Origin of the sequence: Pantoea sp. sgz302252 (assembly GCF_042610525.1) — a bacterium.
GTDB lineage: Bacteria > Pseudomonadota > Gammaproteobacteria > Enterobacterales > Enterobacteriaceae > Erwinia.
On the sequence record NZ_JBHDVM010000001.1, the window covers coordinates 572,960 to 630,630 of the forward strand.

Consider the following 57,671-nt stretch of genomic DNA (forward strand, 5'->3'; position numbering starts at 1 on the left):
GATTAATGTAGGCAAGGGCGCCGCTTACGATCTCCATCTTACGCGGCAGCTTCAGCACGCCGCGCTCAACCGGTTTGGCTCCTCGCAGGAGGCGATTGACGCGTTTCTGCATGGAGAAGGCGATATGGCGGCCGGTATTCGCCAGCCGCTGGAGCGGGCAGCACGCGAAAATCAGGGCTATCGCGTGCTGCCCGATAATTTCGGCACCATCCGCCAGGCTATTTGCGTGCCGCACCTACATGGCGATCTCTTTGACAGCATCAGGGCGCTGCTGACGCAATGGCAGGAAGATGGCAGCATTCAACAGATCATCGACCGCCAGTTGGCGACGCTGTAAGGCTTCCTCGCGGCGTTCTCGATCCGAGAACGCCAGCTTATTCAACGCGCAATTTTCATTCTCTTTCCGCCGTGGCACGTTATTGATACAAGAACATAACAACAGAAGGTTCGTATGACATCGCCCGTCTCTCTGGAACGCTCTACGCTTGTCGTTAATCATCGCAGCTATCATTTTCTTGACCTGACCCGGCTGCTGCCACTCAGCGAACTGCAAAAGCTGCCGTTCAGCCTGCGCATTCTGCTTGAGAACGTCGCGCTGCGCTCGCCGCAGGCGCTGCCGCAGTTTCTGGCTATGCTGAGCGGCACGGCCGAAGCGGGTGAAATTGAGTTTTATCCCGATCGGCTGATGTTCCACGACACTACCTGTCTGCCAGCGCTGACAGATTTCGCGGCAATGCGCGATTTGACCGCTGAACTGGGCGGCGATCCACGTGCGATCAATCCCAGGATCCCGGCAGTATTGGTTATCGATCACTCGGTCATCGTGGAAAGCTACGCTTCGCCTGACGCCCTTGAGCAAAATCTACAGTTCGATTTCCACCGTAATGCCGAACGCTACCGTTTTATTCGCTGGGCTGAACAAAGCCTGGACAATTTTCGCGTCATCCCGCCCGGCACCGGTATTATCCATCTGATGAATCTGGAAGCGATTGCGGAAGTGGTCACGGTGGATGAACGTGAAAGCGTGCCGTTGCTGCATGCCGACTGCATGATAGCCACCGACAGCCATACGCCGATGATTAACGCGCTGGGCGTTCTTGGCTGGGGCGTTGGCGGGCTGGAAGGCCAGGCTGCGCTGGTGGGCGAGCCGGTCACGCTGCGTTTCCCGGAGACTATCGGCATTTCCGTCTCGGGCGTGCTCTCTCCGGATGTTAGCGACAGCGATTTAGCGCTGCATATCACGCGCCTGCTGCGGGAGAAAGGCGTAGTCGGCAAGTTTGTGGAATTTACCGGGCCATCGCTGCACGCCATGCCGCTGGAGTCCCGCGCTACCATCGCCAATATGGCGCCGGAATATGGCGCGACCGTGGTCTTTTTTCCCTTCGATCGGCAGAGCGCCGATTATGTGCGTATGACCGGGCGCAGCGAAGAGAAGCAGGCGCTGATCAATGCCTATATGCAACAACAGCATCTGTGGCGCACGCCGGAATCGCCGCAGCCCGTTTTCACCCAATTGATCGAACTGGATTTGGGTAGCATCGAACCCTCGATGGCCGGGCCGGTCAATCCGCATCAGCAGATCCCACTGAGCCATGCCGCGCAGAGTTTTGCCGCTGGTTTGCCCGTTGAGACGCAAACGCGGCACTGGTCTCATCCGGCTTATCCGGAAGCGATTAAGCAGGGCGCGATTGCGATTGCGGCTATCACCAGCTGCACCACTACAGCCAATCCCTGGCTGGTGATCCAGGCAGCCCTGTTTGCGCGTAATGCGGCGCAGCGTGGCCTGAAGCCTAAACCCTGGGTAAAAACCTCGTTTTCGCCGGGTTCGCGCGCGGTTACCGACTATCTTCAGGAGTGCGGCCTGCTGGGCGAGCTGGAAAAGGTCGGTTTCGACGTCACGGGATATGGCTGTATGACCTGCATCGGCAGCTCCGGCGCGCTACAGCCCGCAATGGAAGAGTTGGTGAACGAAGGGTTGCAGGCAGTGTGCGTACTTTCCGGCAACCGTAACTTTCCCCGTCGCGTTAATCCGAGTCTGGGGCATGGCTACCTGACCTCACCAGCGTTGGTGATCGCATGGGCGCTGGCGGGCGATATTGACTTTGACATGCTGTGCGACCCGCTGGGCCACGACCAACAACAGCAGCCGATTTTTATGCGGGATCTGATGCCCGGCCGTGAAGAGGTGGCGCTATGGGTGCAGCGCGCTATGAAACGCGAGTTTTACGTCAGGCGTCGGGAAATTATCTGGCAGGGCACGCCGCACTGGCAGCAAATCGCCGCGACCAGCAGCGTGCGCTATCCGTGGGAAGCCAGTTCGACCTATCTGCGTCGGCCCGGCTATCTTGAACGGCTGCCGCGCGACCCCTCTGAGCCGTTGACGCTGGCAAACGCCCGTCCATTTCTGTGGTTTGGCGATGATGTGACCACCGACCATATTTCTCCTGCCGGCGCTATTCCGGCAGCAAGCCTGGCGGGAGAGTGGCTGCTTGAGCGCCAGGAAAGCCCGCAGGATCTTAATCTTTATTCGACGCGGCGCAGCAACCATGAGGTGATGGTGCGGGGCGCTTTTACCAATAAGGCGCTGGTGAATCGTCTGCTGCCAGAGGGGCAGCGCGGCGGCGGCCTGGCATGGGATGCCGATCGTCAGCATATTCTGCCCGCTTATCAGGCTGCGCAAAGCTGGCTGGCACGCGGCGTGCCGCTGGTGGTGTTCGCTGGCGAACGTTACGGCGCTGGTTCCAGCCGTGACTGGGCGGCCAAAGCGCAGGCGTTGATGGGCGTAAAGGCAGTCGTGGCCAAAAGCTTTGAGCGCATTCATCGCACTAACCTGATCGGCATGGGTATTCTGCCGCTGCATTTCGCGACTGGTGAAGCGGCGCGTTTACCTGAGATGACCGGCGAAGAGACGCTGGATTTTACCGGTCTGGAATCCTTGCAGCCCGGCACAACGCCGCTCACGCTGCGTATCAGCCGTAACGGCGAACTGCTGGGCGAGCTACAGCTGACAGCGGTGCTGGATTCGCAGCAGGAGCTGCGCTATCTGCGTCACGGCGGCATTCTGCCTTTTGTTATTCAGCGCACGCTACAGGAATAAGAATGCGTTACGACCTGGTTTCACTCTCGATCTTTGTTGCCGTGGCGGAAGAGCGGAATCTTACTCATGCTGCCCGGCGCAAACACATCGCGGTTTCGGCGGTCAGCAAACGAATCGGCGAACTGGAACAGCAAATCGGCACGCAGCTAATGCTGCGTTTGCCGCGCGGCATCGAGCTGACGCCAGCGGGCCATTCGCTGCTTTACCATGCCAGGCAAATCTTCCGCAACCTGGCGGAGATGGAAGAAGAGCTGAGCGACTATGCTGCCGGCATCCGTGGGCATATCCGCATCCATACTATTTCCGCCGCGCTGATGCATTGTCTGCCGCGCGCGGTAAGCCAGTTTCTGGCCAATTACCCACAAACCGATATTGATATAGAAGAAAAGACCGGCATCGGCGTGGTACAGGGGCTGCTGGAAGGCGAAGCGGACGTCGGCATCTTTTCCAGCTGGACGCCCGCTTCGGGCATAGAAGTCTGGCCCTGGCAGGAGGACAGGCTGGCTGTACTGGTATGGGCGGGCCATCCGCTGGCGGAGCACGGGACGCTGCGGCTGGCGGATCTGCTGGCTGAAAAGCTAATCGGCCCCCATCGCGACAGCGCGGTAAGCCATATTCTGGCGCGGGAAGCGCGAAAGCTGGGTCAGCCGCTCGTTATCAGCCTGCGCGTCAGCAGCTTTATTGCCATGGCGCAACTGGTTAGCCAGCAGTCCGGTATTGCTGTCCTGCCGGTGAACGAAATTGCGCCCGCCTCGCTGCATGATGGCGTACGCCTTATTCCGCTGGCGGAACCCTGGGCTAAACGCGAGTTGCTGATCGGCGTCAAGGCTATTGCGCAGGCCTCGCCTTCGGTAAAAACCCTGCTGGCGTGCCTGACGCCTGCGCACCAGCAGGAGTCGGATTAAGCAAAACAGATACAGGTTGGGCTGGCGGAAGCGATAACGCCATCGGTTTTGTGCAGCAGGCCGCTGTCGGGATCGACTTTGAATACCTGAATCGTATCGGAATCTTCATTGGCGCTATAGAAATAGCGGCCGTCCGGCGAAAGCGTGGTAAAGCGCGGCGTTTTGCCGCCGCACGGCACCCAGTCAACCACACGCAATTTACCGTCCTGCGCGATGGCGCAAATGCCAATGCTGTCATGCCCACGGTTGGCGGCGTAGAGAAAACGGCCGCCAGGATGAACTTCGATTTCACTGGCGTCGCTGCGCTCGCTGTAACCCTGGGGTAGCGTGCTCAGGGTTTGCACCAGCTTCAGGCTGCCGCGCCCTGAGTCGAGCGCCAGTATCGTCAGCGTGCTGCTCAGTTCGCTGATGCCGTAGAGCCAGTTGCCGCCGGGATGAAAATCAACGTGGCGCGGCCAGCTGCCGGGCGCGAGCCGTATTTCATCCACCAGCTGCGACTGATTCTGTTCCCAGCGATAAAGCCGGATCATGTCGATGCCGTTGCCAGCGGCGCGGCCCTGGATCGGCACCGCAAAGAGATTGCTGCCCGGCGCGAAAACGATTTCATGAGGACGCGACAGCGAAGGCGTAGCATTAGCAGGTTGATCATGGCCAGGAATGTGTGCCAGATGGTGGGGCGGTGACAACCCTTCAGCGGTAACGGCCAGCGCGGCAATATTGCCGCCTTCATGATTGGCTATCAGCAATGTGCTGGCATCCGGCGTCAAGGCTGCGCTAACGGCATTGTTACGCCTGTGAGGATCAAGATCGCCATGGGGATGGCGCGGCCCGGTGGTTTGCTCCGCCAGCAGGCTCAAAAGCCCGGTAGCGGGATCGCGGTTAAAAACGGCGACCTTATCGCCGTCGCCATGTAGTGCGTAAAGCCGATGGCGCAGCGGATCCAGCGTCAGCCACGACGGGTTCTCCTGGATGGAAGCGATGCACTGAAGAAGCCGCCATTCGCCCGACGGCAGCAGTTGATAAACTTCGATTCCTTTTCCGCGCGCTCCGCGCCAGGCGGAAGTACGGCAACCCACATAGGCAAATGTCATGTTAACCCCTCAGATAGATTTGCATTTAAAATAATATAAATGCAAATAAATCGCGGTGATGCCGATCACGCAGCTAAGAATATATGGTTATTTATCTAATATTTATAGCGGTATTTTGCGGCCTTAAGGTTGTTAAAAATATTGATGAGGAAAAAACAGGAGATTGCCTTATTGCTTTTGATTAATTTTAAAAGCAGATCGTGTTCACATTTTAGACGTTACGCGATTGCAGAAAAGTCCGGCGCGCCGCTTACTGTTAACAAGAAGTAATCAAACGTTAAAAAAAAGTATCGGAGAGCAGGGTATGACCCAACGTATTGCGTACGTCACCTCAGGAATGGGCAGTCTGGGTACGGCGATTTGTCGGCGGCTGGCGAAAGACGGCTTCAAGGTTATAGCCGGTTGCGGCCCGGGATCGGCCAGAAAGCAAAGCTGGCTGGCCGATAATAAAAAGCTCGGTTTTGATTTCATCGCCTCAGAAGGCAACGTGGCCGACTGGGATTCTACTGTTAAAGCCTTTGAAAAAATCCGCCGGGAAACGGGCGAGGTGGATGTGTTGATTAATAATGCAGGCACCGCGCGCAATGCCTTGTTTCGCGATATGCAGCCACAGGAGTGGCAGGCGGTAATCGACACCAATATGAACTCGCTGTTTAACGTTACCCGCCAGGTCATTGACGGCATGATGTCGCGCGGCTGGGGAAGGATTATCAATATCTCTTCTCTGAATGCGCAGATCGGCACCGTCGGCCAGGTGAACTACTCTACGGCTAAATATGCGGTACGTGGTTTTACCCGCGCGCTGGCTCGTGAGGTTTCCGCTCGTGGCGTGACGGTGAATACAGTTTCGCCGGGTTATATCGCCACCAGCAAATTGAAAAGCGTCACCCCTGTTCAGGTGATGGACAGGATCGTACAGGAAATTCCGGTGCGAAGACTCGGCTCGCCTGCGGAAATCGCCTCTATCTGCGCCTGGCTTGCCTCCGATGAGTCTGGCTACGCCACGGGCGCTAATTTTTCCGTCAACGGCGGCATGCATATGAGCTAGTCCCGCTTCTTTCCCCCAACTGGATAACGACAATAACTTTTCAGCGCCTCTGGCAACAAAGGCGCAGGAGGCTCTTATGCTCTCTTTACTGGGTTACGGCATGATCGTGGTCTTTATGATCCTGATTATGACTAAAAAACTTTCTGCGCTGGTGGCGCTGACGCTTATTCCTATTCTCTTCGCGCTTATTGCCGGTTTTGGCGGCGAGATGGGCGGGATGATGATTGATGGACTAAAAAAGGTCGCCCCGACGGCCATTATGGTGATCTTCGCCATTCTTTATTTCAGCACTATGTTTGACACAGGTTTGTTCGACCCCATTATCCGCTTTTTTCTGCGTATCATTAATGGCGATCCGGTTAAGGCAGTGATGTGCAGCGCCGTGCTGGCGGCGATGGTTTCGCTGGACGGTGACGGCTCCACGACCTATATGATTTGCGTTACGGCTATGCTACCGCTGTTTAAGCGTATTCGGCTGGATCCGCTGGCGTTAACCTGCGTGGTGTTTCTTTCCGGCAGTATCACCAATTTGCTGCCGTGGGGCGGGCCGCTGGCGCGCGTGGCGGCATCGCTGAAAGTGGAGTCTGCGGAACTCTTTGTGCCGCTGATCCCCTCAATGCTCTGCGGTTTTGTCGGCGTGCTGGCGCTCTCCTGGTATATCGGCATTCGTGAGCGTCGCCGCCTCGGCAAACTAAGCATTCAGAGCGGTAACGTCGTGCTGGAAGAGGACGCGGAAAGTTATTTGCCCGCTATCAATGACGTCAGCGAAGAGTTGCGCCGCCCCAAATTGTTCTGGCTGAACGCAGGGTTGACGCTGCTGCTGATGGTGTCGCTGGTCATGGAGCTGCTGCCGCTGTCGGTGCTGTTTATGGTGGCCTTCGCCCTGGCACTGCTGATTAACTATCCCCATCTTGATGCGCAGCGCCAGCGTATTGCCGCGCATGCGCCAGCGGCGCTGAATCAGACCTCGATCTTTCTGGCGGCAGGCATCTTTGCCGGTATCCTTTCCGGCACCGGCATGGTCACTGCGATGTCCAATTCTCTGCTGGACGTGCTGCCGCAGTCCTGGGGGCCGTATCTGGCGCCGATTACCGCGTTAATCAGCCTGCCGGGCACTTTTTTTATGTCCAATGACGCCTTTTACTATGGCGTGCTGCCGGTGCTGGCAGAGGCGGGCAGGGCTTATGGTATTGAGCCGATTGAAATTGGCCGCGCTTCGCTGGTGGGGCAGCCGATCCACTTGCTCAGCCCGCTGGTGGCCTCAACCTATCTGTTGGTAGGGCTGGCGGGCGTGGAGTTTAGCGACCATCAGAAATACACCTATAAGTGGGCATTCCTGCTCTGCATGATTTTTCTGGGATCCAGCCTGCTGCTGGGGCTCTATCCGCTCTATTCCGCTGGCGCATAACAATAAGCCCCGGCGCATTAACGCGCCGGGTGTCCTCCTGCGAGCTCAGTGGCAAAGGCGCGCCAGCTTTTTTTTGGAAAGCTGAGTTGCCTGGACGACTACCTCGAAGGGAATACCCATTTTTAGCAGGCTGCGCGCGACTTCCATTTTTCCTTTCAGGCGGCCTTTCGCCACGCCTTTTTTCATGCCTCTTTGCTCAAGCTGTTCTGCAATAGTCATCAGTTCATCCTTATGCTGCGGCACTCGCAGTGCCAGTTCGCGTAGAAAAGCGTCCATGTCCGGGGTTTCTCCTGCCCGTACCAGGTAGTTTATCAACGTGGAAAACTGTTGTCCTGTTAACTGCTCCTTTTTTAACAGCGTTGCCAGCTTTTGCGGAAAACCGGGCAGCCCGCACTGGTGAATATGTTTTTGCAACAGCGTGAGCGGGGCCATTTTGCGGTGGCGCATGATTTCATGGTCAGAAATAAGCGTAACGTCAACCAGCGGGAAGGCCTGGCCATAAAGTAGGGCGGCCAGCTGCGGATTGTCGAAATCATCCAGCCAGCACGTGGAAAAGGGCCACGGCTTACGGCCAGTGTAGAAAAGTATCGGGATCACCAGCGGAAGCTTTTTGTGACCGGCATCCAGATGGCGCTGCATGGCGGCCACCGCATAGCGAAGAAGACGAAAAGCCATATGCCTGTCCGGCGTTGACTGATGCTCAATTAACACGTAAACGCATCCGTCGCCCGTCTGGGTTTTTAAACTGTAGAGCACGTCGCAAAAACTGGGCCGCAGGGTTTCGGTAATAAAGCTTCCCGACGCCAGCTTCAGCGAACTGAGATCGCAAACGGCCAGCAGCGCCGCAGGCAAATGTAGCCTCATAAAGTCGCGTGCCGTCGCCGTGTTCGCTAAAAATTGCCGGAATGCCGCATCGTGCGGTGTGGCAAGATTCTTTCTGCCGTACTGAGCGCCTGCCTTCATTTTACCTCCTTGTCCCGCTTTTCCGGCAACAGATAGCCCCGACTTATTTAATAAGGAAGCCAGAATAAGCGATAGCGTAATTTTATTTCATGACGACTACTTTATGTTTTTTATTAATCACGTCAACGTTGAGCGGGATATAATCCTTTATTATTTTCTCGCCGTGGAATTTAGCTCGTAAAATAATAGCAAGTTATGCAAAAGGGAATATTAATTTGCGAGCTGCCTCGTAAAATATAAACATGTGGTAGCCGACCGTGAAAACACGGCAGGCCGCGTTGAAGCAAAAGAGGCATCCTGATAAACGCCGCTGGCTCTGGCAGCGCAGCCTGGACTGACGCTGCCTTTATCAACTATTAAACAGAGGGCGAAACTGGATGGTTCTCTCAGGCTTCCGTGCTGATACGACGCATCTTTTTATTTTCCAGCGCTACGGCCAGATGCTGTTTCAGCAGGTAAGAGGCTTCAATTCGCTGGCCAGTTTCAATCATCGCCAGAATACGCATATGGTCTTTTACCTCGGCATAATAACGGCTGCGATCGTCCATAATACGATAATCCATTAGTTTACGCATACGGTTAACGTTACGCAGCGAAATTTCGAAGAAGGGGTTGTTTGAAAAACCGATCACCGTTTCATGAAAGCGATACCCGGCCAGCTGTAGCTGTTTTGGCGAAAGGCGCTCTATGCCGTTATCCAGCAGCATTTCCAGTTCACGGCGGATCTCGTTGATTTTCTCTTGCGGCGCATTGAAAGTCGGCTCCAGCATCGCCATCGGTTCGATAACCATACGAAAGCTGAAAATATGCTCCAGCGCCGCTTTGGTTTTCGCTACCGGCAAAAAGCGCCAGCCATAGCCCTGCCTGCGTTCCACCCAGCCTTCGCTGATACCGCGCGCCAGCACGGTCGAGAGCTGGCTTTTGGTCAGGCTATAGCGCTTCATCAGGAAAAGTTCGGTGACTTCCGCCTCGATATTATCCTGTAGCCAGTCCTCTGCCAGCTGATAATACTCCGGCAAATCATCGCCGCCGATGTCGACCTGCTCATCATTATGCTGTGGCGCATAGTCTTCCCGCACAAAAAAACCACGGTTCAGCTTTTGCTGTAGCACGCCTTTCTGCTCCAGATAAACCAGCGCCTCGCGCACTGGCGAGCGGGAAACGTCAAAGGTTTCGGCAAGTTTTGGCACGCTCAGATGCGCGCCAGGGCTGATATCGCCAGAATCAATCAAACTAACAATTTTCAGGGCAAGTCGTTCAGTCAGGGCACTGATTTTCATAATTTCGCTCGGACAGCCGGAAAAAATGCAAATGTAGAGGCAATTATTGCATTTGGGCCGCAGTAAAAGCAATATTAGCAGCGATAAAATGCCGGTAAGGCGGGCTGGAGTCTGCGCCGTTAAAGCGGCGCAGATAAGTAAGCAGGGCGGCTAAAAGCGAAAACTATACTCGCAAATTTTATTTGAAAGTATAAAGAAGGCCTAAAGTTAATTCAGTATTGTTATTGCTGGTAACCACTGGGCTTTTACGGATGCTTTCTGCAAACTGGGTATATTTAAAATCAGCGTATCCCGACCAGTGATTATCAAAATAGTGTAGCCAGCTAATATCTGCCTCATAACTGTTTAATCCCGATGAGGCATGGAAGGCATTAAACCGGGAGCGCTGGCTCTGCTTTGCTGAAACGCCGTAAAAAAGATTGTTATAACGCGAATCACCGAAATTTGCGGTGGTTGCAATGCCGAGCGTATCGGTAGTTGTGTCGATAACGGAAAATTTCAGCGCGGCAGCATATTGCATGCCCTGACTGTCGGTAAGCGGCGCAGTAAAATTGCCCTCTATAGCGACCCAGTCCGCCACCTGCCAGCCCAAAGTGGTTGAGGAGTTGACTGCAGATTTAATGCTGCCCATGCCTTTGAGCCTGTCCGATCCTTGTCGCCAGTCAGAGTCGTGATCTTTTCTGCCTGTGGAGCGGCGGCGCGTGCCGATTTGCCGGTCGGGATGTCCATCATCACAGTAGCGAATCAGCGAGAGATCGTAAAAGAGGCGATCGGCGGATTTATGCATGTTTTGGCAGAAGCTATCGTTATCGTACTGGCCGTCTCTTTTGTGTCGCTGGGAATGCGCGCTGGTTTAGTCGTGGCGGTTGCTATTCCGCTGGTGCTGGCGCTGACGTTTACCGGGATGGCTCTGGCCGGTATCGGATTACAGCGTATCTCTCTGGGGGCGTTGATTATCGCGCTTGGACTGCTGGTGGATGACGCCATGATCACTATCGAATCCATGGTCACCCGGCTGGAGCAGGGAGAGAGCCTGAAAAGAGCGGCGGCGTCGGCTTTTACCAGCACGGCTTTCCCTATGCTGACGGGAACCCTGGTAATGATAGCCGGTTTTATCCCTGTGGGATTCGCCAAATCCATGGCGGGGGAATATTGCTATTCGCTGTTTATGGTCGTGTTGATCTCGTTACTCAGTTCCTGGCTGGTGGCGGTGCTTTTCTCCCCGCTAAGCGGTATCTGGATACTGCCGAAAAAAATTCCGCATCATCAGGAAAATGGCGGATTTGTCAGCCGGGCCTATAGCAGACTGCTCAACTTTGCTCTGGCTAACCGTGGAAAGGTAACGCTGGCTTCTGTACTGCTGCTGGTCTTCGCTTTATGGTCATCCCAGTGGCTTAAAAGTGAATTTTTCCCGGCGTCGGACAGGCCGGAACTGCTGCTGTCGTTGACGCTGCCTGAAAGCGCGACTCAGGCGCAAACGGAAAAAGTAGTGCACAGCCTGGAGCAGATAATCGACAAAGAGAAAACCGTCGCCCGCTATTCATCCTATATCGGCACCGGCGCCATCCGCTTTTATCTGCCGATGGATATTCAATCCGAAGCGGAAAATACGGCGCAACTGGTTATTGTCGCGCACGATCTTCAGGCCAGAAATCAATTACAGCAGCGGCTTACTGCTTTGCTTAATAATCAATTTAGCGATTACGTTACGCGGCTTTCGCCGCTGGAGCTGGGGCCGCCCGTCGGCTGGCCGGTGAAATACAGGCTCGAGGGGCCTGATTTCACTCAGGTACGCATTCTGGCGGAAGAGCTACGTCATATCGTCGCTTCCGCCAGCCAAATCAGCAATGTAAACCTGACCGGCGGAATGCCGCGCAGACAGATTGAGGCCACACCAAATATTGCGGCAGCCAGAGCGGTTGGGCTGGGTAAAGAAGAGATCTATCAGGCAATGCATCTTTTTTACAGCGGTGAGGTGGTTGCAGCTATGCGTCAGCCGCAGCGGCTGGTGGATATCGTGCTACAGGGGGATCCCCAGGAAAGGGAAGATTTAGCAAGCATCAAAAGTTTCCCGGTTAGCTACGCTGCCGACAAAACCATTCCTCTAAGCCAGATCGCGCAAATTAGCTGGAAACTCACCGATCCGATGATACAACGCCGAAACGGTCTGCCCTCCATTCAGGTTCAGGCTGATGTCACAACAGGTAGCAATGTGGATGAAGTTATCGCCAGCCTGGATAAACCGGTAAGCGAATTTAGCCGCAAACTGCCCGACGGTTACCACATCCGGGTAGAGGGTGAAACTGAAGACGCCGACAAGGGAAACAGCTCTCTCTATGCCGTATTGCCTGTAACTCTGGTCTGCATGCTCGGCATCATGATGATTCAGCTGCAAAGCTATGCCAGGGTGCTGCTGGCGGTAGCTATGGTGCCGTTCGGCTTTATCGGCGTGGCAGGCGCGTTATTGCCAACGGGTATGCCGATGGGATTTGTCGCTATCCTTGGCGTAATTGCCTTAAGCGGCATGATTATGCGCAACGCGGTTATTCTGATTAGCAAAGTGGATGAGAATCTGAAGCAGGGCGGCGAGGCTGAAGCCGCTATTAAAAGAGCTGCGATGCACAGAGCCAGGCCCGTCGTGCTGACGGCCTGCGCCGCAATTTGTGGGATGATCCCCATTTCGCGGCAGATATTCTGGGGGCCGATGGCCTGTGCCATTATCGGCGGATTGACAGCGGCGACCTTTTTTACGCTGACCTTGCTCCCGGTGTTGCTGAGCTGGCTTATTAAACTGGAAAGCAAAACCGGGAAGGCGGCCGCTCGCGGCTAAGAAAGCAGGGCGGATAAGCGATCCGCCCTGATTTTAAAAGAAAGGTTTGCCGGTAGTAAAAGCGTTTGCCCAGCGTAATTTATAGTTCCATTCTTCGGTAAGCGCACCGATTGAAAAAGTCATGGGCTTTGCTGTTTCTTCTGCGTACAGCTTAGCCTGCTGGACATTTTTCCACATCACCAGGCTGCCGGGGCTCAAATGGGCATAGCGCGTATCGACACCGCCGTTCGGCACGTCAAAATAGAGTCGCCCGGCGCTTTCTGCCATCAGCACCAGATCGAAGGCACAGGGTGAGTTATCAATAAGCAGCACGTTACCGAAAACCATATGTCTGAGGTGATGGATCAGCGCGGTCATGGTTTGCCGATCGTAGCAGCGGACTTTCCCCGCAAAACGGGCATTAAACAGGGTGATATAGATATCGGCAAGCTCGGAAGCGGAAAAATGCGACTGATCCAGGCACTGCCCGCCGGCTTTAATAAAACGATTGAATTCATTCCTGCGGTTTTTTTCAAACTTTGCAGAAAAGGTCGGTTTGATCAGACAAACCTTATTCTTCCTGGCCAGCGTATAGTTGATGCCATAAAGATTATCTTTAAGCATTGGTGAAAGCCTGTTGCTTTTTTCCGGAAAAAATACCTTATGCTCTGGATGTATTGGAAACACTATTTCATCGTATGAAACAGGATATTTATTCCAGAGGTGAATGCCGGGGTCACAACCGTTTATTAGAGGCCAGGCGGCGATGACTTCGCCACGAGCAGTAAAGTGAAAATAGTTTACCTTGAGGTTTTCCCGGAAGGCGATAAAATCGATAACGTCCGGGTGCATATTGATGCTTCCGCCATAACGCATATAGCAGTGCCGGTAGATTTCTGCGTTTGACTCTTTCCAGCCAAAAAGTTTTCTTTTAAGGTAGTTCATAGGATGTTGCTAAAAATAAAAAAAGGATGGGTATGTTAAATTTTTATTGTCAATAATCAGACAAGATTTTATCAACCGCCCTGCGAAAAATTCAATAAATTTAACGGGAGTAAAAGAGGTTTATTGACAGGAAGTTGATATTAACCTGCATAATTCACTGTTTTGATAACCAGCTGAATCGCGAAAAGATCACGGAGCACCATGACGCAGCTAACGGAACTTGATTACAAAACCAGATTACCTGACACGCCTGTTAAACTTTGCTTATCTCTTTTTACTGGCGCGCTTACGCCTCATTCCCTTTGGCAGTCGGCACCTTTCCGCCGTAAATTTTTGCTGCGCGCGCTGATTATGCCCGTCTCTACTTTCAAAGTACTGAATATGATCACGCAGCATCCCGCTTATCCCGAGCTTTTACAGGCACAGCCCAGGCTCCCTTGCAGGCTGCATCGCCCTTATTTATCAAACCAGTTAACGCGCCGTGAATGTACTGATGCAATTATTTTTCATTACAAAAAAATAACAGCCTTACTGGATGAAACGGCTTTTATAAAACACCTGAGCGGAGAAGGAATACGGCTTTGCTCCTTTTCCGGAAAGGACGGGGGCGATTATTACATTAACTTTATTTCAACCCGCAAGCTCGACCGCGAAGGCGAGGCGAGCCTAATCCTGAAAAGAGCGGATGGTCAAATGCTGGCGGAAATCACTTTTACACTTTGCGAGAAAGAACAGCAGGCGGTGATAATAACAGGCGGATTACAGGGGCCAAATAATCCTGACTCGCAGCAAATTGTGCAGGCCGCCACAAAAAATCTTTATGGCATCTTTCCCAAAAAATTAGTGTTTGAGGCTCTGCTTGTAATAGCCCGGCTTTTTAACGTTAGCCGGATCCTCGCCGTCTCTAATAAAGCGCATGTTTATTCGTCGCTGCGCTATAAAAACCGCCAAAAACATATGCATGCCGATTATGATTCATTCTGGGAAATGGTCGGGGGCGTGCCCACTGACAGAGCAATGTTTTCGCTGCCGCTGGCAACTACCAGAAAAGGATTTGAGGAAATTGCCAGTAAGAAAAGAGCCGAATATCGCAGACGTTACGAGCTACTGGACAAGCTGACGGCGCAGATTGAAACCGGCTTCCGGTTAAAAGTGGCAATGTCGTTCTGAGTATGAAATTATGCGGGTTGCCAAGACAGAAGGTCATCCTGAGGACAATTTATGAACGAAGTGCCGCTTAAATATTATGACATCGTGGACGAGTACGCGACAGAATCCGCCGAGCCGGTGAACGAGCAGGAGCGCGAACCTCTGGCGCGCTACTTCCAGCTGCTGCTTACTCGCCTCAGCAATAATGAAGAGATCAGCGAAGAGGCGCAGCAGGAGATGGCCAGCGAAGCCGGCATCAAAGCTCAGCGTATTGATGATATAGCGACGTTTCTCAACCAGTGGGGCAACGAGTAGTTTTTTATCAGGCCTGGCCGCAAAATCGCGTCGGGCCTTTGTCGTCAGGGCTAAGTTTATAAGCGCCAGAGAACAGGGCTGTTAGCTATGCCTGTTCGCCGTTCGCATGGTGGTTAATCACTACTCCTTTCAAACAGGTGCTGCTGTTTCTTACTGAACACGGCCCCATGCCTAAGCGGATACCTCAGTACAACGACTGGTTATGTAATTTTCTCGCAACACAAATCTACAACCAGTTGATCATATTGAGAAAATAGCAGTAGCATCCCGCTTTTTCCTGTAGCTTTAGCCCGCTTAAAGCCGATACGCGACGAATAGTGTTAGCGGTAACTCAATTTTTAACACTTTTTTATGTTAGCGCTAACTTTGCGAGATTGATCACGGATGTATTCACTATGGCTGTTTATAGTTCACTCTGTTGAGTACTGAGGGTGACAATAGGATTAGCGAATTAAAATAAAGGTTGTGGTTACGCCTGATACCGGGAGAGTAACGCAGCACCGAACGTAAAATTTCAGTCATGCAGCAAAAATAAGGTCATTGTTATAAACAATCGGCCTCGATGTCACTCAGGTCATAATTAGCTGAATCTCAGATTGGAGAAGATTTATGGGCGCCAAATTTTCACCGTCATTAATGTGTATGGATTTGACATTGTTCAAAGAACAAATTACTGCAATGAATAAAAAAGCGGATTTTTACCATGTCGATATCATGGATGGCAACTACGTTCGCAATATCACACTTTCGCCTTTTTTTATTGAGCACCTGAAAAAAATCACCACCGTTCCCATTGATGTCCACCTGATGGTTAACCATCCGGAAGATATCATTCCAATGTGTCTCGATGCCGGCGCTGATATCATCAGTTTCCATCCGGAAACGGCAAATAACAAAATCTTCCGGCTTCTTAACCAAATCAAAGATGCGGGTAAAAAATGTGGGGTAGTGCTAAACCCGGCAACGCCAGCGGAAAGTATCACAGAGTATGCCCATTTACTGGATAAAGTGACCGTGATGTCAGTTGATCCCGGCTATGCAGGGCAGAAATTTATTCCGGAGTCGCTTAATAAAATCAAAAAACTTATCAAGATGCGTGAAAGTAACCATTACCATTACCTCACTGAAATTGATGGGTCATGTAATGAAAAAACATTTAGCCAGGTTGCCGCTTCTGGCGTGGATGTATTTATCGTGGGCACATCCGGCCTGTTTTCTTTAGATGCCGATGTCGGCCAGGCATGGGATAAGATGATCGATATTTTCCAGCGGGAAACTGTTGCTGCATAACATCCTTAAATGCAGGGCAGAACAAAATAACGTCATCTTAGACCTTCAATGAACTACAAAGCATTGTGGTCGAAATAGCAATTTACTCTCAATTGCAAAACCCTGTGTTGCTCGATCTAACTCTATACCAGTAAAGGTAGATTATGGATATTTCCAATGTACTTAGTGTTAAAAACATCAAATTAAGCATGGCGGCGAAAACTAAAGAAGAGGCCATTGAAGAATTGACCGAGTTGCTGGTGCGTGATGGTTCCGTTATTGATAAAGACGAGTTTATTCGGGATGTCTGGTTACGTGAAGAGCAGGGATCAACCGGATTCGAAAATCATATTGCCATCCCCCATGGTAAATCCTCAGGCGTTGCCCGCACAACTCTGGCCATTGGACGTACCCAACATGAGATCCCATGGGAAACTATGGATGGTAGCGATGTTCGCTGCATTATTTTATTTGCCGTTTGTTTAGTGGATCAGAATACGACCCATATCCGTTTGCTGTCACAGGTTTCAGGATCATTAGCAGACGAAGAGATAATAGCTAAATTACTGGTGGAATCCGATCCACAAAAAATCATCGAGCTTTTCAATCCAGAGGATGAGGATGTAAAAGCCTGATTGCAATAGTTTTTGCTGATAAATTAAACACAATGAGACAGATCGCGGAGAATCAATATGAATATTGTCGGCGTTACAGCTTGCACGGTAGGCATCGCCCATACCTATATTGCACAAAAGAAAATTGAGATAGCAGCCAAAAAGGCCGGGCATAACGTTAAAATTGAAACTCAGGGTACGATTGGCATCGAGAACCCCTTAACCGAGCAAGAGATTGCCCAGGCAGATATCGTGCTGTTGGCTGCCGATGTCAAAGTTTCCGGGGAAGAGCGCTTTGCAGGAAAGAAAGTCGTTAAAGTCACCACGGAAACGGCAGTGAAATCGCCCAACAAGCTGATTGAAAAGCTGGCTGAATTAGTCAATTCATGAATTTTATCTGCTTTATTTACTATAAATAAAAGGATGTGGTTTATGAGTGTAAAAGAGATATGGAAAGCAGCAAATCCCAAGGGCCATTTGCTGACCGCTATCTCGTTCCTGATCCCAATTGTCTGTGGCGCTGGGTTTATTATCGCTATCGGTATGGCTTTTGGCGGAACGGTACAGGATGCTCTGGTGCCGGGGCAGTTTGATTTGTGGCAGGTCTTCGCCACCCTGGGCGCTAAGGCACTCGGACTTTTGCCCGTTGTTATTGCTATCGGGATTGCCGGTTCGATCGCTGGCAAGCCCGGCATTGCGCCGGGTTTTGTCGTAGGCCTGGCGGCTAATGCTATCGGCGCAGGTTTTATCGGTGGCATGATCGGCGGCTACATTGCCGGGTATATAGCTCTTGCTATCATTAAAAAGGTGAGGGTGCCTGACTGGGCGCGCGGTTTAATGCCTACTCTGGTCGTGCCCTTTTTTGCATCCATTTTCAGCTGCCTGATTATGGTCTATATCATAGGTACACCTATTGGTATTTTTACCGATGCTTTGACCTCTTTCCTGAGAGGCATGGGGAGTTCCTCTAATTTACTTTTAGGGGCGGTTATTGGCGCTTTGTGTATTGTTGATTTTGGTGGGCCGATCAATAAAACCTGCTTTGCCTTTGTTCTGACGCTTCAGGCACAGGGCATAAACGAGCCGATTACTGCGCTGCAGCTGGTTAATACTGCAACGCCGGTCGGTTTGGGGCTTGCTTACTTTATTGCTAAGCTCATGCGTAAGAATATTTATAATAATGAAGAAATTGAAACGTTAAAATCAGCAGTGCCTATGGGGATAGTGAATATAGTTGAAGGCTCTATACCTATAGTGATGAATGATATCGTTCGTGGTATCTCGGCTGCTGCCATCGGCGGCGCCTGTGGTGGCGCGGTGACCATGGTGTATGGCGCTGATGCGACAGTGCCTTTTGGCGGCATTTTGATGATCCCGACAATGTCGAATCCAATGGCCGGGATAGCAGCCTTGCTGGTCAATATATTCGTAACGGCCACGGTTTACGCCATCATCAAAAAAGATGTTCCTCGCGATGTTATTATCAACAATGATGATGAAGAAGAGGATATTGACCTGGCTGATATTAAAATAAGCTAAATATAGTTGGCGCGAATGGAGGCGAAGCCATTCCGGCGCCAACGCTGGCAAGTCAGGCGCGGGGGTATTATTATGACGCGCGCGGCAGTATAGAAGCGGTTAATGACGATGAGGGCCAGGTACAGTATCTGCTGAACGATAACGGCCAGAGCACCGAAGTCAGATGGCCGCTGTTCAGCGAACAGCCTTTACAAGGAAAGACCATGCGTATCCGTTGTGCAGCAAGATTACTTGTTATTAACTCAGCCCGTCAGGTGTTGCTGTTTCGTTTTTCCCATTACAATGATGCGCTGTCTGGTCAGACATACTGGGCTACGCCTGGCGGAGGCGTGAAGAAAGGCGAAAATTTCGAGCAGGCTGCTATCAGAGAGCTTCGTGAGGAGACTGGTATTGTTCGGGACAATGTAGGGCAATGCGTTGCGCAAAGAGAGTTCCGGATGATGCTTCCTTGTGGAGAAGAGGTACTGGCTAAGGAACAGTTTTACATTGTAGCCATTGACGCTATCGATATTGATACCGCTGAATGGACTGACAATGAGAAAAACGTTATTACTGATTACGCCTGGTGGGATCTTAGGGCGCTGGCAAATACCAGCGAAGTGGTTTATCCGCTTAATCTCACTGAGATAATTTGGGGAGCAAAAGTGGATCCAGTGTTGACTGAATAGCACCGCAAAGCTTGAGGTGCCGACAGATTTCTTTATCAGTTTTTCAGGCCAGCAGGCCGTCCGCAACGAGCAACGCCGTGAGCGATACGGCAAGCTAGTTTTGTTGTCTGGATAAGTGAGGCGTCGCGGATCAGGGGCGCTGGAGTTACTGATTATCCATCACGATCTAAAATACGGCATGCCAGAGCCGATACCTGAATCATCCAATCAGCAAGTTGAGTGACAAGGCCCAAAGCGCCTTTTTTACTATCCTTATCGTAGTGCGCATAATGTATATTATGTTAAATATGGTGAGACGAGCCCGACATAATCGCTACCCGGTTTATACATTCTGCACTCTCCCGAGCCAACAAGTCCACCTATGGTAACCACGTCAGAAATGTTGGCCGATTTAAGGATTCATATAGATATTATATTTGAAATTGTATAAAAAGTAATGCATCTGTAAAAAACATAGGGTGAAATATTGGAATGGCCCTATGTTTTATACTAATTCACTTGAATATCTAATGTAAAAGATAAACTTCCAGCGAAGTTTGAATTGAGTCTTCCGATAGATAAAAACCCACCTTTACTTACTCTAATCATCATATTTCATAGATTGATGAGTATGATTCATAGTGCCTATCCCACAGACAGTCATTATCAAGCTTACTAAATCCATTAAGATGTGATGATTCCTGCCTCTTTTTAGGGTTAACATGTCCACTATTAATTTCCAAAAGCAAACTCCCACGGCTACAAAACACGGTCTAACATTTTTGCTCATTCTCAGCGCTCTGATGGCTGTTACCTCTTTATCAACCGACATCTATCTTCCGGCTATGCCCGTCATGGCCAGAGATTTGCAGGGAGATGCTGAATTAACAATCACAGGGTTCCTTATCGGCTTTTGCATCGCACAACTGATTTGGGGACCGATTAGCGATCGTTACGGGCGTCGTCCGCCGCTGTTTATTGGCTTGGGTCTGTTCATCATCGGCTCGGTGGGCTGCGCGTTATCGACAGATATCGTGCAAATTGTCTTCTGGCGTGTTTTTCAGGCGTTAGGTGCCTGTACGGGTCCGATGCTGGCACGAGCAATGATCCGTGACCTGTTTAGCCGCACTCGTGCAGCACAAATGCTTTCAACCCTGATGATCATTATGGCCATCGCGCCAATTGCCGGTCCACTGATCGGCGGGCAAATGATTAAAGTCACCTCGTGGCATGCTATTTTCTGGCTGCTGGCGATTATCGTAATATTAATGCTGATGTCTTTATTCTGGTTACCGGAGACATTACCTGTTGAAAAACGTTCGCAAGCCTCCATAGCCAGAGCCTTTCAAAACTACTATGCCTTGCTAACCAACGCCAAATACATGCAGTTTACTCTGTGCCTGACGTTCTATTACGTCGCGGCCTACGCCTTTATCACAGGCTCTCCGTTTGTGTACATCACGTACTTCGGTGTCGATCCGCAGCACTACGGTTGGCTGTTTGCAGTAAACGTCGTGGGATTAATGGCTGTGAGTATGGTCAACAGACGCCTGGTTCACCGCTATCCGCTGGAAGCGTTGCTCAGGAATGCCGTATTCATCGCCACTATTGCCGCATTAGTGCTGGCGATCACGACCGGTCTGGGTTTAGGTGGAATTACCGTGATTGTCAGTGCTGTGTTCGTATTCTTCTCTATGAATGGCATCATCGCTGCAACATCTACAGCTTGCGCACTTGACGCAGTGCCTAACGTTGCAGGCTCTGCATCGGCGCTAATGGGAGCGTTACAATATGGCAGTGGCATCATCTCCTCACTTCTTCTCGCTCTGTTCAGCGATGGGACGCCATGGACAATGGGCTGGATAATTACGTTGTTTACTGCGGCCAGCGCCTTGATGGCACTGACCGTTCAGCTAAAAAAATAAAACTTCATTATTGATGCCAGACGACACTTTCGTCTATAGATACCCGCCCTTCCCTGTAACTCAGGGAGGGGTGCGTTTTATCTGGCATCCCAAAAGAAATACCGTATAGCAGCCTGAAATTCTCAGGAACATTTAAGATCCGACGCACCGTTTGGGCAAAATAACTCAGTACTGCCTGTGAAACGCCTGCGTAACCGCGAGCTGCCAGAGAAAGCAGGAATGTCTGTGCATACATCCCGGCATCCGAGGCAACACGAACGTTGTCCCCAACAACAGGAATGAACAACAGAGCAACATGAGGCGCTCCGAAAAACTTTACGTTACGTTCCACCACTTCTGAGCGGCTTAAGTTATCCTCCCGCGCAACACCCAGTGCCTGATAGTACGAGCGCCCCTGCTCCGAAGCCCGTTGCCTGAATAGTTCGGGATAGGCTTCTTTATCAAACGTGAAATCAGGACTGTAGTTCCCAGCCCTCAAATCTTCCGTCAGGGCGTGGCTTAATTCACGAAGCTTCTCTCCTGCAACGATATGCAGGGACCAGGGTTGAGTATTGCAGTTGGATGGCGCGCATTGCGCTTCGAGCAAAATGTCTTTGAGGATATCGCTGGGGATAGGAGATGGAAGAAAGGCTCTTGCCGAGTACCTGTTTTTTACTACCTCATTAAATGTTGGCTCTTGCGTACTCATTTGCTTCTCCGCCTGAAAGTAATTTGAAGTGAATGATTCATTCTCTCCCGATCCATCCTGTCACATCAGGCTCATCGTTTTCATTCCCGGTTCCAGATTAGGTCTATGAATTCCATTCATAGCGCCTATTTAAACAGCGTAATTATCTTTAACCGCAACTTCGTTAATCTGGGTCTATCGCGTGAACACGCAAGCGGAAAATGGCTACAGCTGATGGACATACCCCAGCCAGCGCGGCTGGGGTGTCATTGGAGGCTAACTAAATATTCTTATCGAAGAAGACGTCTAACTTTTGCATTGCCTGGTCAACGTATTTTGGCACCCAATACGTCTCGATATGGGTAGCGCCATCGATCAGGAAGAGTTCTTTGTCCTTCGTACCTGTGGCTTTCGCGAACGCGTCTTCAGTCATATAAAGCGTATCCGCTTTTGTACCGGCAATCATCAGCAGCGGTTTATTGATGAGATTGATATGGTCCGTTACGTCAAAGCTCATCAAATCCAGAAGACTGCTGGTGGTGTATTTAAACGTGGAGTTCGGGTGGGCATGGGTTTTCCAGTAGTACTCGTAGCCCTGTCGATATAAGGCAAAAGGCAATTTAGCTATCTGTTCATCAGTCAGGTTTGCATCACCGGAGTAAAGCACTTCGCCTCCGGCTGCTTCCTGAGCGCGTGCGTCAGAAGCCTGCTGAAGACGCTGCTGGACCGTATCCAGCTGTGAATCCTGCATACCGTTGCGGCGCACAAGGCCTGAATTAAACATGCTGATGGTTGCTATCGATTTGAAACGCTTGTCAGTTTCGGCCGCAACAAGTGAATACCCTCCGCCTCCGCAAATGCCAAGCAGACCGAGGCGGGAAGTATCAACCCCCGGATACTGGCTGATGTAGTCAGCCATGCCGTGAACGTCTTCAATACGGTTAGCCGGTTTATCCACGCTACGAGGCATCCCACCGCTAGCGCCCTGATAAGCTGCATCAGCGGTGATCGTGATGTAGCCCTGCTCGGCAAGGCGCTGCGCATACAACCCGGCGACCTGTTCTTTTACGCCGCCATTAGGATGCGCGACCACCACGGCAGGGTATTGCAGGCGTATAGACATTCGCGGCAATCTGGATGCCATGCAGATCGTATTTCACCGGATGAATGTTGACCCTGCCTTTAACATTCTCGGTGATGGCACCGTCATAGACGAGTGTGAATGGATTCTTTTTGTAATCAGCCGCATTGACTGAAGTCACTCCAGCCAATGCCGTTAGCAGCATTGCACTTATAAGCGTGAATTTCATGGTCTCTCCCGATGAGTATCGTCCTGGTTATACAGGCTCGCGGAATCAAATTTGCAGGCTCAGTTAAGAGGAAGTGCCGTTATGCGCCTGTTGTTGGTCGAAGATGAAGAAAAAACATCAGCCTATCTCAGCCGTGCGTTAGGTGAATCCGGATTTATGGTAGATGTCTCTGCAGATGGCGCGGAAGGACTTCATTACGCGCTGGAGTTCGACTACGACGCGATAATACTGGATGTAATGCTGCCGGGGATGGATGGTTACCGGGTACTTGAGGGTGTGCGAGCAGACAAACAGACGCCGGTGCTGATGCTCTCGGCTCGGGGTTCGGTCGATGAACGCGTTAAAGGGCTTCGCCTTGGCGCGGATGATTATCTGCCCAAGCCCTTTTCGCTTATTGAACTGGTTGCACGCATTCAGGCACTGGTGCGCCGCCGCTCCACGGATGGCGCAGATATTACCCAACTGCAAATTCACGATCTGAATCTCGATTTACTGGCTCGTCGGGTATTACGCGCCGGAACACGACTGGAACTGACCGCGAAAGAATTTTCCCTGTTGAGCCTTCTGGCGCGGCATCAGGGGGAGATTCTGTCAAAGATGATGATTGCTGAGCAGATATGGGACATGAATTTTGACAGCGATGCCAACGTGGTTGAGGTCGCTATTAAACGTCTGCGGGCCAAAGTTGATGCTCCGTTCGACGTCAAACTGCTGCATACCGTTCGTGGAATGGGGTATGTCCTCGAAGTCCGGACTGAATAAATGAAGGGGATAAGCATGCTTAAGCGTTCCATCTCCGTTCACCTGGCCCTGATGTTTGCCTTATCCGCGCTACTGATTGTTTCCGTTATCGGCATCCTGCTCAGAAGCTCCTTGCATGACTCTTTGCAAAAGCAGATGCACAACGAGCTGCTGTTCCGCGAATCATTAATGAGTCCGTGGATAACCGCACGAACCTCGGCTGACGGCTGGTCTGCGCTGGCCAGTAAATTTACCTTGCTAACCAATTCCGAAGGTGAACGCGTTCGCTACTGGATCGTGAGCGATAACCCACGCTTTAGCATGGGGGGAACACCACCGGTAGGTGTTCAGTGGTCTTCTTTGCGGGAAGGCTTTAATAAAGTGCCCGGCGCATCAGAAGGTGCATGCTCGCTGTTTCTGTTAGTGAAAACGATCCCCGCCAACGGTGAAAGGCCTGAGCTGCGCTATGTGGTTGCCATCGACTCCACGCCTTACATGGGAACACTAGATGCATTCACACGTACACTGCTGATCATCGCTGCACTGGGTGTAGTGATTGTCGCCTTGCTGGGATACATCGTCTCAAGGGTCGGGCTTCGCCCGGTTGGAACGCTCAGTAAACAGGCCCGGCATCTCGCACCGGGAGACCATGGCCAGCGCCTGATTACCAGTGCATTACCTGAAGAATTGCAGCAGTTAGCCTCCTCTTTTAACGGTGTGCTGGAGCGTCAGGAGATAGCCTGGCGACAGCTTGAAAGTTTTAACGCGGATGTTGCCCATGAACTCCGAACCCCCCTGACTAACCTGATTGGCCAGACGCAGCTGGGGCTTTCACGCCGACGCTCGCAGGATGAACTGGAAGAGTTACTCGGTTCAAATCTTGAAGAGCTTGAACGCATGACGTCAATAGTTAACGACATGCTGTTCCTGTCTCATGCACATGCGGGTGAACATGCTTCCCAGCTTACGCAGGTATCGCTACGCGAAGAAACCCTGAAAACAGCGGAATATGTTGAACCCTCTTTTGCTGAAAAACAGCTTTCGCTGGATGTTGCGGGCGACGTCATCGCGCACATCGACAGGCGGTTATTCCACCGTTCACTGGCCAATTTACTGGAAAATAGCGCAAGACATTCACCATCCAGTAGCACGGTTACTGTGCGGTTAAGCGAAACCGGTCATCAAGCCTGTGTTGAAGTGTCAAACCCGGGCGATCCAATAGCACCAGAGCACTTACACCGGCTTTTCGAGCGGTTCTATCGCGTTGACACCTCCCGGGCCAGGAGTGATACCCATCATGGACTGGGCCTGTCGATCGTGCGTGCCGTCGCCATTATGCACCGAGGAGATGTCTTTGCCCGTAGTGAAGGTGGCATCAATACTTTTGCCCTCACCTTTGCGCTACAAGCGGATAAAGCGGCAGACAATGCTCAATCCGGTACTGAGTCGGGACCCGGGTTAGCTGACAGAATTGTCAGGGGGGCGTCAGCCTGACGTCATTCCCCCCTCGATAAAATCATCGCAGGCAATCCCTTTTTCACTGATAAGGACGCTTTGCATGATCGGACATTTACGTTACCTGGGGCTGTTACTGCCCCTCTTCACATTTTCGTCCTGGGCGGCGGAGCAAAATCCCTCTGTTCATATTGCTCCCGCCGGAAGTCAGAACGCGGTATATGGGCCAGAGGAGAACTTTACCGGTCGCGTCCGGGTTGATCCTTTGTTCAAACCAGATAACGACATTCGTGTTTCCGGAGCTTATGTCACTTTTGAACCTGGTGCCCGTTCCGCCTGGCATACGCATCCGGCAGGTCAGCGGCTTATTGTGACCTCAGGTGTTGGGCTCACCCAGCAAGAAGGTCAGCCGGTGCAGGTTATCCGCGCGGGTGACGTTGTCTCTTGCCCGGCGGGCGTCAAACACTGGCACGGCGCGGCACCCGGTAGCGCGATGACGCATCTGGCGATAACCGGGATTGTGGATGGCAAAAGCGTAAACTGGATGGAGAAAGTGACAGATGAACAATACCACGCCCATTAAAGCATTAGCGGCAGCTTTACTGCTGACCTCTGGTTTTGGTCTCACGGTAAATGCTGCGCCCGTCAGTAAAGCAGCCTCAGCAACGAACCACGAACAAACCGTTTCAGATACGCTGTCAGCGCGCCAGCAGGCCATCCCGTTGATTGCGACATCGATGGCCAGCAGTCAGATGGATAAGCTGAATGCAGCCCTGAATCAGGGTCTTGACGCAGGGCTCACGATTAACGAAACCAAAGAGATTCTCGTCCAACTCTACGCCTACACGGGGTTCCCTCGCAGCCTGAATGCACTTAATGAACTGATGAAGGTCGTCGACGCGCGTAAGCAACGTGGCATTAAAGACCCAGAGGGTAAAGAGCCGGTTGCCCCGATCCCTGTTGGAGATGAGCTTCGCCGTGTCGGTACCGCAAACCAGACGAAAATCTCCGGCGCCCCCGTCCAGGGCCCCCTGTTTGATTTTGCCCCGGTCATTAACCAGTTCCTGCAAACGCATCTGTTCGGGGACATTTTCGCCCGCGATAACCTCGACTGGCAAAGCCGCGAGCTGGCAACGGTTGGCGCGTTAGCGGCCACACCCGGCGTTGAGGCCCAGCTGTTATCGCATACGCGAGCAAGCATGCGGGTCGGCCTGACGGCAGCGCAGCTCCGCCAGCTGGTACAGATTCTGCGTGGACATGGCGAAAATGATGCAGCTGTGCGGACAAAGAAGGCGTTGCAACAGGCGCTCGCAAATAATTAGGAGTTGGTTATGAAGCTTGATCCCACTCGCAGAATGTTGATTACGGCGCTTGCCGGGCTCACGCTGGCGAACGTCTCTCTGGCATCAGCAACTACCGGAAACGCAAACGTGCAGGGTAAAAGCCGGGTTCTGGTAGCGTACTTTTCCCGCAGCGGAAATACACGGGTGATTGCGGGCGTCATTCACCGTAGCCTGAACACAGATCTGTTTGAAATTGAACCGGCCACGCCTTACCCGGAAGACTATTTTCAGACTGTTGAGCAGGCGAAAAATGAGCGTGAGCGGGGAGTAAAACCAGCATTAAAAAAGAGCGTCACAGATATTTCACGCTATGAGACTGTGTATTTAGGCTTTCCCGTCTGGGGGACCAGCGTGCCTCCCGTAGTGCAAACGTTTCTCAGCAGCCATAACCTTGCGGGCAAATTACTTATCCCCTTCATTACTCACGGCGGCTACGGTAAAGGAGACAGCGAAAACATTCTTGCCAGTCTCACCCCAGCAGCCCGCAGAGAAAAAGCGCTGGTCATTGAATGCGACCAGGAGCGAAGAACCACGGAAACGGTGACAAGCTGGTTAGAGACCATACACAGTTGATCGTCTGCATTCATTAGTCTGCCAGATAAGGGCAATCAGGGATGCTAAATAATTAACGCTGACAACTCAGATATGATCGAACAGCAAACATAACAGAGGATGTAATCTTGAAGACGATTTTAAAAACGCTGGCCATCTGCGTGATGGCAGGTGGCCTGATGGCTCAGTCAGTATACGCCGAGCCACTGATCATTCAGGAACAGGGAAGCTTTTCTGCTGGCGGTACTGTCATCTCTGCACCAGGGAAATTTGACGCGAAAAAGCCGCTGGAATCTGCAGGCCAAACCTGGCATGGCGATCATGCGTCTGTGTTCTACCAAATCCCGGAAAATCCGCATAAATACCCTATTGTCATGCTGCACGGCGCAGGTCAGTTCTCCCGTACCTGGGAAAGCACCCCGGATGGTCGCGAAGGGTTCCAGAACATATTCCTGCGTCGCGGGTTCTCAACTTATCTTGTCGATCAGCCGCGTCGGGGCAGCGCCGGGCGCACTACTGTAGAAGGTACTGTTTCGCCAAAACCGGACGAGCAGATGTGGTTTAACCAGTTCCGGGTTGGCGTGTGGCCAGAGTATTTTAAAGGCGTTCAGTTCTCTCATAACAAAGAGGCGCTGAATCAGTATTTCCGTCAGATGACCCCGAATACCGGGCCGTTTGATATCAATGTTATCTCTGATGCGATGTCTGCCGTCGTGGATAAATCAGGCCCGGCAATCCTCTTCACCCACTCTCAGGGTGGCGGGCCGGGCTGGTACACGGCGATGAAAAACGACAAGGTCAAAGCCATTGTCGCCTTCGAGCCTGGCAGCAGCTTTGTCTTCCCGGAAAAAGAACTCCCTGCCCCTATGCCAAGCGCATTTGACACGCTGAAGGGTGAGCCTGTGCCAATGGAGCAGTTTATGGCCCTGACTAAAATCCCGATTCTGATTATTTACGGCGATAACATACCGGATAAGCCTGTAGCCATGCCTGCGCAGGACAGCTGGCGCGTACGTCTGGCAATGGCTCGTGAATGGCGTGATGTGGTGAACAAGCATGGCGGGCATGTGACGGTTACACATCTGCCTGAGGCAGGTATAAAAGGTAATACCCACTTCCCTTTCTCTGACCTGAATAATGTCCAGATCGCCGATTTGGTCAGTCAGTTCCTGAAAGAAAATAAACTGCAGTAGGACAAGATAACAGTGAGCCTTCATTACTGAAGGCTCAATACAAAAATCATCTCTATAAAAAATAAGTGACCTGACCCTGGCGGAAAAATGTTGAATGTGTTGCGCACAAGGCTGACCGTCAGTCCGCTCAAATTAATGAATTCATCTAATAAACCCTAGCTAATTACCCTGCCTAATAGAATAAATTACTTTGCGTTATGCTTTTCCTGAACAACAGCTAAAGGATAACGTCATGCAAACTGTAAAACTGAACAACGGTGTTGAAATGCCCCTGCTGGGCTTTGGTGTCTTCCAGATGACAGATGCCGCTGAATGTGAGCGCGCCGTTATTGATGCCATTGATACTGGATACCGCCTGATCGATACCGCAGCGTCTTACCAGAATGAAACCCAGGTCGGGAACGCACTGAAACAGATCGATATTGCACGTAACGAACTTTTTGTCACAACCAAACTGTGGCTGCAGGATACCAGTTACGAAGGTGCTAAAGCACAGTTCGAGCGTTCCCTGAATCGACTGCAACTTGACTATGTTGACCTGTACCTGATTCACCAGCCTTACGGTGATGTCCACGGGGCATGGCGAGCCATGGAAGAACTGCAGCTGGCAGGCAAAGTTCGCGCCATTGGCGTCAGCAACTTCCACCCTGACCGGCTGGCCGATCTTATCGCCTTCAACAAAGTGGCCCCTGCGGTAAACCAGATTGAAGTTAACCCCTTCAACCAGCAGCTGCATGCCGTTCCATGGATGCAAAGCCGTGGCATTCAGCCGGAAGCCTGGGCCCCCTTTGCTGAGGGTAAAAATGGTCTGTTCCAGCATCCCGTGTTGACGGCGATTGGGCAGAAGTACGGTAAAAGTGTGGGTCAGATTGTGCTGCGGTGGATCTACCAGCGAGGCATCGTTTCGCTGGCAAAATCGGTGCGAAAAGAACGCATGGAAGAGAACATCAACATTCTCGATTTTGAACTCAGCTCTGAAGATATGCTACAGATTGCCGCCCTCGACACCGCAACCAGTGCCTTCTTCTCTCACCGCGATCCGGCGATGGTGGAATGGCTGACTGGCCGCAAACTGGATGTTTAAGTCGCGATAAATGAGGTATTCATTCAATGCAAAAACGTTATCTGGGTAAATCCGGACTCGAAGTCTCCGCACTTGGACTCGGCTGCATGGGCCTCAGCCACGGCTACGGCCCGGCGACCGATACCCGTCAGGCTATTGAGCTCATTCGCGCAGCGGTTGAACAAGGCGTCACATTCTTCGATACCGCTGAAGTGTACGGCCCCTTCCTTAATGAAGAAGTTGTCGGGGATGCCTTAAAACCGTTTCGTGATCGTGTGGTCATCGCTACCAAGTTTGGTTTTACCTTTGGCGATGACAACAAGCAGCAGATTTTAAACAGCCGTCCGGAGCATCCGTGAAGCTGTGGAGGGATCATTACGCCGTCTTAAAACTGATGTCATTGATCTGCTGTATCAGCACCGTGTCGACCCGGATGTCCCCATTGAAGATGTCGCGGGAACCGTGAAAGACCTGATTGCTGAAGGCAAAGTCAAGCATTTCGGTCTGTCCGAGGCTGGCGCAAAAACCATTCGTCGTGCGCACGCTGTACAACCTGTCACTGCGCTGCAAAGCGAATACTCCATGTGGTGGCGCGAGCCAGAGCAGGAGATCCTGCCATTACTGGAAGAACTGGGCATTGGTTTCGTTCCCTTCAGCCCATTAGGTAAAGGCTTCCTGACAGGATCGATTAAACCAGGAACAACGTTTGGCAAGGATGATTACCGCAGCACCGTACCGCGTTTCGCTGAACAGGCGATTGAAGCCAATGAAAAGCTGGTTTCCTTGCTGGGTGAATTGGCGGCAGAGAATGGCGTGACGTCTGCGCAAATTGCGCTGGCATGGCTGCTGGCACAAAAGCCGTGGATTGTTCCTATCCCTGGCACCACCAAGCTACACCGGCTGGAGGAAAACCTGGGGGCTGCCGACATTATTCTTTCGCAGGATGACTCACGTCAGATAACCCAGGCGCTTGAAACCATTAAAATCGTCGGCGAACGTTACTCTCCTGAGCACCAGGCTCGCGTAGGCCGTTAATACCCGGGCGGGTCCGCTGAGATTGGGGGACCCGTTATTCCTGGTAGCGAAGCACATCGATCATCAGCGCAAAGGCGGGTGGATGCTGCTTACGGCTCGGGTAGTAGAGGTAATATCCGGGGAAAGACGGACACCACTCCTGCAGAACCTGAATAAGTTCTCCTGACTTTATATAATCCTGCACCCTGTCTTCAGGTATACAGGCGATGCCAAAACCGGATAAAGCAGCATCAATCCTTTCCGCCTGCAAATTAAACGTTACCTGCCCTTCCACTCTGACCCGTAACGGTTTCCCTTCCTTCTCAAACTCCCAGTGGTAAAGCCCACCGGCTGTCGGCAGGCGCATATTGATACACCGATGATTTTGTAGCTCGTGCGGCGTTTCAGGTGCAGGATTTGCAGCGAAATAAGACGGCGCTCCTACCACAGCCATTCTCATGTCCGGCCCAATTCTTACCGCAATCATGTCCTTATCCACACTTTCGCCCAGACGGATCCCGGCATCAAAACGCCCCTCAACAATATCGACAAAGCCGTTATCAACGACCAGTTCAACATTGATTTCCGGGTATTCCCTGAGGAAGGGTTTTAGCTTCGGCCATACCAGACTTCGCACGGCATGCTCCCCGGCAGATAAACGGATATTACCGGAGGCAGTGCCGTTCAGCTGAACCAGCGATTCCAGTTCCTGCTCAAGATCGGCAATACGTGGCTCAAGGCAGGCAATAATTCTCTCACCGGCCTCTGTAGGGGCTACACTTCGGGTCGTACGGGTCAGAAGGCGAATATTCAGCCTTTCCTCCAGGGCCTTCATCGCGTGGCTGAGTGCAGACTGAGAAACCCCCAGTTTACCCGCTGCTTTGGTAAAACTTCTCTCCCTCGCGACCACAAGAAAGATTTGCAGTTCATTGAAGTTTTCTTTGAGCATCGGCGATTTCCTTATGGTGGCATTCCCTTCATCACACACTCATGAAGGGTGTTCATAGACACAATCATTTTAACCCTATTACTGACAATAATGATAATTGATATTCTGACCGTATCGAAAATAAGTCTGATTTATCAGAAGGTTTATCATGAAAATACTCGTTGCAGGGGCGACAGGAAGTATTGGCCTTCATGTCGTCAATACCGCTATCAAAATGGGCCATCAGCCTGTAGCGCTGATCCGAAATAAGCGCAAAGTGAAATCGCTTCCTCGGGGAACAGATATTTTTTACGGCGATGTTTCATTGCCTGAAACACTCACCGAATTACCGAAAGATATTGATGCCATCATTTTCACTCTCGGTTCCGATGGTCAGGGTCGTATTGGTGCCAGGGCGATAGATTATGGCGGAGTGCGCAATATTTTACGAATATTCAGGAATGTATCTGTTCGTATCAGCCTGATGACCACGATTGGCGTGACTGAACGACTCAGCACCTGGAATCAACGCACTGAGGTTCATGACTGGAAAAGACGTGCCGAGCGTCTGGTCAGGACCACTGGTCACCCCTATACCATCGTCAGGCCCGGCTGGTTTGATTACAACAATGATGATGAACACAGGATTGTTATGCTTCAGGGGGATCGTCGCCATGCAGGAACACCGGAAGATGGTGTGGTATCCCGGGATCAAATCGCCCAGGTTCTGGTCAGTGCCCTAACCCACGACGAGGCAAAAAATAAAACGTTCGAACTGGTGTCTGAACGAGGTGAAGCACAGCATGATCTTACCCCACTGTTTGCAGATCTGCTGGCTGATGATCCACAAAAAATTGATGGGGTTCTGGACATAGACAATATGCCTCTGCGTGAAGAACCTGACTGCATTATTAACGAGCTGAATTTGTATTCAAAAAAATTAACCAATCTACAACCCTGACAATTTTGTCAATTGGTCATGGGATTTATTTCAGTGAATAATGTCTCTGCTGCCCAAGAAATTAATCATGCAGATGGGAAAGAAAAGATCGGTGTCGTCTCAACCAGCAATGCCTATACGCTTGATGAGTTATCGGATGTTCTTTCTCGCAAGGCTGACGAGCAAGGGGCAACGTCATTCAAAATCCTGTCGACAACGGGGGATAATAGACTACACGGGGTTGCTGAAATCTATAAATAAATCATAAGCCTCCCGAACAGGATGTGTCACAGCCCTCTTAAAGTGAGCGTCGATATATGTTCAGAACAGAAGGGATCATCGATGAGATAACTCAATGGATTGATTCAAACGGATAAGAAACATGTACCTTTGCAGTCGATTCATGGCACAAAGCGGAAGAGCCAACAAAGCTGAAGGTCCGATGTGAGCGATATCCGCCGTCAAGGAAGATGTAGTTGCCCGGCGATTATCTCCAGAGTTACGCTAAATCTTGTGATGCGTCAAATTATGTATATTCCTCAAACCCAGAATAGTTAAATAAGCCATCACAGTCAGAACTAACGCCGTTATTCTTACTCTGTCCTTCCGGTTCCTGTGTCAGCTTGCCTGTTGGCCTGGCCTCCAAAAGTCGATGCCCTTCTGCCGCTGCCAGGCGGCGCTTCAGTCATAGTTCAGCGTAAAGAGCGCCGAGGCGTTTGCTTTTCCCGGCTTAACATTAGCTGTGGATACGTAATTGGCCCAAAAGTTTAGCGTGGCATTACCTCTGGCGTCTGCCACTGCCGGTGGTGTCGCTTCACCCACAGGTATGCGGCTATGACCATTATCCAGAATTTCGATCGCTACCCCTTGGGCGGCACTGTCATCCTGCGCGTCAATGGCCAGCAAGCTGCTGTCGCTGCTGTCTTTCGCACCGGTAAATGTTAACTTTACGCTATCGGCCGTACAGCCGAGCAAATGGATGCTAAAAGGTACTGCCGTTGTGGTTTGCCCCGTTTTCTGTAACTGTTTGGTTTGCCATTCGCCGAGCCTTACTGGCTTATTGATATCATCAGGATCAACCGTACATCCAACCGCGACCACTGTCGCCGTGAGACGAATGTTTATCTCTCCCAGAGCATTTGTTGCGGCAGTTTGCGGCGTGTAACACAGCAATGCACTTGTCATCAATGCACCCGTATGCGCTATAAAAAGGCGTAGCTTATTCATTAACATATTGTGCCCCTAGTCAAAATCCACACGCAAATAGCCCTCGGCCGTAAATTTTCCTTCAGCGGGCTTATTACCGGTAATGCTGACCGGCCATGCCGAAATGGGCACGCTGGCTGAAGCATTGCCATCAAGCTGAAAAGGAATTTTACTCTCTGCATTGTTTGGCATTAACGGTTGCTGGTTTTTGTCGGCCAGCACGAAACCAAGATCGGGGTTATCCGACACAATAGCGTTACTGGCGACATTGTTCGCTTCCAGCCTTAACGAAAGCATGGCCTGAGCATCAATGTTTTTGCACTGAATACCAATATTGCGCGTTTGTGGATTAACGCCAGCCGGTTTATTGCCTGCGCCTGCGGCTGCAAATGCCGAGGCAGCGATGTTGCCAAAATCGATGGTAATGATTTTGTCCGGCGTAAATTCGCAGCTTTGCGGTATAACGATTTGCCCGCCCAGGGTAACGGTGGCTATCGGCGCCCCGCTTACCTGAATGCCTGGCTGGGTATTCAGGTACGTCTGCAGTGCCAGCACGCTAAAATGCGAGAAGCCGATAAAGGGCTTGCGGATCCGTAAGGAAATTTTCCCTTTGTTTCCCGTTCCCCAGCCGCTGCTGATTTGACTGCGGTTCATGCTGAGTTTATTGGAAGCGTCGTAGAACGGAACCTGAGGGAAAGTCTGGCTGTTGCCTCCCACATATACCTGAAAAGAAGCATCCAGATAATCGTTTAGTTTATACCACTGCGTATCGCCAATTTTTTCCGACAGCGGAAGTGGGCTAACTGCGGTGGCATAGGCCTCCGCTGTAAAAGGATAAGGAGGCTCATCGCAGTGCCCGGAATAGGATCCTTCTCCCTGAAAGTCCGTTGCATCGACAATAATGGCGCCCGCCTTATCTTTATCTTTATCCGCAATGTCCCGCTGAATATTATCGATAACAAAATTGTGCGTTCCGTCCTGCGCGGTACAGTGATATGTATAGGCGAAAGCCGGTAGGTTTCCCGCCAGCAGGAGGAAAAAGAGAAGCGTTAGTTTTGACATGGTTCTTTCCTGTCAGTTAAGCAGCCGGGCTATCAGTTTTGCCCGCTGCTTTGAGAAGAGTTTCATCTGCTGTTTTTGCAGTTAAGCGTCAGCCGTACGACCGGCAGCTTTTCGCTATCTGCGGGAAGCGTGTAGGGAATAAAACATTTGCCCAGTTTGCCGCTCCCCCAAACCACTTCCAGCTCTCCTTTACGGCGCACGCCTGTGATATAGACCTCGCCGGTTTCGCCGACAATGCCGGTCGCGCCCGTTGATTTTTCCGTCACCGCCGCACCGAAGGGAACCGGATTGCCATCGTGCGTCAGGTTGAAAATTGCGCGTAGCCCGACGTGAGCCCGGTATTCTGCTCTGACAATAGCGCCTTCCGTTGGCACCACGTCGCGCACGGTGTCGTCGAGATCGGTGTGCATATCCAGACTTTTTACGTCCAGTGCAACTCTGTTGCTGCGGTAAACAGTGGCGTAAGGCATTACCGCATAGCCGCGCCAGTCGGTGCTGACGCCGGTTTCATTTTCAACATGAACGCCTTTTGCTCCCGGTGCTTTAATCAGAACATTGGTATCTCCGAGCGGCTGGCTAAAGGTAACGCCGTTAGCGTGAGCGACAATACCGCCGGAAACATCCCAGTTCACGGCGTGGTCACCCTTGCTATAGCTGTATCCGCCGCTTGCTCTGGCAACCGAGCCTTGCCAGCTGACATTCATACTGCCGCTACTTCCGTTTTGATTATTATGGCTTTGCATAAGGCTGTAATTAAGATTGCCTCCCTGTAGCAGCGTCCCGCTAACGCCCGTTTCTATCTGGGTCATACCATCCTGATCCCGGTTGACCTGCGCGGTGGCATGCATGCTGTTGAGCATTTCGTGCTCGGGCATGTCGTGTCCTAACCAGCGGCCAAAGGGGATGGAGATGTTCAGCGAGATCAGACGATCGCTGCCCGGCATACCTGTGCTACGGCTTAGAGACCAGGCCAGATTGTAATTGATGCCGTGCCAGCCGCTGGAAAGGCCCGCCTGATACCATTCATCATTACCGGTGCTGTTCCAGTAATCCTGACGCGTCGCGCTCAGGCTCAGGGAACCCCAGTCGCTGATTTGCTGCGCGATGTTCAGCTGGAAGCGCCCTTTTTTACTGTTCAGTAGATTGTGGTAACTCACAGGCTCGAAGTGCGGCCCACGCCCGTCCCCGTTATCCTTCCATTGATACTGATAGCCATTCATCGCCTCCCAGGCCGTTTCGCCCAGCGTATAAAAGCCGCGTGTCGAATAGCGATAGCCGAGCAGCCGGAAAGTGGTGCCGTATTGGTTGAGTGATTTGGCGTAGAGAAACCTGACCGACTGGCCGTTGTGGCTACTTCCATCGGCCAGCTCGCTGCGGGCGGAAGTAATATCAGCCGATACGGCGCCCCAGTCGCCAAGGTTGCGCCCTATTCCACCCAGAACTGAAAGGTAATTTTTGGCGATCTGACTACCGCCATAGAGCGTGGTGCCATTAACGAAACCTCTGGCTACCGTACCCTGGACAAACCAGGGAGCGCCCTTACCTGACAGGCCGCTACGATAACGACCAGCAACCAGATCATATTTAGAGCGACCTTCACGCTGCAGCAGCGGAACGGTAGAGTATGGCACGATAAACTTCTGTAGTGCGCCTGCGTCGTTTTTTACCGTAACTTCCAGATCGCCACTGGATGAGGTTGCATTAAGATCGGTAATTTCAAATGCGCCGGACTGGACAATATTTTGATAAATGACGTAACCATTTTGCCGTACCGTAATTTGCGATCGGCCAGATGCGATGCCGCGGATAGTGGGCGCATAGCCCTGCTGACTATTGGGATACATCGCGTCCGAAGAGTAAAGCCGGAGGCCGCGAAACCCGAGGCTATCGTAAATATCGCCTGAACTGCTGCTGTCGCCCATGACCAGTTCGCTTTTAAACGGAATAACGGTGCGCTCGGCATAGGTCGAGATATTTTGCCACTGGCTTTGATGGTAGCCGTTGGCATAATCGGCGTAGTTCCAGGCTCCGTTATTTCTGAATCGCCATGCGCCAATATTAAGACCGCTGGTGAGATTCAAATAATAGCTGCTGCTTTCCCGTCCTTTGCTGCCGGTAAGCGCGTAATTCAGCAGTGCTGCATTGATGCCCTCATCCCACTCTTCTGGCGGAATGTAGCCTTCAACGCTATTTCTTATCGCCGCCTGAGGAAAGGTCAGCGTAAGGCGCTGTGAAGAAAAATCATAATAAGAGGTGGCGCCCGGGAAAATTTTTTCGAAATCCAGGCACTGTTCTTTATCCTGAATAGCTTTAAGCGCGGGCTGGCTTTCCATATTGACGCCCAGACGTTTTAGCCACTCCAGCGTCAGGCATGGGCGCAGGCCCGTACCATCTTTTTTACTCTCCTTGCCCTCGGCCGGAGCGTTATCCGCGACAAAGCGCAGCGCACTGGTCGTTACAAAGGCATCGTTGCGCCAGATATCAACGCGATAAACCCCGGGCAGCTGTCCTGAGCCATTTTCAAAGCGAGCGAGATCGGCGACTTCATTGCCCTCTTTGGACAAAAAGGCCGGATTAAACCAGTCCTGTGCCCGGGCTGAACCTGACAGTGCGACACACACAGCAAGAGCTAAATACCGAAAGCGCGGCAGTTTCTCCTGAATCTGTTTGTTGAATATTGAGTGGCGCATGATCCTGTTCCCGAGCTTTTAAAAGAGAAGATGGCCTGGACCCTTGATCGCGATCAAAGGCCGCCGGTTTGCGGAGCGCTCACTGCGCCATAGTCATTGATCGACTGATAGTGAACCGGGCCTGCAGCGCCTTTTGGTAAGGCGAGCGAGAGCCGGTCAAAAGGTGCGACCATGCTGTTCTTAAGCTTTTTACCCCCAACGCTAATATTGACAAGCGACTGGTAATAAGGGGTCGGGTTTTCAATAAGTAACTTTCCCTGCTGTATCTGAAAATGGATTTTTTGCACCGAGTCCATTTCGCTGAACGGCAGCCCATCGGGACGCATAAAAAGTTTCATTCTGGACAATACGGCCAGCTGGAGCGTATTCGCCCCGCTCAGCTCCTCTTTATTGATGGAGGGGATTGCCTTGACGTTCATCCAGTAAACTTTTTCACGATCTTTCGGCAGTGGCGCACCGATATAAACAATGCGTAAGTTGTTTTCACTTTTTGGGGCGGCAGCAAACAACGGCGGCGTAACAACAAAATCTTTTACCCGCTGCCCATTTTCATCCTCTACCCACGCCTGGATAAGATAGCGCTCGTGGTCATCACTATTGGTCACCGGAATAGAAGCCTGGCTGTCGCTTTCAGCATAAATAATTCTGGTCGCGCCTGGCGCAATACCGCCGGCGTAGACATGTTGACAAACCAGCGCGGCCAGCATTGCTACAGAGAATAACGTTTTTTTCAGCATTATTAATCGACCTGTATTAGAAGGAGTATTTAAGGGTAAGCAATATCTAAGCGGACTTCGCTGTGCAATGTCCCCGGATTTTTCCGTAGAGACGTAGCAAAATAGCGTGCGAAATAATGTAATTCCGTATCCTTACCTTTTTCCTGGCGCACCACTACCGGCGCAGAGTCCGGTAACACCTGTTTTCCTTCAGCGTCCAGAATTAGTAATCCTGGGTTATCGCGCTGACCTGCTTTTCCTGCACTAATTTTTGGCGAATGAGTCAGAAACAGATTCGGCATTTCCGATTTCGCCTCGCCAGAAAAGTGGATGTTAACGCCGCTGATAATTTCACTCTGGCAGTCGGCTAACTTCACCGTAAATGGCGCATTCGCCGGGCTTGACGTTTTATCATAACGGCCCAGTTCAATATGCATATCGTTATTATCAGAGGTGACCCTACAGGCACCCGCAATGACTTTCCCCTGCAGGTGTAACTTTCCGCTTATCATATCGGCATTGTAATTATTCTCCGCCCCATACCCGATACAAGAGGTCAGCACCAGGCCGATAAGCAATAGCGTAATTTCAGGGCGTTTCATAAATTTCAGCTCTAACCAGATAAGAATTCCGCCCGAACATTGCCGGACGGAACAGGCCTGTCGCTTAGTTGTACTGCATAATGAAGTTAGCGTCAGCGTTAGCGTCACCCGCGGTAGCTACGCCTGTTGATTTATATTGTGCCGCAAACTTCAGAATGTTTTCGCCATTCATCAACGTGGTTTTATCGGTGAACGTGGTACCGTCCAGTTTAACAACCTTAGAGGCGTTATCCAGAATTTGAATACCGATGTTAGTTGCCGTACCGTTATTGGAAGATGAGAGATCCTGATCTATTGCCAGCAGGGTTGCATCCTGAGCATCTTCGCGACCAGAGAAGGCAACGGACGCTGCGGATGCCACCGTGGTATCGCAATCTTCCAGTTTAATCTCGAAAGGCACAACTGAACCAAGACTACCAGCCGTTTTAAAATGGTGAGTAGTGTATTCGCCCAGCTTAACTTCCTGATTTTTGGTATCTGTACTGATTGCGCAAGGTGCCGCTACCAGCTTACCTTTAAAGTGCACAGTGCCGCCGTTAACGGTTTGGGTAGTAGTAGGCTGTGATTCAGCATGAGCCACGCCCATACCTAATGCAACAACGGCACCCATAATGACAGCCAGTTTTTTCATTTTCATTTTATATCCCCTAAATTAAATTACCTGGTATGACACAACATAAATTCATGCTTCTTATAGCGAACAGCCCTATGAGAAGCATGCGTTCTCTGGCCTCGCAACGCGAGGTAAGTTTTAATCATTTAATTAATCAGTAAGTTTAATTGTGGCCCGGATGGATTTTGTCAAAGTTAAATCCACGCTGCCTGAATAATTTTGCATTGGGCTAGATTTATTTGTTAAGGACTCCGTTTTTTTAATGCCAACTTTTCTCTTACCTGATTTAAAACATTCTCTCACCACTAAAAAATTTGGTCTGCCCTGAACGCAAGGCAAGTATAAGGACGTCATTTTGGAATGACAATAGGTCCTTTCTCAACATTATATTTTTGTAAATTCAGGATATAACATTATTCTTCAGGCGAACGCTGCATTTTTACTGGTTTTATTTTTCATTATATCAGTAGCTTACAAAAATTTACCTGCACTTTGCAATAGTAGTGTTAAATATAAATAAACTTATATTTAACCTTATAATTACATGGCTCGTTGCTGAATGGTTTAGATAATCCTGGTTGAGGTTAAATGAGAGGTAAATATAAATATCTAAGATGGGGTAAATAACCGGCTGTGCTATTGAAATAATGTAAACCAATCATCAATACAGGTTGCTCTGTTGGTTGACTATTCCGGCCATAGCCAACCCGTTCCCCGACTGTCTATGGCGCAAAAGCACTAAGGTAATTTGCTGCATCTCGCTGAGGAGATCTTATTCAGTAATAGCCATAAAATCGGCAAGTGCCTGGCTACGTGAAATCTGCAAAAAAGCCGCCTGCAAACTTCACAGAGCGGCATAGGGTTTTATTCAGGCACCGATATCACGTAAAGGTTTTCCCTTCATCAGGTTACGTTCGATATGCTCCAGCGTAACGTGTTTCGTTTCCGGCACCAGCCACATCGTTAACAGGATAAACGCCAGATTAAGCGCGGCGTAAAACCAGAAGGTATTGGCGTTGCCAAATTTCTCCAGCATGGTTAAAAAGGTGGCGCCGACAATCATATTGCCCACCCAGTTAGTGGTTGTCGATGCGGTAATACCAAAATCGCGCCCTTTTAACGGCTGGATTTCAGAACAGAGCAGCCACACTACCGGGCCGGCTGCCATAGCGAAGCCAACGATAAAAATCAGCAGCATCGCAATAGCGAAGTATTTTCGAAAATCGGTTTCGACCCCAAGATGCAGCAGCGCGCCCAGAACGCCCATGCCAACCGCCATCACCAGGAAACTGGTGGTAAGCATTGGTTTACGTCCCCAGCGATCCACCAGCCCAATGGCGATTAAGGTTGCCAGCACATTGACCAGACCCACGATCACGGTGCCCCACATCTGCTCACTGGTGCTGGAGAAACCGGCGATGCCGAATATTTTCGGCGCGTAATACATCACCACATTCATCCCGGTAAACTGCTGCATCAGTTGCAACAGCATGCCCAGCCATACCGCACGGCGAAAGTTGCCGTTATTTTTGAATAATGACCAGCCGTGCTGTTTAACCAGCAGGCTTTCCCTGATATCGTCCAGCTCCTGTTTAGCCTGCTCGCTGGTATTGCGAAGCCGGTCAAGCACGCGTTGCGCCTCATTAAATCGCCCGTGCGCAGCCAGCCAGCGGGGACTGTTGGGAAGAAACAGCACGCCGACAAACAGTATCGCCGCCGGGATAGCGATAACACCCAGCATCCAGCGCCAGTTGCCGCTATAGCTGAAGGCGGTATCAGAAAGGTAAGCCACTACGATGCCGGTCGTCAGCATAAGCTGATACAGCGAGATCATGGCCCCACGAATGCGCTCCGGCGCAATTTCGGCAAGATATAAAGGCGCGGTATAGGATGCCACGCCCACTGCCAGCCCAAGCAGGACGCGAGAGAAAATCAGCGATTCTACATCCGGTGAAAGCGCTGACCAAAGCGAGCCGATAATAAACAGCGTTGCTCCGGCCAGCATGCTTTTCTTGCGCCCCAGCTTAGACGACATCCAGCCAGCAGCCAGCGCGCCAATGGCCGCACCAAACATCATCGAGCTGACGACCCATTCCTGTTGATGATTGCTGATGTGCAGGTCTTTTGCCAGAAAAGGCAGCGCGCCTGCAATCACGCCGATATCCAGCCCGAACAGCAGGCCCGAAAGTGCTGCCATCATACAAACAAACCAGGTAAATCGATTCCCCGAAACCTTACTGGCTTTCATGCCCTTCTCCTCGCCATGTCAATTTACATCAAGAATGTTAACTTTATGTAAATAAGCGCGAGGTCGATGTGTTACCGGTCACATTTTCAGGTAAGACAAATGATTGAAAAGTGCTAATTGTCAGATAAGCTTCAGGCGAGAAAAAGGGGCTTTACCCTTCTCTTTTTTTCCAGTTGGCCCACGGGCTGTCCTTTGGCGGTTCCGGTTCGGCATCAGTATCGTTCAACGACTCAATATAAAGCGCCTCTACTTCTGCGCGCGCCCAGGGTGTACGCCGTAAAAACTTCAGGCTGGATTTAACGCTGGGATCGCTCTTAAAGCAGTTGATATTAATGCGTCTGGCCATCTCATCCCAGCCATAGCGGGCAACCAGCGCGTTAATAATGGCTTCCAGCGTAACGCCATGCATAGGATCTTTTGCACCAGGATTAGTCATAACACTCTCTCAATGAAATTAATGCCGCTACCATACGGATTGAATTAACCCGACGCAAATCGGGCATGCAGAGAGTGCCACAGGTGCTTATTTCAAAGAGAGCTTGCGCTGCGGATGAGAAGCCGGCAGCCTGCTTGTTTTGCCAAAGAGTTTTTCGCGCAGCGTGCCTTCCCGATACGCTTGCTGCGCCAGCCCGCGCTTTTGTAAAACCGGCACTACATGCTCAACCCATTCATCCCACCAGCCCAGCGTGGTGACCGGCACCACGTTAAAGCCGTCAACGCCTGCATCAGCGAACTGCTGCACCTTATCGGCAATCTGTTCCGGCGTACCGGCAAAGCGGCCTGGCAATAGCGCATGTTTTAACAGATATTCCCGCCACGTCAGTCCCTTTCCCTTGCCATAATCTGCATCCACGGCGATACGGAACTTCGAACGGACATGCTGGCTGAACTGCTCCTGACGGCTTAGCTCCGTTAACGGCGTATCGGGATCGATACTGGAGAGATCGATGCCTGAACCGCCGCTATAAAATCCCTGCAAGGCGTTGATATCAATATTATCAAACAGATACTGCTGCTTGCGTTTCGCTTCCTCTTCCGTTGAGCCAATAACCGTAGAGAGCATGACTAATTTCTTTAGATCTTCGGGCTGGCGGCCATACTCAACGACGTTCTGATCCAGCAGCGCGATATCTTTCTTTGCGGTTTCTGGCGTTTGTGACGGCAAAAAGGTGACTTCAGCATTACGCGCGGCAAAATGGCGACCGGCCTCAGAGTTACCTGCCTGGAAAAAGACCGGGCTGCGCTGCGGCGACGGTTCGACGATATGCGGACCTTCAACGCGATAGCGTTTGCCGACGTGGTTAATCTTGTGAATTTTGTCGGCATCAAAAAAGCGGTTGCTGGCCGGGTCATGCAGCACGGCCCCTTCTTCCCAGGAAAGTTCCCACAGCTTATAAGCCACGTCCAGATACTCTTGCGCCCACTCATAGCGATCGTCATGAGCGACGATATCTTCGAAACCGTAATTACGAAAGCCGTTCGACAAATAAGAGGTCACGATATTCCAGCCGATACGCCCATGAGTGAATTCATCCAGCGAGGAGATTTGCCGGGCAAAAGAAAAAGGATGGGCCTGAATAACGTTACTGGTGATAACCAGCCCTAAATGCTTCGTCACCGCGCCCAGCGCCGAGAGAATAGTCATGGGATCGGGTTCCGGAAACTGCGTGCCGGCGCGGATAGTGGTTTTGCCATCGCCATATTCGCTGTCATAGACGCCAACAACATCAGCGATAAATAAAGTATCGAACAGCCCTTTTTCCAGCGTTTTTACCGTTTCCAGGTAAGCGCTGAGTTTGTTATAGCCATATTGCACCTGGCCTTCCGGCGTTCGCCAGTACCCATGGCTGTGGTGATTAGGGGTCAGGTGCAGAAAACCGTTATAGATAAGTTCGCGTGTCATGTTCGCTCCGTTTTCGTTATTCAGGCAACGTCAACCGCACCCAGTCGGGGCAGCGAGGCAACTAACTTTTGGGTATAAGGATGGCGTGGCTGGTAAAAGACCTCATCAGCGTTGCCCTGTTCGATCGCTTTGCCGTTTTGCATTACCAGCACTCTGTCGCTCATATGATGAATCACGCCAAGGTCGTGCGAGATAAACAGATAACTCACGCCAAGCTGGGTCTGCAGGTCGCTAAGTAAATCGAGGATTTGGGCCTGTACGGTGACATCCAGCGCCGAGACTGCTTCGTCAAGCACGATAATTTCAGGATGTGTTGCGATAGCCCGGGCAATGGCTACGCGCTGGCGCTGACCGCCAGACAGGCGAGCAGGCCGCTGATGCAGATGTCCGGCATGCAGCCCAACGGACTCCAGCAGGCCAATCGCCCTTGCCTCTGCGCTTTGCGTGGCAGGATGGCGATCCAGGCTTATTGCATCCAGTAAGATATCCCTGACGCGCCAGCGAGGATCGAAGGAAGACAAGGGATCCTGATAAACCACGGCAATACGACGCCGGATAGCTCGTTGTTCCGCGCCCGAAGCATTACTCCAGGCCTGGCCGCGAAACAATACTTCGCCACGATCGGGCGTAGTCAACGCCAGCGCAATGCGAGACAGCGTGGTTTTTCCCGAGCCGGATTCGCCGACGATCCCCAGCGTTTCACCGCGTCTTAGCTGAAATGAGATATCCTCGACGGCGGTATACTGGCCGAAACGTTTAAATATATGGCGTGCTTCCAACAAAACTTCCGACGAGTCTGCGAAAGAGGCAACGCGTGGCGTTAACAGGACAGGCTCGCTCTCCGACAGGCGCTGCCCTTTGGTACGTTCGCTGGGAATAGCTTTGATCAGGCCCTGAGTGTAGGGATGACGAGGCTGCCTGAGCACCTCTTCAGCCGAACCCGCTTCAACAATACTGCCGCCCTTCATCACCAGAATATGGTCGGCGATCTTCGCTACCACCGCGAGGTCATGGCTGATCAGAATAATGCTGGTACCGCGCGCCCGCATCTGTTTCAGCACCTCCAGAACCTGCGCCTGCACCGTGACGTCCAGCGCCGTAGTCGGTTCATCAGCAATCAAGATATCCGGATGCAAAGCGATGGCGGAGGCGATCAACGCGCGCTGCCGCAGACCGCCGGAAAGCTCTCCCGGCCGCTGGCTGGCCCGTAACGCTGCCTGAGGCACGCCGACCTCTTCCAGCAGGCTGAGCACTTTAGCCTGTCGGCTGGCGCGCGTTCCCCAATTGTGCAGAGTTAATGCTTCGGCAATCTCTTTCCCCACCGGGCGCAAAGGATCCAGCGAAACCAGCGCGTCCTGCAGGATCAGGCCAACCTTACTGCCGCGCACGCGCCGCCACCATTTCTCACTGCGATTGAGCAACGTCTCGCCCTGCAAAGTTAACGCATCCGCCTCTACGTGCAGCTGTTCCCCAGCCAGACCCACCAGCGACCTTGCCGTCACGCTTTTGCCCGAACCGGATTCCCCTACTAATGCGATACATTGCCCACGATAAAGGTCGAAGCTGACATTTTTAACGATATGATGCGGCGCGGTACTGTCGCCAAAAGTCCGGATATTCAGATTGCGCGCCTCGATTATTTTATCGCCATAGCGATTTGTTATGCTCATCAGCGTTTATCTCCTTCAGCGCGCTGCTGGATATAGCGCCCAAGCTGAGTGAATGAGAGCGCCACCAGCACAATGGCGATGCCGGGAAGAACTTCCAGCCACCAGCCCACGGTGACGTTGATTTTGCCTGCCTCCAGCAGCGCGCCCCATTCCGGAGACGGCGGGCTAACGCCCAGCCCCAAAAAGGAAAGCCCGGAAGCCCAAACCACGGACTGCCCGATGCCCAGGGCGACCAGAGAAAAAAGCGGACGAAATACGTTGGGAACGATGTGCTGTAGAAACAGCCTGTGCCAGGAATGCCCAAGCGCGCGGGCCGCTTCTACATAGCCTGAACTGTTGGTCTTTAAGGCCTGCGCACGCACCAGACGTGCGTAACCCGGCGCCGTGCCGATACCGACCGAAATCAGTAAACTGCTGGCGGAAGGCCCAAGCAAAGCCACAAACAGCAGCGCCAGCAGCAGCACAGGAAAAGCCAACAAAATTTCCAGCAGGCGATTAACCGTTTCGGTCAGCCAGCGCGGCCCCAGCGCGGCGCTGAATCCCAGCAGGATGGCGCCGCTGAGCGCGATGCCCATTGCCCCTGTCCCTATCAACAAAGACTGGCGAGTGCCCCAGATAATACGGCTATAAAGATCGCGCCCGATATCATCAGTGCCCAGCCAGTGCGCCAGCGAGGGCGGCGCCAAAGCGTGCGAAAGATCGATGGCAAGGGGATCGTGAGTGGCTAAAAGCGCAGGTGCCAACGCAGCAACAACAAAAAAAAGCGCCACGATAGCCGACAAGAGAGCCGCGAGCGGAACGGCTGCCGCGCTGTCGCCCAGCCGCTGCGCTAACGAAGGCTTCGCTTTCGTTGCCGAATAATCGGAAATTTGGGTTGTCATGACTGGCCTCGCAGTCTGGGATCGGCCAGCAGATAAAGCAGATCGACCACCAGGTTGATAGTGATATAGAGAAAACTAATGAGGATGACGATGCCGGAAACCAGGGCAAAATCTTTGTTGCTGACCGCATTGACCAGCACGCTGCCCAGACCGGGACGCGCGAAAACGGCTTCTACCAGCACTGCGCCCGACAGCAGATTGCCGATAGCCCAGCCGCTTAAGGTAATCGCGGGAATTAACGCGTGACGCAGTACATGTCGCGCGCGAACGCCTGCCAGACTCATGCCGCGCGCCCGCGCCGAAAGCACAAACGGCTCCTGCATACCGCGCTCAAACTCGTCGCGAATTGTCTGGCCGATAAAGCCCGCCAGCGGAATAGCCAAAGTCACTGCTGGCAAAACAGTGCCTGAAAAGCGGCTACCGCCGACAACGGGAAACCAGCGCAGCCCAATAGCAAAGACAATCAGCAGCAGAATGCCGATCCAGTATTGCGGCAGTCCGGCCATTACCGTTTCGACAGCAGAACCAAACGCGCCCAGACGACGGCTGCGTCCCGCCGTGAAGAGTGTCCAGGGAATAGCGATAAGCCAGGCCAGCAGCAGCGCCGCAATAGCCAGCGTAAAGGTAGGAAGAAGCTGCCCGCCGATAATATGTGCCACCGGGCGTTGCAGTTCGAATGAGAACCCAAAATCGGCGTGCAGAAGCTGCCAGAAGTAATGCAGATATTGTTGCCACAGCGGCAGGTCGAAACCATAAAGTGCGTTGATCGGTGCCAGCTCTTCAGGCGTCCGTTCAATCACCTGGCCGGAAGTGATATTCAGCAGGATGGTCGCGCGATCGCCAGGTAAAACGGCAAGAACCATAAAAGTGACCGTAATTGTTCCCCAAAGCACAAACAGCGCTGAAGCCGCGCGAAAGGCAACCCGGCGCGCCAGGATTGCTATAGGATGCTGTTCAGGCGTACTCATAGCTTCTCCTTCACGAAATAAGCATCGTTAAAGTTCAGCAGTCCATTGCCCCGCTCCTGCCAAAGCCCACGAAGGTTATTGGCAATGGCAACGTTATAGGTGAAGTTGTAGGCACCAATAGCGATTGCCTGGTCGTCAAACCAGCGCTGCAGTGCGGCAAACTTCTGCTGGCGAGTAGCCGGATCTGGTTCACGCTGCGCGTCAAGTATTTGCGCTTCAATCTGCGGGTCGTTAAAAAAGCTGGTGTTATTGCCATTGAACGCGCCGTTAAGGGCATGGTTGTAAACAATGTCGAGGATGCCGGGCGACGGCCATACCCAATAGCCAAAGCTGATCTCCTTGTCCTGCGGGCGCGAGCGTGCGCCGGCAAAGCCTTCTGTTTGCGTTAGCGGAATAAGATCAAGCTTGATGCCAACCTGTTTTACCTGCGCCTGTGCCGCCTGCAGCATCAGCACGCCTTCCCGATCGATAATGGCCTGAATAAAAGGCAGCCGGGCCTCCAGCCGCGTGCCGTTTTTAAGCCGATAGCCCTCTGCATCGCGCTCGCGCCAGCCAGCCTCATCCAGCAGCTGATTAGCTTTTGGCACATTCAGGGAATAACGATTGTCCACGTTAAGATAGAGCGGCGTGCTTTTACTCAGCGAACCATTGCCCTCATAAGGAACCGCTCCCTTAAAAACGGTGCTGACAATTTGTTTACGGTCAAGCGCATAAGCAAAAGCCTGGCGAACCCGCCTGTCGGTAAACGGGCCGCGCTGAACGTTAAAGGAGAAAGCCTGCGGCCGTCCGGTCGCCACATAGGCAAGCGTCTGATAGTCACGCTGTAACCTTTGCCACTGAACCGATGGCGGTTGATAGATGGCATCGGCACCGCCGCTGACTAATGCGCCCCAGCGCGTAGTGGCGTCAGGCACGAATTTCCATTCCAGGTGTTTAATGTAGGCCGGGCCGTTGTGATGGGCTTCAGGCGGCGCCCAGTGGTAATCATCGTTACGCACAAAGCTGATCCCCTCGCCTCTGACCCAGCGCGCTACTTTCCACGGCCCGGTCCCGACCGGCCGCAAGCACTTTTGTTCGCTACTGTTGTGTGCCAGCGAATCGGGAGACTGAAACCCATAGTGGCCGTTGGCCAGGATGTTATAAATTTCCGGATTGGGTTCGGACAGATGCAGCGCAACGCTATACTCATCAACACGCGTAAATCCGGTCATATAGGTAAAGCCATGCCAGCCAATACCTTTTTGCCATGCGCTGTAATTAGCAATAACCGCATCGGCATTAAATTTGTCGCCGTCCGTAAATTTCACATCGTGACGCAGATTAAAAATAATAGTTTTGCGATCCGCAGATTCATGCCAGCTGGTTGCCAGCCAGGGACGTATTTTCCCCCGATCGTAACTGACTAAATAATCGAAAACCTGGCGTGATAAATAGGCCTGCTGAACCCAGCCGCCCCACAGGCACGGTGGTTCCTGTTCGTGTAGATAAGTTAGCGTATCGTCGTGCCCGGCTGCCATTGCGCCCTGATGCAGCATAGCGCAGCCTGCTACCGCCAGCGAAAGACTAAATCGCCCTGGAGATATTGCCAGCATATTTTTCCCTTGTGGTGATAATTTGATTTAACGTGGTTCTGTTTTCAGGATTCTTCGTCCCAATATATATTTACCTTTCGAATAGAACACGAAATGACCCGTGGACAAATAACAATAATGAGAGTGGATATAACGAATGCGGTTATCAGGCTGGCTATTTTAAAACCCATTAAGTGAAATAACTTAGCTAAAAAAAACATTATCTGGCGGATTGCCGGAGTGACATTATGGCGACGCGTAAACTCGTTCTCAGGAGGAATAACAGTGTCGCAAATAGATGCAGGCTGGGGCGCTGGCCCCTCGGAAAGATATGAAAGGCTGGCAGAAAAATTTCGCCCGCTATGGCAAAAAATACGAGCGGGCGCCATCACGCGTGAGCTGCAACGGCAATTGCCGCTGGAACAGATTGAGTGGCTGAAACAGAGCGGGTTTACCGCACTGCGCCTGCCGGAAAGCGCAGGCGGTTACGGCGCCACGCTGCCGGAACTGTTTAACCTGCTGATTGAGCTGGGTGAAGCGGACTCCAATCTGGTGCAGGCAATTCGTGGCCATCTGGGCTTTGTGGAAAGCGTGCTTAATCATACCGACGACAATTATCGCCAGAAGTGGCTGCCGCGGCTGGCGCGTGGTGAACTTGTTGGCCCGGCATGGAGCGAAACCGGCGATGCCCGGCAGGCGGAGTTCTCTACCCGGCTACAGCGCAGCGGCGATCGCTGGCAGCTAAACGGCAGAAAGTTCTATACCACCGGCTCGCTCTATGCTGACTGGATAGATATCGGTATAAGCGACGCAACAGGCAAATCGGTAAGGGTAACGCTTGCAAAAAATGCGCCCGGGGTTAGCGTGCTGGATGACTGGAATGGTTTCGGCCAGACCTTAACCGCCAGCGGCACGGCGATATTTGATAAGGTGCCAGTGGAAGACGACGATATTAATGAAAGCTCGCGTTTTAAGTATGCGCCGGCTTTTTTCCAGCTGGTGCATCTTGCTACCCTTGCCGGACTGGGCCGTGCGCAAAGCAGCGAAGTGGCGGAGCTGGTCGCCTCGCGCAAACGAACCTACAGTAACGGCAACGCGCCACGAGCTGCCCAGGATGCGCAAATTTTACAGGTCGTCGGACGCCTGCGTGGCGCAGCCTATAGCAGCGGTGCGATAGTATTGCAGGCCGCTAACGCGCTGGAAAGGGCCTGGGCGGCACAGAACGGCGATGAGCAGCAGGAAAGTCAGGCAATCGCCATTGCCGAGCTGGAGGTTTCGCAATCGCTTAACGTCGTCACGGATTTACTGATTAGCTCTTCCTCGACCTTGTTTGATGCCCTTGGCGCTTCGGCCACCCTTAAACCTCTGGCGCTGGATCGCTTCTGGCGCAATGCGCGCACCCTTTCCTCCCATAATCCGCGTATCTATAAAGATCGCATCGTCGGAGATTTTGCCGTAAACGGCACGCTGCCCCCGGAGCAGTGGCGCATAGGCGTGGCAGATGAGCAAACTATTCCGGCTTGATAAGTCGCTGGTGCCAGCGACACCAGGAACGAATGCGCTGCAAACTTTTGCAGCGCAGAGTTGGCCTAACTGTCAGCTTACCCGCAACAATGCTGTATTAACGTAAAGGCTTTCTCTTTCAGGTGGCGCAGCGCGCACTTTTCGTAACTTCTCCTCAAACTTTCGCCAGTTCTGCCGATATCTGGTGACAGACAGGCTTTGTAGCCTGCTCTTTTATTTTGCACATCAGGAAATTTACCCGAACGAAAATCCCGGCCTGAGCACAAAAGTGCCTGAAGAGACAGCTGAACATCAAAGGTCAAGCGTCCTGCCTGGGAAAATAATGCGACGTTAAGCAGCGCCGCACAGCATTCACCTGCGTGAAAATAGCCCCGCAGCGATGAATCATTGAGCTAATGAAAATTCCTGAGGTTGATATGTTTGGTGTGAAAAAATCGAGTCTTTCTCTGCCTGTGTCCAAAGGCGGTGCCATTGTTAAGGATATCAATGCGATCAAGCAGCATGTAGCATGGATTGAATTTTTACCCGATGGAGAAATTCTCAGCGCCAATCAGCAGTTTCTTGATGTAACCGGCTATGCGCTAAGCGAAATTCAGGGCAAGCATCACCGCATCTTCTGCGACCCGGAATATGTACGCACAGCCGAATACAGCAATTTCTGGCAAACGCTGGCAACCGGTGAATCGGTCACCGGCATCTTTGAGCGTTTCAGCAAGCAGCATAAACGTTTCTACCTTAGCGCCACCTATTTCCCCGTTTGCGACGATAAAGGCCACGTCTACAAGATCATTAAAATCGCGACCGATATTACCGCCCGGCACCAGGAACTGGAGCAGAAAGAGGCGGTGATTGCCGCGCTGGATCGCTCAATGGCAGTGATCGAATTTACCACCGACGGCAAGATCATCACGGCTAACAATAACTTTCTTAGTCATATGGGCTATGCGCTGGCTGATATTGTCGGCCAGCACCACCGTCTGTTCTGTTATGAAAGCTTTTATCGGGAAAACCCGGACTTCTGGCAAAAAATCGCTAAGGGCCAGCACTTTGTTGGCCGCTTTGAGCGCAAAACCGCCAGCGGCGAGCGTATCTGGCTGGAAGCCAGCTATAACCCGATTTATGACGCCGATGGCAGGGTCTGCAAGGTAATCAAAATCGCTTCGGATATCACGGCTCGTGTGGAAGCGGCAAAGCGCGTGGCCGATATTGCGGTGACGACTTCAGAACAGACGTCGCAAATCACCCACAACGCCAATGAAGTCCTTGATGAAACCGTACGGAATTCCGGCCAGGTCGCGATACAGGTTAATGCCGCTACAGAAATTGGCGCGCAGCTCAACGCTTCGGCTAAAAGCATCAGCGAAGTGGTGGATACCATTAACGTGATCGCCTCGCAAACCAATATCCTGGCGCTAAACGCCGCCATTGAATCTGCCCGCGCTGGCGAAGCCGGGCGCGGTTTCAGCGTGGTCGCTGCTGAGGTACGCCGCCTGGCCGCTTCGACCGCCAGCGCCACGCAGAAAATTACCGCCGTGGTAGATATTAATACGCAGCTAATCAAGCAAATGTACCAGGAGCTGGATGCGGTCAAACAGTTTGTGGTGACCGAACAGGATAAAATCAGCGAGCTTTCGCGCAGTCTGCGCGAGATTAATAGCGGCGTGCATCAGTTTGTCAGCGTTATTCATCGGCTGGATGTGTAAAACAGCCCTGTTTGGTGCACAGACGCACCGGGCTTGAGCAAAGCAAGGCGTTCGTAAAGGATGACAGCGTCTGCCGCCGGGCGGTGGCTAATCAGTAAAAGTCACTTATGCTTTTGTTCTGCCCTTATCAGCCGCCTTTTCCTGGCGGTAGCGCCCACTTCTTTCTTTATTACATAGCGTTAACATGATCGCACGCCAGGTATTTTTCGCCAGGCTGGCACGCTTACTGCATTCTCCCCATAGCCATCAATTAAAAAGGAGAATGTTTGATGAATTTTTTGGCGAAAGATGATGAAGCTGTAGATACAAAACGCAGAACGCTGTTAAAGCTGTCGGGCATGCTGGCCGGAGGTGCAGCGGTAACCGCAGGGCTAAGTTCACGCACTCTCGCTGCCGCACCCGCTGGCGCAGCGGCATTTTCCCCGCCTTCAGCGGATAATCCCATTCGTATCAACTTTAATGAAAACCCGCTGGGCATGTCGCCTAAAGCTCAGGCCGCTGCGCGTAATGCCGTAGCCAAAGCTAATCGCTACGCCAAAGCCGAAATTATTGGGCTGCGTGAAAAAGTCGCTGAGCATCACCAGGTTTCCTCATCCTCGGTGCTGTTAACTGCGGGTTCCTCTGAAGGCATCCGGGCGGCCGTAGAAGCCTGGTCGCCGCTGGGATCGCAGCTGGTGATCCCGGAACTCACCTATGGCGACGGCGAACATTTTGCCAAAATCGCCGGAATGAAAATCACTAAGGTCAAAGCGCTGGCTGACTGGGCATTTGATATCGAAGGCATGAAAGCGGCGGTCGCCAGCCATGATGGCCCTTCGCTGGTCTATCTGGTCAATCCCAACAACCCTACGGGAACCATTACGCCAGCCGATTTAATCGAGCCCTGGATTACAAGCAAGCCCGCGAACACTATGTTTATCGTGGATGAAGCCTATGCGGAGTTTGTTAACGATACGCGCTTCCGTTCCGTGACGCCGCTGATCGCCAAAGGCATGGATAACCTTATTCTGCTGAAAACCTTTTCCAAAATTCACGCTATGGCCGGCATGCGCGTAGGCTATGCAGTCGCGCATCCCAATGCGATTGCGCTGCTGGAAAACCATGTCGCCGGAGAGAAAATCAATTTCTGCGGCGTCGATGCTGCGCTGGCTTCAATGAGCGATACGGCGTTTATCGCCTACAGCAAGAAAAGCAACGATCTCTCCCGGCAAATCCTGCTGAAAGCGCTGGATGAATTACAGCTGCCTTATTTGCCTTCCGAAGGCAATTTTGTTTTTCATCAGCTAAAAACGCCGCTAAAAGATTACCAAAAGCATATGGCAGATGCCGGTGTGCTGGTTGGCCGCGCTTTTCCACCAGCAGACAACTGGTGCCGGGTTTCTCTGGGCACGCCAGAGGAGATGCAGTGGGTCGCCAATACTATGCGCGAGTTTCGTAAAAAGAGCTGGATATAGTTGCGCGCGGTAACTGCCAGCCTTTAACGCTTTCTCAGACCGGCTGCTGACGGCTTTTAGCTGTCCAGCCGGATCCAATGTCGTCCTGCTAAAAAAGTTACCGCGATCAGGGTAAGGCCTGCCGCCAGATGCATAGCGAAATCAAGCGCATGCAAATGCGTTTCGTGGCACAGCGACAGCAGCAGCGATGACATAAAAGCGATGCCGCAGCCCGCCAGCGCCAGGCTTCTGCCCGGATAAAGCGAGCGGGAACGGTGCAGCGCGATAATCGAGATCGCCACCATCGGCAAGCCGGCAGATAGCATAAACAGATAGCAATGTATGCCTTCACCAAATTGTCCCGATCCTGCGGACGGCGCCGAATAAGTCATATTACCCAGGTTCAGTAATAGCCAGCCCAGCGCCAGCAGCGCCAGCCATTTCAGTCGCAACGGCGCTCTTCCTGCCAAACTAAGCATAAAGGAGCCCGCGATAGCGCCGCTGCCGATAATAAATGACAGCAGCAGCGTAACCAGGGCACTAAACGCGCCGGGCTGCGTCCAGTCGGTTAAGTGGCTGCGCAGCGCCCAGCTGCTGAGCATGCCGCAGGGCAAAACCAGCGCAATCCAGCTGGCTACGCGCCAGCTTACGGGCCAGAGCCGCTTAACTGGCCTGGCCGAGCTGCTAAGTTGATCGATAAACCGATCATGATTTCTCATGATTGCCGCTTCCCAATTTTCGAAGGTTGAGCATCGCACGATGCAAAAGTGATTTTACGGCGGACACCGACATATTGGTTTCGGCTGCCGCCTGCGCCAGGCTCTGCTCGCGCAGATGAACGGATTCCACAATTTCGCGCTGTCTTGCTGGCAAATTTTGTAGATAGCCATCTAAATCGGGCAGCTCACGCTCCGGTTCTGCTGGCTGAAGAGTCAGCGCGCTTTCATCCTGAACTTCATGGTTCCTGCCGCGCTGCCGCAAAGCGTCAATTGCCCTCGCCGAAGTGATTGCCGCCATCCAGGGCAGAATGGGCCGCTGCGGATCGTAGGTATGACGTACGCGATGGATAGCCAGCAGCGTTTCCTGAATGACGTCTTCCACCAGCGCCTCGTCGGCAATCTTTTTGCGGGCGAAGGCGCGGATGGCAGGCACCATGGCTTTCAGCAGCTGGTTATAGGCTTCCCTGTCGCCAGCCTGCGCACGCGCCATCAGTGCCGGCCATTCAGCGGCAGGCATGTATTGTCCTGAAAACCTTAGCCAGCAAATTTATTGTCACGCAGTAGTCTCACGATTTTTTCCCGGTTTCCGTAGCATGATCTAACGCCGAGATAACAATATTGGGCGTCAGTACCTGCGGCAGCACCACGGGTTTGCCGCCGTCCGCCGGATAAACCACATAGAGCGGCAGCCCGCCCCGTCCGAAGTCGCTGAGCGCCTGCTCGACATCGGGATTGTACTTAGTGGAATCCGCAACCATATAGATAGTATCGGTGCGCGCCATCGCTGCTTTAACCGCCTGGGTAGAGAGCGAAGTGCGATCGTTAACCTGGCAGGTAATGCACCAGGACGCGGTAAAGTTTACCAGAATAGGTTTACCCTGCCCCTTAATCGCTTCAACATTCTGTGGCGTCCATGCTACGGCTGCGGCGGCAGGTGCGGCTTCTGCCGTATCCGGCGAGACTGTTTTAAGATTAATTAATGGCGGCACTAACAGCAGCAGAAAAGCTGCCGTCGCGATATGCAGTGCCAGATGACGTTTACCCATCATCCGACGTTTTTGCGCCATGCCGTACAGCCAGGCGGCGAAGCTTAGCAGCAAACAGCACGCCAGGATGGCCGCCAGCGCCCTGGAACCAGCCTGGCGCTCCAGCACCCAAATCAGCCAGCCCACCGCGCCCAGCATAGGGAAAGCCAGACCGTGTTTCAGCGTGGACATCCAGGCACCGGGCGCAGGCAGCACTTTCGCCAGCACCGGGAAAAACGAAATCAGCGTGAACGGCGCAGCAAAGCCCAGCGCCAGCGAGATAAAAATCAGCAGGCTAACCAGCGGCGGCTGCGTCAGCGCATAGCCGACCGCGCTGGCCATGAAAGGCGCGCTGCACGGCGTCGCAACGATAATTGCCAGAGCGCCGGTTAGCGCTGAACCCGTCAGGCCGCTGCGATCGCTGCCCATGCCGCCTACGCGCTGTACGCTCAGACCAACCTCAAAAAGCCCAAAAAGGTTTAGCGCCGAGCCGAGCATAATCAGGATCAGCAGTGCGATCACCAGCGGCGACTGAAGCTGAAACCCCCAGCCAACCGAAGAGCCGCCTGCACGTGCCAGCAACAGCACGCCAACCAGCGCGACCATAGTCACTACCACACCCAGCAGGAACGCCAGCCCTTCGGCGCGAGCGTGTGCAGGTCTGTCATGATGGCGGATAAGACTCAGCGCTTTAAGCGAAATTACCGGAAAAACGCACGGCATCAGGTTGAGAATAAGGCCGCCCAGAAAGGCGGCGGCAATAGCAGTCAGCATGGTAACCTCGTTACGCAGGGTTGGCCTGGCGATATTTTTTCACCGCGTCCATCGCTTTCTGAATATGGGCTTCCGGATTTTTATCGGTGTAGCTGAGCAAAATTTTGCCGTCTGGCGCAATAACGTAAGAGGTACGGTCGGAGTAAGTTTTGCCTTTCATCTCCAGCGTATTTTTATATTCGGTCGCTATCTTCGCGCCCGGATCAGCGGCAACGGTAAATTTATCGCGGCACTCCAGCTGGGAGAATTTCGCAATTTGATCGGTATTGCCAGCGGTCACGCCAATAACCGTCGCGCCCTGCTTTTGAAACTCGTCGGTCGCTTCCGCGAAAGCGTGTGCCTCCAGCGTGCAGCCTGCGCTAAACGCCGCCGGGAAGAAGTAAAGCACCACCGGCCCTTTCTGCAGCGCCTGCTGAAGCGAGAACGTGGTGGACTTGCCTGCCAGCGCGGCATCCAGTTTAAAGTCCGGCGCTTTTTCTCCCACCTGCAATGCAGCGAAAGTGGGCAGCGACAGGGCCAGCAAGGCGGCGGCGGTCAGGGCTTTCAGATTCTTTTTCACAGGCGTTTCCTTTTTTATTAAGCAAGAGAAGTAAAGCTTCAATCTGAGTTTCGCTGGAAAGCAGGAAAAAGTTTCGCGGGTGTGAAAAAAAATTTGCGGTGTACCTTAACCAGCCAACAGCAGGATAGCTGCTACCCTTTGCTTCACTCCCTGCGCCGTATGGACACAGAAGCGGATGCAGGCAAACAGAATGGACTGTAGACAGAGAGATTATGAAGCCAAAAGCCAGTACAAAAGTTAGCGTCCAGGGCGCAAGAACGCATAACCTGAAAGAGATTTCGCTCTCCTTTCCGCGCGACGCCATGGTCATTTTTACCGGGGTTTCCGGTTCGGGGAAATCTTCGCTGGCCTTTGATACCCTGTATGCCGAAGCGCAGCGCAGATACCTGGAATCCGTCGCGCCTAACGTCCGTCATCTTATTGAGCAGGCGCAGGTGCCGGATGTGGATAGTATCGACGGACTGCCGCCAGCGGTAGCTTTGCAGCAGAGCCGCGCGGGCGCACAGGAGCGTTCAACAGTAGGCAGCCTGACGCGTATTGCCGTGACGCTGCGTTTGCTGTTCTCGCGGGCGGGCGAGCGGCCAGCAGGAACCCCGTTTACGCCTGCCGAAGCTTTTTCGCCCAATAATCCTCAGGGCGCCTGTCCTGCCTGTCAGGGAACAGGCCGGTTTCATCAGGTCAAAGACGATGCGCTGGTGCCTGATGATTCACTGAGTATTCGCGAAGGCGCGATTGCCAGCTGGCCCTACGGCTGGCAGGCGAAAAATCTGCGTACAATCCTCGAAATGCTGGGCTATAACGTGGATGCGCCGTGGAAAACCCTGAGCAAAAAAGATCGGGACTGGATACTTTTCACCGATGAGCGCCCTTCCGTGCCTGTATTTGAAGGAATGGATCTCGCCCGGCAGAAAGCGGCGCTGGCGGCAGGCCGCAAACCCGATTATACCGGCACCTATACCAGCGCGAGAAAAGACGTGCTGCAAAGCTATGCCGGAGGAAAAGAGTCCGTCAAAAAGCGGCTGGCGCCTTTTATCGCCGTTACGCCCTGTCCGGTCTGCCATGGGAAAAGGCTTAACCAGGATGCCCTTGCCTTCACTTTTGCCGGTTACGATATTGCTGAAATCGGCGAGCTAACCGTGACGCAGCTGAAGGCGCTGCTCCAGCCTTATGCGCAGGGCGAGTCGCCACAGCTGCCGCAGGAAACGGCGCTAAGAGAGGCCGTTATCACAATGGTAAGCGATATCTGCGGTCGTCTCGACCAGCTTGAGGCGCTGGGGCTTGGCCATCTTTCTCTCGGGCGGCAAACCACCATGCTCTCCTCGGGAGAGCTACAACGGATCCGTTTAGCCACCCAGCTTATCTCCAAACTTTTCGGTGTGCTGTACGTGCTGGATGAACCTTCCGCTGGTCTGCATCCGCAGGATGTCCAGGCGCTGCTGATAGCCCTGCGTTCGCTTATCGCCGCCGGTAATTCCCTGGCGATTGTTGAGCATAATCTTGATGTTATTGCCGAAGCCGACTGGCTGATTGAGGTTGGGCCTGGTCCAGGGCGACAAGGAGGCGAAATCGTCTATAACGGCGTTCCTGCCGGACT

Annotated in this window: 50 protein-coding genes and 3 pseudogenes (2 of these 53 running past the window's edge); 28 read left to right on the forward strand and 25 right to left on the reverse strand. The window is 52.3% G+C overall.

The window, feature by feature from the left end; genetic code table 11:
• From ACETPC_RS02615 to ACETPC_RS02625, 3 genes are all read left to right on the forward strand, one after another.
• Positions 1–337: the 3' end of a transporter substrate-binding domain-containing protein gene (locus tag ACETPC_RS02615; RefSeq protein ID WP_380178301.1), read on the forward strand. It extends 347 nt beyond the left edge of the window; 337 of the gene's 684 nt are visible here — the last part of the coding sequence; its start codon lies off the left edge, out of view; the stop codon is at positions 335–337.
• A 114-nt stretch (positions 338–451) separates the two neighbouring features.
• The gene (locus ACETPC_RS02620) at positions 452–3,097 is read left to right on the forward strand and encodes an aconitate hydratase (protein WP_380178303.1); all 2,646 of its coding nucleotides are present in this window, start codon (positions 452–454) and stop codon (positions 3,095–3,097) included.
• 2 nt (positions 3,098–3,099) lie between these two features.
• A complete protein-coding gene (locus tag ACETPC_RS02625) occupies positions 3,100–4,002 on the forward strand; it encodes a LysR family transcriptional regulator (protein WP_380178305.1) in 903 nt (300 codons plus the stop codon).
• Here the strand turns inward: ACETPC_RS02625 and ACETPC_RS02630 are convergent.
• Positions 3,999–5,093 (reverse strand): lactonase family protein, encoded by a 1,095-nt coding sequence (locus ACETPC_RS02630; RefSeq protein ID WP_380178307.1) that lies wholly within the window; start codon positions 5,091–5,093, stop codon positions 3,999–4,001. The two genes, ACETPC_RS02625 and ACETPC_RS02630, sit on opposite strands and share 4 nt — an antisense overlap.
• Before the next feature lie 304 nt (positions 5,094–5,397).
• On the opposite strand from ACETPC_RS02630, the gene phbB reads away from it, so the two are divergent.
• Positions 5,398–6,141, forward strand: coding sequence for an acetoacetyl-CoA reductase (phbB, locus tag ACETPC_RS02635; protein WP_380178309.1), 744 nt, complete (start codon positions 5,398–5,400; stop codon positions 6,139–6,141).
• 76 nt (positions 6,142–6,217) lie between these two features.
• Positions 6,218–7,549, forward strand: a complete 1,332-nt coding sequence (locus ACETPC_RS02640; RefSeq protein ID WP_380178310.1) for a CitMHS family transporter — start codon at positions 6,218–6,220, stop codon at positions 7,547–7,549.
• 45 nt (positions 7,550–7,594) lie between these two features.
• Here ACETPC_RS02640 and ACETPC_RS02645 read toward each other — a convergent pair whose 3' ends face one another.
• From ACETPC_RS02645 to ACETPC_RS02655, 3 genes are all read right to left on the reverse strand, one after another.
• Positions 7,595–8,512: an Rpn family recombination-promoting nuclease/putative transposase gene (locus ACETPC_RS02645; RefSeq protein WP_380178312.1), complete on the reverse strand. Its 918-nt coding sequence runs from the start codon at positions 8,510–8,512 to the stop codon at positions 7,595–7,597.
• A 386-nt stretch (positions 8,513–8,898) separates the two neighbouring features.
• A complete protein-coding gene (locus tag ACETPC_RS02650; protein ID WP_380178314.1) occupies positions 8,899–9,792 on the reverse strand; it encodes a GntR family transcriptional regulator in 894 nt (297 codons plus the stop codon).
• Positions 9,793–9,970: 178 nt separating this feature from the next.
• Positions 9,971–10,579 (reverse strand): MipA/OmpV family protein, encoded by a 609-nt coding sequence (locus ACETPC_RS02655; RefSeq protein ID WP_380178316.1) that lies wholly within the window; start codon positions 10,577–10,579, stop codon positions 9,971–9,973.
• Here ACETPC_RS02655 and ACETPC_RS02660 point away from each other — a divergent pair.
• A pseudogene (locus ACETPC_RS02660) lies at positions 10,484–12,622 on the forward strand (efflux RND transporter permease subunit); the annotation flags it as partial. The gene ACETPC_RS02655 and the pseudogene ACETPC_RS02660 overlap by 96 nt on opposite strands.
• Positions 12,623–12,655: 33 nt before the next feature.
• Here the strand turns inward: ACETPC_RS02660 and ACETPC_RS02665 are convergent.
• Entirely contained in the window at positions 12,656–13,438 is a 783-nt protein-coding gene (locus ACETPC_RS02665) for a GNAT family N-acetyltransferase (RefSeq protein WP_380178847.1), read from the reverse strand.
• Between the two features lie 309 nt (positions 13,439–13,747).
• Here ACETPC_RS02665 and ACETPC_RS02670 point away from each other — a divergent pair, with 309 nt between their 5' ends.
• The 8 genes from ACETPC_RS02670 (at position 13,748) to ACETPC_RS02705 (ending at position 21,004) form a co-directional block, all read left to right on the forward strand.
• Positions 13,748–14,716 (forward strand): VirK/YbjX family protein, encoded by a 969-nt coding sequence (locus ACETPC_RS02670; RefSeq protein WP_380178318.1) that lies wholly within the window; start codon positions 13,748–13,750, stop codon positions 14,714–14,716.
• Between the two features lie 51 nt (positions 14,717–14,767).
• Positions 14,768–15,010, forward strand: a complete 243-nt coding sequence (locus ACETPC_RS02675) for a DUF2543 family protein (RefSeq protein WP_380178320.1) — start codon at positions 14,768–14,770, stop codon at positions 15,008–15,010.
• A gap of 609 nt (positions 15,011–15,619) precedes the next feature.
• Entirely contained in the window at positions 15,620–16,300 is a 681-nt protein-coding gene (gene alsE / locus ACETPC_RS02680) for a D-allulose 6-phosphate 3-epimerase (RefSeq protein WP_380178322.1), read from the forward strand.
• Positions 16,301–16,443: 143 nt separating this feature from the next.
• Positions 16,444–16,914 carry a PTS sugar transporter subunit IIA gene (locus ACETPC_RS02685; RefSeq protein WP_380178324.1) on the forward strand — a complete coding sequence of 157 codons (471 nt, stop codon included), beginning with the start codon at positions 16,444–16,446 and terminating at the stop codon, positions 16,912–16,914.
• Between the two features lie 57 nt (positions 16,915–16,971).
• On the forward strand, positions 16,972–17,283 hold the full coding sequence (locus ACETPC_RS02690) for a PTS fructose transporter subunit IIB (protein ID WP_380178326.1): 312 nt from the start codon (positions 16,972–16,974) through the stop codon (positions 17,281–17,283).
• Positions 17,284–17,325: 42 nt separating this feature from the next.
• Entirely contained in the window at positions 17,326–18,432 is a 1,107-nt protein-coding gene (locus ACETPC_RS02695) for a PTS fructose transporter subunit IIC (RefSeq protein WP_380178328.1), read from the forward strand.
• A 203-nt stretch (positions 18,433–18,635) separates the two neighbouring features.
• The gene (locus ACETPC_RS02700) at positions 18,636–19,100 is read left to right on the forward strand and encodes an NUDIX hydrolase (RefSeq protein WP_380178330.1); all 465 of its coding nucleotides are present in this window, start codon (positions 18,636–18,638) and stop codon (positions 19,098–19,100) included.
• A gap of 701 nt (positions 19,101–19,801) precedes the next feature.
• The gene (locus ACETPC_RS02705; RefSeq protein ID WP_380178332.1) at positions 19,802–21,004 is read left to right on the forward strand and encodes a multidrug effflux MFS transporter; all 1,203 of its coding nucleotides are present in this window, start codon (positions 19,802–19,804) and stop codon (positions 21,002–21,004) included.
• A 7-nt stretch (positions 21,005–21,011) separates the two neighbouring features.
• Here ACETPC_RS02705 and ACETPC_RS02710 read toward each other — a convergent pair whose 3' ends face one another.
• A complete protein-coding gene (locus tag ACETPC_RS02710; protein WP_380178334.1) occupies positions 21,012–21,692 on the reverse strand; it encodes a nitroreductase in 681 nt (226 codons plus the stop codon).
• A gap of 259 nt (positions 21,693–21,951) precedes the next feature.
• Positions 21,952–22,957: pseudogene (locus ACETPC_RS02715) on the reverse strand (alpha/beta hydrolase).
• Positions 22,958–23,062: 105 nt separating this feature from the next.
• Here ACETPC_RS02715 and ACETPC_RS02720 point away from each other — a divergent pair.
• The 8 genes and pseudogenes from ACETPC_RS02720 to ACETPC_RS02755 all read left to right on the forward strand — a co-directional run bounded on the left by ACETPC_RS02720 (position 23,063) and on the right by ACETPC_RS02755 (position 30,363).
• Positions 23,063–23,743 (forward strand): heavy metal response regulator transcription factor, encoded by a 681-nt coding sequence (locus tag ACETPC_RS02720; RefSeq protein WP_380178336.1) that lies wholly within the window; start codon positions 23,063–23,065, stop codon positions 23,741–23,743.
• 15 nt (positions 23,744–23,758) lie between these two features.
• Positions 23,759–25,216 (forward strand): heavy metal sensor histidine kinase, encoded by a 1,458-nt coding sequence (locus tag ACETPC_RS02725; RefSeq protein WP_380178338.1) that lies wholly within the window; start codon positions 23,759–23,761, stop codon positions 25,214–25,216.
• A 64-nt stretch (positions 25,217–25,280) separates the two neighbouring features.
• On the forward strand, positions 25,281–25,760 hold the full coding sequence (locus ACETPC_RS02730; protein WP_380178340.1) for a cupin domain-containing protein: 480 nt from the start codon (positions 25,281–25,283) through the stop codon (positions 25,758–25,760).
• Positions 25,738–26,499: a carboxymuconolactone decarboxylase family protein gene (locus ACETPC_RS02735; protein ID WP_380178342.1), complete on the forward strand. Its 762-nt coding sequence runs from the start codon at positions 25,738–25,740 to the stop codon at positions 26,497–26,499. The genes ACETPC_RS02730 and ACETPC_RS02735 overlap by 23 nt, the downstream gene beginning before the upstream one ends.
• 9 nt (positions 26,500–26,508) lie before the next feature.
• Positions 26,509–27,093: a flavodoxin gene (locus ACETPC_RS02740; RefSeq protein WP_380178344.1), complete on the forward strand. Its 585-nt coding sequence runs from the start codon at positions 26,509–26,511 to the stop codon at positions 27,091–27,093.
• A 107-nt stretch (positions 27,094–27,200) separates the two neighbouring features.
• The gene (locus tag ACETPC_RS02745) at positions 27,201–28,265 is read left to right on the forward strand and encodes an alpha/beta fold hydrolase (protein WP_380178346.1); all 1,065 of its coding nucleotides are present in this window, start codon (positions 27,201–27,203) and stop codon (positions 28,263–28,265) included.
• Positions 28,266–28,497: 232 nt separating this feature from the next.
• Positions 28,498–29,349: an aldo/keto reductase gene (locus ACETPC_RS02750; protein ID WP_380178348.1), complete on the forward strand. Its 852-nt coding sequence runs from the start codon at positions 28,498–28,500 to the stop codon at positions 29,347–29,349.
• Between the two features lie 26 nt (positions 29,350–29,375).
• A pseudogene (locus ACETPC_RS02755) lies at positions 29,376–30,363 on the forward strand (aldo/keto reductase).
• 34 nt (positions 30,364–30,397) lie between these two features.
• Here ACETPC_RS02755 and ACETPC_RS02760 read toward each other — a convergent pair.
• Positions 30,398–31,291: a LysR family transcriptional regulator gene (locus ACETPC_RS02760; protein ID WP_380178350.1), complete on the reverse strand. Its 894-nt coding sequence runs from the start codon at positions 31,289–31,291 to the stop codon at positions 30,398–30,400.
• A 148-nt stretch (positions 31,292–31,439) separates the two neighbouring features.
• On the opposite strand from ACETPC_RS02760, the gene ACETPC_RS02765 reads away from it, so the two are divergent.
• Both ACETPC_RS02765 and ACETPC_RS02770 read left to right on the forward strand, forming a co-directional pair.
• Entirely contained in the window at positions 31,440–32,231 is a 792-nt protein-coding gene (locus ACETPC_RS02765; protein ID WP_380178352.1) for an SDR family oxidoreductase, read from the forward strand.
• An 18-nt stretch (positions 32,232–32,249) separates the two neighbouring features.
• A complete protein-coding gene (locus tag ACETPC_RS02770; protein WP_380178353.1) occupies positions 32,250–32,471 on the forward strand; it encodes a DUF1471 domain-containing protein in 222 nt (73 codons plus the stop codon).
• Between the two features lie 420 nt (positions 32,472–32,891).
• Here ACETPC_RS02770 and sfmF read toward each other — a convergent pair whose 3' ends face one another.
• From sfmF to ACETPC_RS02835, 13 genes are all read right to left on the reverse strand, one after another.
• The gene (gene sfmF, locus ACETPC_RS02775; protein ID WP_380178355.1) at positions 32,892–33,443 is read right to left on the reverse strand and encodes a fimbria assembly protein; all 552 of its coding nucleotides are present in this window, start codon (positions 33,441–33,443) and stop codon (positions 32,892–32,894) included.
• A 9-nt stretch (positions 33,444–33,452) separates the two neighbouring features.
• Entirely contained in the window at positions 33,453–34,478 is a 1,026-nt protein-coding gene (locus ACETPC_RS02780; RefSeq protein WP_380178357.1) for a fimbrial protein, read from the reverse strand.
• A 62-nt stretch (positions 34,479–34,540) separates the two neighbouring features.
• Entirely contained in the window at positions 34,541–37,168 is a 2,628-nt protein-coding gene (fimD, locus tag ACETPC_RS02785) for an outer membrane usher protein FimD (RefSeq protein WP_380178359.1), read from the reverse strand.
• Between the two features lie 53 nt (positions 37,169–37,221).
• A complete protein-coding gene (locus ACETPC_RS02790; protein WP_380178361.1) occupies positions 37,222–37,905 on the reverse strand; it encodes a fimbria/pilus periplasmic chaperone in 684 nt (227 codons plus the stop codon).
• 29 nt (positions 37,906–37,934) lie between these two features.
• The gene (locus ACETPC_RS02795) at positions 37,935–38,486 is read right to left on the reverse strand and encodes a fimbrial protein (protein ID WP_380178363.1); all 552 of its coding nucleotides are present in this window, start codon (positions 38,484–38,486) and stop codon (positions 37,935–37,937) included.
• A 64-nt stretch (positions 38,487–38,550) separates the two neighbouring features.
• Positions 38,551–39,123, reverse strand: a complete 573-nt coding sequence (gene fimA, locus ACETPC_RS02800) for a type 1 fimbrial major subunit FimA (RefSeq protein ID WP_380178365.1) — start codon at positions 39,121–39,123, stop codon at positions 38,551–38,553.
• 844 nt (positions 39,124–39,967) lie between these two features.
• Positions 39,968–41,347 (reverse strand): sugar porter family MFS transporter, encoded by a 1,380-nt coding sequence (locus ACETPC_RS02805; protein ID WP_380178367.1) that lies wholly within the window; start codon positions 41,345–41,347, stop codon positions 39,968–39,970.
• Between the two features lie 151 nt (positions 41,348–41,498).
• Positions 41,499–41,783, reverse strand: a complete 285-nt coding sequence (locus tag ACETPC_RS02810; RefSeq protein ID WP_380178369.1) for a VF530 family DNA-binding protein — start codon at positions 41,781–41,783, stop codon at positions 41,499–41,501.
• A gap of 87 nt (positions 41,784–41,870) precedes the next feature.
• Complete coding sequence (locus ACETPC_RS02815) at positions 41,871–43,250, reverse strand: NtaA/DmoA family FMN-dependent monooxygenase (RefSeq protein WP_380178371.1); 1,380 nt, start codon at positions 43,248–43,250, stop codon at positions 41,871–41,873.
• A 20-nt stretch (positions 43,251–43,270) separates the two neighbouring features.
• On the reverse strand, positions 43,271–44,920 hold the full coding sequence (locus tag ACETPC_RS02820; RefSeq protein ID WP_380178373.1) for a dipeptide ABC transporter ATP-binding protein: 1,650 nt from the start codon (positions 44,918–44,920) through the stop codon (positions 43,271–43,273).
• On the reverse strand, positions 44,920–45,801 hold the full coding sequence (locus ACETPC_RS02825; RefSeq protein WP_380178375.1) for an ABC transporter permease: 882 nt from the start codon (positions 45,799–45,801) through the stop codon (positions 44,920–44,922). The genes ACETPC_RS02820 and ACETPC_RS02825 overlap by 1 nt, the downstream gene beginning before the upstream one ends.
• Positions 45,798–46,769: an ABC transporter permease gene (locus ACETPC_RS02830; RefSeq protein ID WP_380178377.1), complete on the reverse strand. Its 972-nt coding sequence runs from the start codon at positions 46,767–46,769 to the stop codon at positions 45,798–45,800. The genes ACETPC_RS02825 and ACETPC_RS02830 overlap by 4 nt, the downstream gene beginning before the upstream one ends.
• On the reverse strand, positions 46,766–48,361 hold the full coding sequence (locus tag ACETPC_RS02835; protein WP_380178379.1) for an ABC transporter substrate-binding protein: 1,596 nt from the start codon (positions 48,359–48,361) through the stop codon (positions 46,766–46,768). The genes ACETPC_RS02830 and ACETPC_RS02835 overlap by 4 nt, the downstream gene beginning before the upstream one ends.
• 264 nt (positions 48,362–48,625) lie before the next feature.
• Between ACETPC_RS02835 and ACETPC_RS02840 the strand changes: the two genes are divergently transcribed.
• The 3 genes from ACETPC_RS02840 (at position 48,626) to ACETPC_RS02850 (ending at position 53,021) form a co-directional block, all read left to right on the forward strand.
• Entirely contained in the window at positions 48,626–49,864 is a 1,239-nt protein-coding gene (locus ACETPC_RS02840; RefSeq protein ID WP_380178381.1) for an acyl-CoA dehydrogenase family protein, read from the forward strand.
• Between the two features lie 416 nt (positions 49,865–50,280).
• Complete coding sequence (locus ACETPC_RS02845; RefSeq protein WP_380178383.1) at positions 50,281–51,567, forward strand: methyl-accepting chemotaxis protein; 1,287 nt, start codon at positions 50,281–50,283, stop codon at positions 51,565–51,567.
• A 269-nt stretch (positions 51,568–51,836) separates the two neighbouring features.
• The gene (locus ACETPC_RS02850) at positions 51,837–53,021 is read left to right on the forward strand and encodes a pyridoxal phosphate-dependent aminotransferase (protein ID WP_380178849.1); all 1,185 of its coding nucleotides are present in this window, start codon (positions 51,837–51,839) and stop codon (positions 53,019–53,021) included.
• A 56-nt stretch (positions 53,022–53,077) separates the two neighbouring features.
• On the opposite strand, the gene ACETPC_RS02855 is transcribed toward ACETPC_RS02850, so the two are convergent.
• Genes ACETPC_RS02855 through ACETPC_RS02870 form a run of 4 tightly spaced genes read right to left on the reverse strand, consistent with a single transcriptional unit; the run spans position 53,078 to position 56,077 of the window.
• Positions 53,078–53,719: a DUF1109 domain-containing protein gene (locus ACETPC_RS02855; protein WP_380178385.1), complete on the reverse strand. Its 642-nt coding sequence runs from the start codon at positions 53,717–53,719 to the stop codon at positions 53,078–53,080.
• The gene (locus ACETPC_RS02860) at positions 53,706–54,236 is read right to left on the reverse strand and encodes a sigma-70 family RNA polymerase sigma factor (RefSeq protein WP_380178387.1); all 531 of its coding nucleotides are present in this window, start codon (positions 54,234–54,236) and stop codon (positions 53,706–53,708) included. Before ACETPC_RS02860 ends, ACETPC_RS02855 begins: the two co-directional genes overlap by 14 nt.
• 49 nt (positions 54,237–54,285) lie before the next feature.
• Positions 54,286–55,518 (reverse strand): protein-disulfide reductase DsbD family protein, encoded by a 1,233-nt coding sequence (locus ACETPC_RS02865; RefSeq protein WP_380178389.1) that lies wholly within the window; start codon positions 55,516–55,518, stop codon positions 54,286–54,288.
• A gap of 10 nt (positions 55,519–55,528) precedes the next feature.
• Positions 55,529–56,077 (reverse strand): peroxiredoxin, encoded by a 549-nt coding sequence (locus ACETPC_RS02870; protein ID WP_380178391.1) that lies wholly within the window; start codon positions 56,075–56,077, stop codon positions 55,529–55,531.
• A gap of 212 nt (positions 56,078–56,289) precedes the next feature.
• Here ACETPC_RS02870 and ACETPC_RS02875 point away from each other — a divergent pair, with 212 nt between their 5' ends.
• Positions 56,290–57,671, forward strand: the 5' portion of a protein-coding gene (locus tag ACETPC_RS02875) for an AAA family ATPase (protein WP_380178393.1). Its footprint extends 1,126 nt past the window's final position; 1,382 of the gene's 2,508 nt are visible here — the first part of the coding sequence; the start codon lies at positions 56,290–56,292; its stop codon lies off the right edge, out of view.

Coding starts and splice junctions, on each gene's coding strand:
- ACETPC_RS02620 (WP_380178303.1), top strand. CDS start 452: ATGACATCGCCCGTCTCTCTGGAACGCTCTACGCTTGTCGTTAATCAT.
- ACETPC_RS02625 (WP_380178305.1), top strand. CDS start 3,100: ATGCGTTACGACCTGGTTTCACTCTCGATCTTTGTTGCCGTGGCGGAA.
- ACETPC_RS02630 (WP_380178307.1), bottom strand. CDS start 5,093: ATGACATTTGCCTATGTGGGTTGCCGTACTTCCGCCTGGCGCGGAGCG.
- phbB (WP_380178309.1), top strand. CDS start 5,398: ATGACCCAACGTATTGCGTACGTCACCTCAGGAATGGGCAGTCTGGGT.
- ACETPC_RS02640 (WP_380178310.1), top strand. CDS start 6,218: ATGCTCTCTTTACTGGGTTACGGCATGATCGTGGTCTTTATGATCCTG.
- ACETPC_RS02645 (WP_380178312.1), bottom strand. CDS start 8,512: ATGAAGGCAGGCGCTCAGTACGGCAGAAAGAATCTTGCCACACCGCAC.
- ACETPC_RS02650 (WP_380178314.1), bottom strand. CDS start 9,792: ATGAAAATCAGTGCCCTGACTGAACGACTTGCCCTGAAAATTGTTAGT.
- ACETPC_RS02655 (WP_380178316.1), bottom strand. CDS start 10,579: ATGCATAAATCCGCCGATCGCCTCTTTTACGATCTCTCGCTGATTCGC.
- ACETPC_RS02670 (WP_380178318.1), top strand. CDS start 13,748: ATGACGCAGCTAACGGAACTTGATTACAAAACCAGATTACCTGACACG.
- ACETPC_RS02675 (WP_380178320.1), top strand. CDS start 14,768: ATGAACGAAGTGCCGCTTAAATATTATGACATCGTGGACGAGTACGCG.
- alsE (WP_380178322.1), top strand. CDS start 15,620: ATGGGCGCCAAATTTTCACCGTCATTAATGTGTATGGATTTGACATTG.
- ACETPC_RS02685 (WP_380178324.1), top strand. CDS start 16,444: ATGGATATTTCCAATGTACTTAGTGTTAAAAACATCAAATTAAGCATG.
- ACETPC_RS02690 (WP_380178326.1), top strand. CDS start 16,972: ATGAATATTGTCGGCGTTACAGCTTGCACGGTAGGCATCGCCCATACC.
- ACETPC_RS02695 (WP_380178328.1), top strand. CDS start 17,326: ATGAGTGTAAAAGAGATATGGAAAGCAGCAAATCCCAAGGGCCATTTG.
- ACETPC_RS02700 (WP_380178330.1), top strand. CDS start 18,636: ATGCGTATCCGTTGTGCAGCAAGATTACTTGTTATTAACTCAGCCCGT.
- ACETPC_RS02705 (WP_380178332.1), top strand. CDS start 19,802: ATGTCCACTATTAATTTCCAAAAGCAAACTCCCACGGCTACAAAACAC.
- ACETPC_RS02710 (WP_380178334.1), bottom strand. CDS start 21,692: ATGAGTACGCAAGAGCCAACATTTAATGAGGTAGTAAAAAACAGGTAC.
- ACETPC_RS02720 (WP_380178336.1), top strand. CDS start 23,063: ATGCGCCTGTTGTTGGTCGAAGATGAAGAAAAAACATCAGCCTATCTC.
- ACETPC_RS02725 (WP_380178338.1), top strand. CDS start 23,759: ATGCTTAAGCGTTCCATCTCCGTTCACCTGGCCCTGATGTTTGCCTTA.
- ACETPC_RS02730 (WP_380178340.1), top strand. CDS start 25,281: ATGATCGGACATTTACGTTACCTGGGGCTGTTACTGCCCCTCTTCACA.
- ACETPC_RS02735 (WP_380178342.1), top strand. CDS start 25,738: ATGAACAATACCACGCCCATTAAAGCATTAGCGGCAGCTTTACTGCTG.
- ACETPC_RS02740 (WP_380178344.1), top strand. CDS start 26,509: ATGAAGCTTGATCCCACTCGCAGAATGTTGATTACGGCGCTTGCCGGG.
- ACETPC_RS02750 (WP_380178348.1), top strand. CDS start 28,498: ATGCAAACTGTAAAACTGAACAACGGTGTTGAAATGCCCCTGCTGGGC.
- ACETPC_RS02760 (WP_380178350.1), bottom strand. CDS start 31,291: ATGCTCAAAGAAAACTTCAATGAACTGCAAATCTTTCTTGTGGTCGCG.
- ACETPC_RS02765 (WP_380178352.1), top strand. CDS start 31,440: ATGAAAATACTCGTTGCAGGGGCGACAGGAAGTATTGGCCTTCATGTC.
- ACETPC_RS02770 (WP_380178353.1), top strand. CDS start 32,250: ATGGGATTTATTTCAGTGAATAATGTCTCTGCTGCCCAAGAAATTAAT.
- sfmF (WP_380178355.1), bottom strand. CDS start 33,443: ATGTTAATGAATAAGCTACGCCTTTTTATAGCGCATACGGGTGCATTG.
- ACETPC_RS02780 (WP_380178357.1), bottom strand. CDS start 34,478: ATGTCAAAACTAACGCTTCTCTTTTTCCTCCTGCTGGCGGGAAACCTA.
- fimD (WP_380178359.1), bottom strand. CDS start 37,168: ATGCGCCACTCAATATTCAACAAACAGATTCAGGAGAAACTGCCGCGC.
- ACETPC_RS02790 (WP_380178361.1), bottom strand. CDS start 37,905: ATGCTGAAAAAAACGTTATTCTCTGTAGCAATGCTGGCCGCGCTGGTT.
- ACETPC_RS02795 (WP_380178363.1), bottom strand. CDS start 38,486: ATGAAACGCCCTGAAATTACGCTATTGCTTATCGGCCTGGTGCTGACC.
- fimA (WP_380178365.1), bottom strand. CDS start 39,123: ATGAAAATGAAAAAACTGGCTGTCATTATGGGTGCCGTTGTTGCATTA.
- ACETPC_RS02805 (WP_380178367.1), bottom strand. CDS start 41,347: ATGAAAGCCAGTAAGGTTTCGGGGAATCGATTTACCTGGTTTGTTTGT.
- ACETPC_RS02810 (WP_380178369.1), bottom strand. CDS start 41,783: ATGACTAATCCTGGTGCAAAAGATCCTATGCATGGCGTTACGCTGGAA.
- ACETPC_RS02815 (WP_380178371.1), bottom strand. CDS start 43,250: ATGACACGCGAACTTATCTATAACGGTTTTCTGCACCTGACCCCTAAT.
- ACETPC_RS02820 (WP_380178373.1), bottom strand. CDS start 44,920: ATGAGCATAACAAATCGCTATGGCGATAAAATAATCGAGGCGCGCAAT.
- ACETPC_RS02825 (WP_380178375.1), bottom strand. CDS start 45,801: ATGACAACCCAAATTTCCGATTATTCGGCAACGAAAGCGAAGCCTTCG.
- ACETPC_RS02830 (WP_380178377.1), bottom strand. CDS start 46,769: ATGAGTACGCCTGAACAGCATCCTATAGCAATCCTGGCGCGCCGGGTT.
- ACETPC_RS02835 (WP_380178379.1), bottom strand. CDS start 48,361: ATGCTGGCAATATCTCCAGGGCGATTTAGTCTTTCGCTGGCGGTAGCA.
- ACETPC_RS02845 (WP_380178383.1), top strand. CDS start 50,281: ATGTTTGGTGTGAAAAAATCGAGTCTTTCTCTGCCTGTGTCCAAAGGC.
- ACETPC_RS02850 (WP_380178849.1), top strand. CDS start 51,837: ATGAATTTTTTGGCGAAAGATGATGAAGCTGTAGATACAAAACGCAGA.
- ACETPC_RS02855 (WP_380178385.1), bottom strand. CDS start 53,719: ATGAGAAATCATGATCGGTTTATCGATCAACTTAGCAGCTCGGCCAGG.
- ACETPC_RS02860 (WP_380178387.1), bottom strand. CDS start 54,236: ATGCCTGCCGCTGAATGGCCGGCACTGATGGCGCGTGCGCAGGCTGGC.
- ACETPC_RS02865 (WP_380178389.1), bottom strand. CDS start 55,518: ATGCTGACTGCTATTGCCGCCGCCTTTCTGGGCGGCCTTATTCTCAAC.